Source organism: Bradyrhizobium sp. i1.15.2 (genome assembly GCF_040548425.1).
Lineage (GTDB): Bacteria > Pseudomonadota > Alphaproteobacteria > Rhizobiales > Xanthobacteraceae > Bradyrhizobium > Bradyrhizobium canariense.
In genome coordinates this window covers 166,186-220,932 of the sequence record NZ_JBEPRQ010000008.1, presented here as the reverse complement: position 1 = coordinate 220,932, position 54,747 = coordinate 166,186, and the positions used below count along the sequence as shown (strand labels likewise).

Here is a 54,747-nt window from a genome sequence, read left to right as displayed (position 1 = left end):
GGTCTGGCAATGGAAGCAGCGGCTCGGCGGCTCGATGCGACAGGCCGGAATCTGCGCGGCGGCTTGCATCTACGCGCTCGACCATCACGTCGAGCGGCTTGCCGACGATCACGCCAATGCGCGCGCGCTCGCCCGCGGATTGTCGCAGATCGCAGGCGTCGAGGTGCAGGAGCCCGAGACCAACCTGGTGTTCTTCAAGCCCGATGGTGCCGGCATTCCCGGCGACAAGATGGTCGCGGCGCTGCGCCAGCGCGGCGTCACGCTTGCGATGATGGACGGCCGCATCCGCGCCTGCACCCATCTCGACGTCAATGCGGCCCAGGTCGAGGAAACGATCGGCTACGTCCGAGAGATCGTGCGCGGAGCGTAGGCCCCGTAGCCCGGGTGAGCGCAGCGATACCCGGGACTTCACTCGCAGGGTCCCGGATGTCGCTGCGCGCTCATCCGGGCTACGCAAACCGCAAAAAGACTCTACCGCCCCATCGCCTGGTAGATCAACGTCTTCAGCGCCAGTTGAATCCGGCCACGCTGCGTCGGGGTCTGCACCATGAAGATCCCGAACAGATCGTCCTCGGGATCGATGAAGAAGAACGTGCCGCCGACGCCGTCCCAGCGATATTCGCCGAGCGGCCACGCCGTCCCAGGGGGCACCGAGGTGCGCACGGCGAAGCCGAGACCAAAGCCGGAAGATCCACCTGGATAATAGTTCTGGTCGCGCGCGATCTTCGTCTCCGGCCCGATATGATCCGAGGCCATCAGCGCGATGGTCTCCGGCTTGAGATAGCGTCGGCCCTCATAAATTCCGCCATTCAGCAGCATCTGTGCGAAGCGGGCGTAGTCGCCTACCGTGCCGACCATGCCGCCGCCGCCCGATTCCCAGGTCGCGGGGCGCCTGATGTCGCGGACCTGCGTCGTCGGATTGATATTGCGATCCTCCGGCATCGGCTCGGCGATGCGCGGGAATTTGGCGGGATCGGCGACGAAGAAAGCCGTCTCGGTCATGCCGAGCGGATCGAGCAGCCGCTCCTTCTCGAACTGCAGCAGCGACTTTCCGGCAATGATTTCGACGACGCGGCCGAGCACGTCGGTGGAATAGCCATAATCCCACACCGTGCCGGGCTGCTCGACCAGCGGCAGCGTGGCGACCTTGGCGGCGAATTCGGCGTTGGTCAGATTGCTGTTGAAGAGATTGGCGTCCGCGTAGAGCTCGCGCACCATACCGCCGCCGTAATAGCCGTAAGGCAGCCCTGAGGTGTGGCGCAGCAGATCCGTGATTGTGATGGGTCGCTCCAGCGGCTCCATCGCCAGGGCGACTTTGCCGTCCTCGGCCTTCTTCTCGATACCGACCTTCATGCCGGCGAAGGCCGGAATGTATTTCGAGACGGGATCGTCGAGCGACAGCTTGCCCTCCTCAACCAGCATCATCGCCATGACTGAGGTGACCGGCTTCGACATCGAGTAGAGGCGGAAGATCGTGTCCGCGCTCATCGAGAGTTCGGTCGCGAAGTCGCGGACGCCGAAATTCTGGTAATACACCGGCTTGCCGTGCTGCTGAAGCAGCAGGATGGCGCCGGGGATCTTGCCGGTGGCGACCTCGTTGCGGATGTAGTCGGAAACCTTCGCCAGCCCCGCGGGCGAGAGCGTGCGGACCGCAGGTCTCTCGGAACCCGCCTTCGCAACGATGCCGCCGGCGAGAAGAACGAGCGCCGCGATCAATGCGCGGCGCCCGAACATGTCAATTCTCCATCGCTTCATAGACCAGCTGCTTCAATGTCCGCTGCACGCGCTGGCGCTCGGTCGGGGTCTGCTCCAGCAGCACGAAGAACATGTCCTGCTTGGGATCGATCACGAAATAGCAGCCGGAGGCGCCGTCCCATTTCAATTCGCCGAGATCGCCGGGCGGCGGCGGTTTTGCGTTGCCGGGATCGGTGCGGACCGCAAGTCCGAGACCGAAGCCGAAGCCATCGCCGGGGAAGTAGAAATAATCGCGATCGACGCCCGACTTGGGGCCTATCTGGTCGGTGGCCATCAGCTTGAACGTCTCGGGTTTGAGAATGGTCTTGCCGTCGAGGCTGCCGCCGTTGAGCAACATCTGCGTAAAGCGCTCATAATCAGCCATGGTCGTAACCATACCGCCGCTGGCGAACTGGATCTTCTTGACGACCGTCGGATCATTGATCCGCCCGACCCGGAAATCGCTGTCGTTCGGCACCGGCTGCGCCAGCAGCTTCTGCTTCTCGGGATCGGTGACGAAGAAGCCGGTGTCGACCATGCCGAGGGGGTCGAGCAGCTTCTCCCGCTCGATCTCGATGAGCGGCTTGCCGGCCGCGACTTCCATGACTCGCGCCAGGATGTCGGTGGAATGGCCGTATTGCCACAGCGCGCCCGGCTGGTTGTGCAGCGGAAGTTTTGCGATGCGCTCGGCGAACTCGGCGAGGTCGAAATCGCCGGCATAGATGTTGGCTTCGCGATAGGCCTTGCGGACCAGGCTGTCGCCGTAGAAGCCGTAGGTGACGCCCGAGGTGTGCGTCATCAAATCGTGCACCGTCATCGGCCGGTTCGGCGGCACGAGCTCGAGCGACTTGGTGCCGTCCTCGGCTTTCTTCTCGACGCCGACTTTCACATTGGCAAAGGACGGAATGTATTTCGAGACGGGATCGTCGAGCTTGATCGTACCTTCCTCGATCAACTTCACTGCGACGACGGAAGTGATCGCCTTGCTCATCGAGAACAGGCGGAAGATCGTCTTGTCGGTGATCGGCGCCTTGCTGACCGCGTCTTGCACGCCGAAGACTTCGTGGTAGACCGGCTTGCCATGTTGCTTGATGAGCACATTTGCGCCGGCGATCTTGCCGGTCGCGACCTCGTTCTTGAAGAAGTCGGTGACTTTGGCGAGCTTGTCCTGGTTGAAATGCGCGCCGGCCGGAATCTCGTAGGTGCCCTCCGCCCGCGCGAACGACATCGCACCTAACGGCACAAGCGCGGCGCAGACCAGCGCGCGCAGTCCAGACTGTGAAATCATATCCCCTCCCCGGAACATGGCCCGGCGGAGTGTACCGACCACGTCATCAGGCACAAGGGCCGCCATACCGCGCCAGAACGTCCGCGTGCAGAGCCGCGCTCTTTTCCGAGAAACAACAAAATACGACGTCGACGACCAGCGGCGCGGCCGGCAGGGCTTCAATGGTCGCATGGACCGCAATCTTCGCGGCCTGGTCGGCCGGAAAGCCGTAAACCCCGGTCGAAATCGCGGAGAACGCCACGGAGGTCAGCTGATTGGCCTCACAGAGCTCGAGCGCACGGCGATAACAGGAGCCCAGCGCCTCTGCCTCGCCGCGAGTGCCGCCGTGCCAGACCGGGCCGACCGCATGGATCACATGGCGCGCAGGAAGAAGGTAACCCTTCGTGATCTTGGCATCGCCGGTCGGGCATCCTCCGAGCTTCCGGCACTCGGCTAGAAGCTCGGGCCCGGCCGCCCGATGGATCGCGCCATCGACGCCGCCCCCACCCAGGAGCGACGTGTTGGCCGCGTTGACGATGGCGTCAACGCTCAGCGTGGTGATGTCAGCAACGATGACCTTGAGCTCCGCGCCGCCGATCATCCGGCGCGTCAGTTGGGTCATGTATCAGGCCGCGACAGCGACGCCCTTTTCGGAGAAGAGCTGCTGCAATTCACCAGCCTGGAACATCTCGCGGACAATGTCGCAGCCGCCGACGAACTCGCCCTTCACATAGAGCTGCGGAATGGTCGGCCAGTTCGAATAGTCCTTGATGCCGTTGCGCAGTTCGGCGGATTCGAGAACGTTGAGGCCCTTATAGCCGACGCCGATGTGGTCGAGAATCTGGACGACCTGGCCGGAGAACCCGCATTGCGGAAATTGCGGTGTGCCCTTCATGAACAGAACCACGTCGTTCGACTTCACTTCGTTGGCGATAAATTCCTCGATGCTCATATCCGTGTCCTTCTGGGCGGAGCCCACTCCAATCGCTTCGGGCTGGCTCAGCCGATTTAACCCGATCCCTGCCTATATATGTAGCCCAAACCGTTGTGCATCCAAAGTAAAATGGCGGCGAGCGGCCCCTGGGCGGACCGCTCTCGGCAACAGCGGCCCATTGCATGATGCCACGAATATCATCGCCAGGGAGGACTTTCATACCGTCACGGAGCCCCTATCTAGGACGAACCCGGCGTTTTGGAACCCGGCAACGCCAACAACGTTCTCTTGTCCTGTCTGGAGAAAAACGTGACGAAACAAGCCTCCGCTACGGCCCCCGCCCCGTCACCGTCGGCCGATTTGGGCGGCCTTGCCCAGAGGCTGGAGGACGCATTTCTCACCGTCCGCGACGAGACCGAGCGCAGGGCCGCGCCGCTGTCGCCGGAGGACCAGCAGATCCAGTCCATGCCGGACGCGAGCCCGACGAAATGGCACCGGGCGCACACCACCTGGTTCTGGGAGCAGTTCGTGCTCGGCGAGCACTGTGCGGGCTACCAGCCCTTTCACCCTGACTTCGCTTTCCTGTTCAATTCCTATTACGTCAGCGCCGGTCCGCGCCATTCCCGCAATCACCGCGGCGACATCACCCGCCCGAGCGCCGATCAGGTCGGCGCCTATCGAAAATATGTCGACGCTGCCGTCGTGAAATTCTTCCGCGACGCCGGCGAGGACAAGCTTCGCGAGATCGCGCCGCTGGTCGAGGTCGGCCTCAATCACGAGCAGCAGCATCAGGAATTGATGGTCACTGACATCCTGCACGCTTTCGCGCAGAACCCGATCCCGCCGGCCTATGATCCGGACTGGCGCTTCCCGGCCGCGACGCCGGCCAGTGAGGATTGGCTGACGCTGAACGAAGGCATCCACACCGTCGGTCACGTGGATGACAGTTTTCATTTCGACAACGAGAAGCCGGCGCATCGCGCCCTCGTCGGCCCGGTCAAGCTCGCACGCAATCTCGTCACCAATGGCGAATGGCTCGCCTTCATGCGCGACGGCGGCTACCGGACCGCAACGCTGTGGCTGATGGACGGTTTTGCAGCCGTCAACAACGAGGGCTGGGACGCCCCCGGCCATTGGCGCGAGATCGACGGCCAATGGCATGTGATGACGCTGGCCGGCCTCAAGCCGGTCGATCCTGACGCGCCCGTCTGCCACGTCAGCTATTACGAGGCTGACGCCTTTGCGCGCTGGGCCGGAAAACATCTGCCGACCGAGATGGAGTGGGAGGTCGCGGCCCGCGCGGGCCAGCTCAACGATGCCTTCGGCATCGTCTGGCAGTGGACGCGATCGTCCTACTCGCCGTACCCCGGCTATCGCGCCATCGAAGGCGCGCTCGGCGAATACAACGGCAAGTTCATGGTCAACCAGCTGGTGCTGCGCGGCTCTTCGCTTGCAACCCCGGAGGGGCACAGCCGTATTACCTATCGCAACTTCTTTTATCCGCACCACCGCTGGCAATTCACGGGACTGCGGCTCGCCGACTACGAGTAAAATTCTCATCCGACGACAAATGCGCGCCGGACAGCGCGTTCAGGAGAGTATCATGAATGTGCACGCCAGCGCTTTGGCCGAAGCCCATCTTCCCGACGAACAAACCACCGCCTTTGCGCGCGAGGCCATCGAGGACCTCTCGCAGCAGCCCAAAAAGCTGTCGCCGAAGTATTTCTATGATGCGGCCGGATCGGAATTGTTCGAAGCGATCACACGGCTGCCGGAATATTACCCGACGCGCACGGAGCTGGCGATCCTGAAGGAGCGGGGCAGCGAGATCGCAAAGATCATTCCGGAGCACGCCGCCCTCGTCGAATTCGGCGCAGGCGCGACCACAAAGGTCCGCCTGCTGCTCAACCAGTGCAAGTTCGCGGCCTATGTGCCCGTCGACATCTCTGGCGACTTCCTCACGGCGCAGGCTAACGGCCTGAAGCGGGATTTTCCGTCACTCGGCATCTACCCGGTGGCGGCCGACTTCACCACGCCGTTTGAGCTGCCCAAGGCGGTGGCGACGATGCCCAAGGTCGGGTTCTTCCCGGGCTCGACCATCGGCAATTTCGAGCCGCATGAAGCGCAGGCCTTCCTGAAGAGCGCGCGCGCCATCCTGGGCCGGGGTGCGCAGATGATCATCGGCGCCGACCTCGAGAAGGAGGAGCGTCTGCTCCACGACGCCTATAACGATGCCGCCGGCGTCACCGCGCGCTTCAACCTCAATGTGCTGGTGCGGATCAACCGCGAGCTCGGCGGCAATTTCGACCTCTCCGCCTTCACCCATCGCGCGATCTACAATCGCGAGCGGCACCGCATCGAGATGCACCTGATCAGCAAGAAGAGCCAGACCGTGCGCCTGCTCGGCACCAGCTTTTCGTTCCGCGCGGGCGAGAGCATCCACACCGAGAACAGCTACAAATACAGCCTCGAGCGTTTTGCCGCGCTGGCGCAGGGCGCGGGCTGGCGTGTGCGTGAGAGCTGGACCGATGCCGCGAAGATGTTCTCGGTGCACGCGCTGGAGGCGGCGGAGTAGAAATTCCTCCGTTTCCTGCGGCGCATCCTTCGAGACGCCCGCCTTAGGCGGGCTCCTCAGGATGAGGACGGTATCCGTGGCAGCAGTTTCGACGGGCACCGGCGCTGATTAGCCTCATCCTGAGGAGACCGCGGAGCGGTCGTCTCGAAGGACGAGGCGTTCAAGTCAGGCGCTACCGCGGTCCGTGCTCTGATGCTCCTCGGCTTCTTCCGGCGTCGATCCCAGCGAGACCGACTCCCATACCGCAACAACGATCATGATCACCGTTGCGGCGACCGACAGCCATAGCGGGGACAGCTCGGCGGCAAACCACGACAGCGCCGCGAGCGCGATGATGCCAATCCCATGCGAGAGCTGGAGGAAGCCGCGGATCGCGTGCTTGAACAGGATCGTGCCGACCAGGAACAGCAAGGGACCGCCGATCGTGCTGACGATGATCCTGATATCGGACTGCCCGAACGGATGCTTCAGCACGAGCTCGTCGGAGACCGCGGTCAGGATGATGCCAGCGACGATCGGCATGTGCAGATAGGTGTAGGCGAGCCGCGCCAACCGGCCGGATTCGGCGGATTTCGAGATGCGCTCGGCGCCGGCCTCGGCGCCCTTGTGGAAATAGACCCACCACATCGCAATGCTGCCGACCAGCGCGGAGACGAAGGCCAAAATGTTGTCCGCGGTCCAGTCCAGCTCGGCAAAGGTCGCGCCGTTGACGACGACGGCCTCGCCAAGCGCGATGATGACGAACAGCGAGCAGCGCTCGGCCATGTGGCCGCCTTCGACGGCCCAGGCCTCGACCGACGAGAAGCCAAGCTTCGGCACCCAGAAGCGGACCGCCGGCGAGATGTATTCGATCGTCAGCGCCACGATCCAGAACCATAGTCGCGCCTCGTCATGGGCGAGGCCGCCGAGAATCCAGAAGATCGCGGAGACCGAGAGCCACGTCAGGATGCGGATCGCATTGTGCCGGACCGCAGTTCGATGCCGCGGCGTTGCAAACATCCAGAAGGCTGTGCGCCCGACCTGCATCGTTGCGTAGGCGATCGCGAACCACAGGCCCCGCCCCTCGAACGCGGTCGGGATCGTCGTGGACAGCACGAGACCGCCCAGCATCATCAGGAAGATCAGGATCCGGACCGGCGTCAGTTCGGGATCGAGCCAGTTGGTGACCCAGGCGGTGTAGACCCACACCCACCATACCGCGAGAAACAGCACCGCGACATGCACCGCACCGAGCGGCGTGAAATGGTGCAGCAATGTGTGCGAGACCTGCGTGATCGCGAAGACGAAGACCAGGTCGAAGAACAGCTCGGCATTGGTGACGCGGCTGTGCTGGTTTGGCAGGATGACGCGAAACATCGCGCCGCGCGGATTGTCCGCAGCCATCGTCATCCCCCCGTCACGAGCAGATCAGGCGCCCGGCACACCGGTTTGCAGCGCCAGCGCATGCAGCACGCCGCCCATCTGGCCGCGCAGGGACTGATAGACGATCTGGTGCTGCTGGACGCGGGACTTGCCGCGGAAGGTTTCCGAGATCACGGTCGCGGCATAGTGATCGCCGTCCCCGGCGAGGTCACGGATGGTCACCTCGGCATCGGGGATCGCCGCCTTGATCATCGCCTCGATATCGTGGGCGTCCATTGGCATTCGGGTCGTGCTCCTGTCTCGGCTGCAATCAGCCTTGTCGTAGAATCGCTGCCGGGGTCCGGATATGCAAAGCCGGCGGGCCCAAACTTAGCGTGAACGGCCTTCTACGTCACGCCTTCCGGCACTATATCGGTGATCCGATCTGGATAAAGCCACGACAAAGTGCCGCGCGCGGCAGAGCGATCGAAAAAGGCGTGAAATCATGAAGCTTCCAGGGCCCGACCACCCCATCACCATCACCCCAAATCCCCGGCGCGTCCGCGTCACGGCCGGCGATATCGTGATCGCCGAGACCACCAAGGCGCTGACGCTGAAAGAGGCGAAATATCCGGCGGTGCAATATGTGCCGCGACAGGACGCCAATATGGCGCTGCTGGAGCGCACCGACCGTGTCACCCATTGCCCCTACAAAGGGGATGCGAGCTATTACAGCGTCAAGGCCGACGGCAAGACGCTGGATAACGCGATCTGGACCTATGAGGCGCCCTTTCCCGCGATGACCGAGATTTCGGGCCATCTCGCCTTCTATCCGGACAAGGTGAAGATCGAGGAAGTGGGGTAAGCCCACATAGGGCCTGCTGTCATGGCCGGGCTCGTCCCGGCCATCCACGTTCTTGGCTGCCGCGGATACAAAGGACGTGGATGCCCGGGACCCGGCTCCGCCAAGGCTTCGCCGGGCTACGGGTGTTGGGCCGGCGAAGCTTCAGCGAAGACGGCAAGCGCGGGCACGACGACTGGGAATGCTGACGCGAGCCCCGCTACGCCCTGAATATCGTGAGCCCCAGGATCAGTAGCACCAGGAAAATCGCGACGAACACGTAGAACAGGAAGCGGGCGATGTCGGCGGAGGCGGCCGAGATGCCGGTGAAGCCGAGCACGCCGGCCACGATCGAGACAAGTAGGAAGATCAGCGCCCATTTCAGGATCGTCATCGCCAGCTCCGAAATTGTACCGCTTGCCGCGGTCCCAAGCCCTTTTGGCGAACGCTAACTTCGTCGCAGGGAACTGGTTCCTAGCGGTCTCGAGACCTGCGGGCGTCCCAAACGACCCTTGCTGAATCCGGTTCCCGGCGGCAAAGTCCGGCCGGGACGGAAAGCGCGACCGGGGCGGCCACGATGACGATGTCACATTCAGCGACGATCGGCGCAGAGGCGCACGCGGTGCCGAAGGCCAAGGCGCGCAATCTGTCGCTCGATCGCGCCCGCACCTTCCTCACGCTGGTGGTGCTGCTGCACCACGCCGTCATTCCCTACACCTATTTCGGGCACACCGATCCGGCGTCCTGGATCGGCTTCGACATCGTCGTGCTGGCCACCGACAGCTTCTTCATGGCCATGTTCTTCTTCCTGTCAGGACTGTTCACCTGGCCGGGCATCGCGCGCAAGGCGCCGTCAGTTTTTCTCCGCGACCGCCTGTTGCGGCTCGGGCTGCCGTTCGCGATCGCGGCGTTCACCGTGATTCCCCTCGCCTATTACGCGATCGCGCTGCGGCACGATCCCGGGCTGAGCTTCACGGCGTTCTGGTGGAAGACGATCACGGTTGGCCCGTGGCCGAGCGGCCCGATCTGGTTCGTGTGGGTGCTGCTGGCGTTCGACCTGACCGCGAGCTTGCTCTACCGGGTCTCCGCGCATCTGGTCGACCCGGGCAACCGCGTGTCGCTACGCGGATTCGACCAGCCGGCCGTATTCTGGCTGCTGCTCGTCGTCGTGACGACAATCGCCTACGTGCCGGCGCTGCTCTATTTCGGCGGAAGCAAATGGTTCGAGCTCGGGCCGTTCTCGGTGCAGGCGAGCCGCATCCTGCTCTACTTCGCCTATTTCTTCATCGGCGTCAGCGTTGGAGCGGCGAACTTCGATCGCGGCATCCTCAGCGCCGGCGGCCAGTTGCCGAAACAACGCTGGCTCTGGGTGATCGCCACGCTGATCCCCTACTGCCTGATGTGGGGCATGATCTACATCAAGCGCGAAGTTCTGGGCAATCCAGACCCGCAGCCGCACTGGTATCAGGCGATCTACGGCACGTTCTTCGTGCTGTTCTCAGGCTCGATCCTGCTCGCGATCCTCGCCTTCTTCCTGCACCAGAAGTCGCCGGGCCCGAACCTGCTCGACCGCATGCAGGCGGATGCCTACGGCATCTTCCTGGTGCACTACCCGATCGCGTTGTGGATCCAGTACGCGCTGTACGACTACAGCTGGCCTGCGATCGTGAAAGCCACGATCGGCTTCGTGCTCACGGTGACCTTGAGCTGGGGACTGACTGCGGCCTTACGGAAGATTCCGGGGGCCTCGCACGTGTTGTGAGGCACGATACCGTAGCCCGGATGAGCGAAGCGATATCCGGGAAACCTCACGACAAAGACCCGGATGTCGCTTCGCTCATCCGGGCTACCGGTTCAGCGCCTCAGGCCGCTTTCCCGCCCATATACTCCGGCAGCCAGCGCTCGAACGATGCCCTGAGCGTGTCAATCGCAACAGGCGCCTCGCCGGCGATCGCGACGGCGTCGCCGCCGGTGGTGCCGATCCGCACGCAGGGCACCTCGCAGCCGCGCATCTTGGCGAGCACGCGGCCGGCCTCGGTTTCAGGCACGGTGACGAGATAGCGCGCCTGGTCCTCACCGAACCAATAGGCCTGAGGCACCAGCGCGGTCGGCGCCGCCAGCAGTTTGGCGCCGATGCCGCTCGCCATCGCCATCTCGGCCAGCGCGATCAGAAGACCGCCGTCGGAGAGATCGTGCACGGCGGTCGCGGTGCCCGCATGGATCATGCCGCGCACGCAGTCGCCGTTGCGCTTCTCGGCCGCGAGATCGACCGGCGGCGGCGCCCCCTCCTCGCGACCGCAGATGTCGCGCAGGTAAACGGACTGACCGAGCCAGCCGTGAGTTTCGCCGATCAGGAGGATCGCCTCGCCTTCGGCCTTGAAGGCGAGCGAGGCCGACTTGGTGAAGTCGTCGAGCAGGCCGACGCCGCCGATGGAGGGCGTCGGCAGGATCGCGCGGCCGTTGGTCTCGTTGTAGAGCGAGACATTGCCGGAGACGACCGGGAAGTCGAGCGTGCGGCAGGCTTCCGAGATGCCCTTCAGGCAGCCGACGAACTGGCCCATGATCTCGGGCCGCTCGGGATTGCCGAAATTGAGATTGTCGGTGATCGCAAGCGGCTTGCCGCCGACGGCGGTGATGTTGCGCCAGGCTTCCGCCACGGCCTGCATGCCGCCTTGATAAGGATCGGCCTCGCAATAGCGCGGCGTCACGTCGACGGTCAGCGCCAGGCCCTTCGGGCCGTCCTGCACGCGCACCACGGCGGCATCGCCGCCGGGACGCTGCATGGTGTTGCCGAGAATGACGTGGTCGTACTGCTCCCAGACCCAGCGCTTGCTGCACATGTCGGGCGTGCCGATCAGCTTTTCGAGCGCGGCACCGAGACTCATCGGCGCCGCCACTTCGCGCGCATGCACGACAGGCAAAGCGGCGGAGGGGACATGCGGGCGGTCATAGAGCGGCGCCTCGTCGCCGAGTTCCTTGATCGGCAAATCGGCCATGACGTCGCCGCCATGCTTGACCACAAAGCGCTTGCTCGGCGTGGTGTAGCCGACCACGGCGAAATCGAGGCCCCACTTCTTGAAGATCGCCTCGGCCTCTTTCTCCTTCTCGGGCTTGAGCACCATGAGCATGCGCTCCTGACTCTCCGAGAGCATCATCTCGTAGGCGCTCATGCCGATCTCGCGCGTCGGCACCGCATCGAGATCGAGATCGACGCCGAGATCGCCCTTGGCGCCCATCTCGACCGCCGAACAGGTCAGACCCGCCGCGCCCATGTCCTGGATCGCGATGACGCAGCCCTTCTCCATGATCTCGAGGCAGGCCTCTAACAGCAGCTTTTCGGCAAAGGGATCGCCGACCTGGACGGTCGGGCGCTTCTCTTCGGACTTGTCGTCGAACTCGGCCGAGGCCATCGAGGCGCCGTGGATGCCGTCGCGGCCAGTCTTGGAGCCGAGATAGACGATCGGCATGTTCACGCCGGAGGCGGCGGCATAGAAGATCTTGTCGGTATCGGCGAGGCCGACCGCCATCGCGTTGACGAGAATGTTGCCGTCATAGCGGGTGTGGAAGCGGACCTGACCACCGACCGTCGGCACGCCGAAGGAATTGCCATAGCCGCCGACCCCGGCGACGACGCCGGAGACGAGATGCCGCGTCCTGGCATGCTCCGGTGCGCCAAAGCTCAGCGCATTGAGGCAGGCGATCGGGCGCGCGCCCATCGTAAAGACGTCGCGCAAGATGCCGCCGACGCCGGTGGTCGCGCCCTGGTACGGCTCGATGTAGCTCGGGTGGTTGTGGCTCTCCATCTTGAAGACCACGGCCTGGCCGTCGCCGATGTCGATCACGCCGGCATTCTCGCCCGGGCCCTGGATCACCCAGGGCGCCTTGGTCGGCAGGCCCTTCAGATGGAGGCGCGAGGATTTGTACGAGCAGTGCTCGTTCCACATCGCCGAGAAGATGCCGAGCTCGGTGAAAGTTGGCTCCCGCCCGATCAGCTTCAGAATGCGCTCATACTCGTCCGGCTTGAGCCCGTGGGCGGCAATAAGCTCGGGAGTGATCTTGGGTTCGTTCTTCATGGATTCGAGGCTTTCGACGGCGGTGGGCCGTTCTTAGGAACATCGGACGGCTTGGAAAAGCCCTTTATGGCGCATTTTCCCGCTGTCCACGTTTTGCGGCCGGGGGCTGCGGGAACAGGAATTGCACAGCGTGGACAGATCGGATTTAAGGGCAAACGACTCGCAATTGAAGGCCCATTTCCTTGCACGAATTGACCAAAGCGCCCCCGCCCCGCCGCCCCGACCTCCACGTCGCCACCGATGGGGAATTCCAGGGCTGGCGAACCTGGATTCGCGACAGTTTTGAGAGCCATATCGGCCCGTTCTGGCACAGGATCGAGGACGACGGCAGCGTCCGCTCGGCGTTCCGGGTCGAGAAGAAGCACCTCAACGGCTCCGGAAACGTCCATGGCGGCTGCTTCATGGCATTCTCCGACTATTGCCTGTTCGCGATCGCCACCCACGAGCTGGATGGGCCGGCCGTGACCACCAATTTCGCCTGCGACTTCCTCGACGCGGCACGCGAAGGCGAGCTGATCGAATGCGTCGGCGAGGTCTCCCGCGCCGGCGGCTCGTTGATCTTCCTGCGCGGCAAGCTGACGTCAGGCGGGCGGCCCCTGTTCACCTTCTCCGGCACGATCAAGCGGGTGAAGCGGAAGCCGGCACCACAGCCAAACGCATAGCTCGCCGCCTTCCCTTTTGGCGCCCCGTCGCCCAGACTTGGGTCCAGCGCTGTCGCGCCGGGAGCAACACCAAGGTGCCGCAGAGCACACCGCCGACGGGTCGCGCCTCGGCCTCGCCGCTGCCGTCCATGCCCGCCACCAGCGCGCGCAACTGGCGTGACTATGCGCTGCTGGTCGCGCTGGCCTGCTGCTGGAGCTCAACCTATCCGCTGGCCAAGCTCGCGCTGGATACGATCCCGCCTGTGACCTTCATCTCGGCGCGCTCGCTGATCGCGGCCGCCTTCCTGTTCGCGATCCTGTGGATGCGCGGCGTCAGGATTCCGACCGATGCGAAGGCCTGGAAGCTGTTCGCGACCCAGCAATTGATCAACTCGACCTTTCCGTTCCTGATCATCACCTGGTCTCAGCAATATGTGCCGGCGTCGAACACGGTGGTGCTGGCCTCGACCACGCCGATCTTCGCCTTCCTGATCACCTCCCTGATCACGCGTCACGAGCCAGCAACGCTGTTGAAGCTGTTGGGCGCGCTCCTCGGCCTTGCCGGCACAATCGTCATCGTCGGCCTGGATGCGCTGCGCGGCGTCGGCAGCGAGATCGTGGCGGAGATCGCCATCCTGCTCGCCACCATCTCGTTCGCCTGCGCAACCATCTTCGGGCTGCGGCTGTCCGAATACGATCCGATGGTGGTGGCAGCCGGCTCGCTGCTGTTCGGCGGCCTCGTGCTGCTGCCGCCTTCGCTGATCATCGACCAGCCCTGGACGCTGCACCCGACGCCGACGGCGATCATAGCCACCATCGTCATGGGCATCGTCTCCAGCGCCGTGGGGCTGATGCTGTTCTACATGTGCCTGGGACGGCTCGGCACGCTGACGACCAACGCGCAAGGCTATTTGCGCATCCCGATCGGCGTCGGCCTCTCCGTGCTGCTGCTCGGCGAGATCGTGCCCTCGAACCTGGCGCTGGGCCTGGTGCTGGTCATGGCGGGCGTCGCCGCGATGACGGTGCCGACGGAACGGCTGAAACGACGCTAGCTATTACTTGGCGTCGTCAGCCAGCATCTTCCGATACTTCTCGACGTCGCGCGTCACGAGCTTTTGCAGCACCTCGGGCGTGTGCTCGTCGGGATCGGGTGCCACGGTCGAAAGATCGGCGAACCGTTTCTTCACCGCGTCGGTTTCCACGGCCGTACGCGCGGCGGCATTCAGCCTGGCGATGATCGCCGGCGGGGTGCCCTTGGGCGCGAACAGGCCGTTCCAGCCCTGCGCCTCGAATTCGGGCAGGCCGGCTTCGGCTGACGTCGGCAGGTCGGGCACTGTGGCGAGCCGGACGGTCGAGCCGACCACGAGCCCGCGCGCCAGCTTCTCGTTGATCGACTGCGAGACCGAGGCTGCCGCATCGCAGACGCCGTCGATCTGGCCGCCGATCGCGTCGGTGAGCGCGGGCGCGGCGCCGCGATAGCCGACCAGCGTCGCGTCGATCCCGGCGGCTGTGACGAAGCTCTTGCAGATCAGGTAATTCGAAGAGCCGACGCCGGCATGGCCGAGATTGATCTTGCCCGGATTGGCCTTGGCGTAGGCGATGAACTCCTTCAGGTCCTTTGCCGGAAAATCTTTGCGCACGGCGATGATGCCGAACGTTTTCGCCACCATGGCGATCGGCACGAAGGAGTCCGGCGTGAACGGCAGTTTGGGATAAATCGTATAGGTCGCGGCGTTGGTGCCGGCATTGCCGATCGCAATGGTGTAGCCGTCAGGCTCGGCGCGGGAGGCACGCGCCAGTGCGGTCGATCCGCCGGCGCCGGCGACGTTCTCGATCACGATGGTCTGGCCGAGCGCGATGCCCATCTGCTCGGCAACGGTGCGCGCGATCACGTCGGAGGTGCCGCCAGCCGCGAACGGCACGATCATGGTGACGGGACGCTTGGGGAAATCCTGCGCGAGCGCGGCTGTCGCGAACGCAACCACGGCGACAGCGGCCGGCAGCCGCTTCAGCACGAACGCAATCACGCGGCTTTTTCCAGATGCGCGGTGATGCCAGCGAACAGGCCGCGGCCGTCGGTGCAGCCCATGATGTCTTCGACGTGGTTTTCCGGATGCGGCATCATGCCGAGCACGTTGCCCTTGTCGTTGACGATGCCGGCGATGGATTGCGCGGCGCCATTGATGTTGCTGATATCGTCGATCGCGCCGTCGGCCGAGCAATAGCGGTAGAGCACGCGACCCTCGCCTTCGAGCCGCTTGATGGTCTCGGCATCCGCTGCATAATTGCCCTCGCCATGCGCGATGGGCACGCGGATCACCTGCCCGGCATTGTAGCCGCGCGTGAACGGCGTGTCGGAGCGCTCGACGCGCAGATGCACGTCGTGGCAGATGAATTTCAGCCGCGCATTGCGCATCAGGACGCCAGGCAAGAGGCCGGACTCGCAGAGGATCTGAAAGCCATTGCAGACGCCGAGCACGAGACCGCCCTTGGCCGCATAGTCGCGCACCGCGTCCATCACCGGCGCCCGCGCCGCAATCGCGCCGCAGCGCAGGTAATCACCATAGGAGAACCCGCCGGGAACGACCACGAGGTCGGTACCATCAGGCAGCGACGTCTCGGCATGCCAGACCATTGTGGGCTCGCTGCCCGAGATCAGCCTCAAGGCACGCGCCATGTCGCGCTCGCGGTTGATTCCGGGAAAGACGAGGATGGCGGCTTTCATGGCAGAGGTTCCGAACGAGGATTGAATGGGGCTGGCACGGCTGCCAAATCGGCAGCAGACATAACCATTTGACGGGGATTTTACCAGTGCTAGCCTTGCCCGCGAGCGTTGTGCACAGGCCATAGCCCGCCATTCGGCCGATCGATTCGCCCGGGATCAAAGCCATGAATGTCCCCTCGCTGCCCGCATCCCTCTCCGAGCCGGTGTCCACCGAGGGCGTCATCGCCGCCGGTGCCTATGTCGACGGCCGGCGCGTCGCCAATATCGCCATCAGCGAAGCCTCGAGCTGGCGGGCGAAGCCCGGCCACGTGGTCTGGATCGGGCTGCACGAGCCCGACATGGCGCTGCTCAGCGCGGTGCAGAAGCAGTTCGACCTGCACGAGCTCGCCATCGAGGACGCCAACCATGCCCATCAGCGACCGAAGATCGAGCAATATGGTGAGGCCCTGTTCATCGTGGCGCGCACGGCGCAACTGATCGAGGGCCGGATCGCCTTCGGCGAGACGCACATCTTCGTCGGCGAAGGCTATCTGGTCTCGGTGCGCCACGGTGCGTCGACGTCCTACACGCCGGTGCGCGAACGCTGCGAAAGCTGCCCGCGAGCGCTCGCGCGCGGCGAGGACTACATCCTCTACGCCATTCTCGATTTCATCGTCGACAACTACTCGCCCGTGCTCGAGAGCATTCACGAAGAGGTCGAGAGCATCGAGGATGACGTGCTCTCCAAGTCGATCAGCAAGGCGCAGATCGAACGGCTCTACATGCTGCGCCGCGACCTCTTGCGGCTCCGGACCGCGATCGGCCCTCTGGTCGAGGTCTGCCGCCGGCTCGAGCACGACGAGCTGGCGATGGTGCGCGCGACGATGCAGCCGCTGTTCCGCGACGTCACCGACCACGTCCGCAACATCCAGGAGCGGATCGATTCGATGCGCGAGGTGCTGGCGTTCGCCTTCGAAGCGAGCCTGCTGGTCGGCCAGGCCCAGGAGACGGCGGTCTCCAAGAAGCTCGCCTCCTGGCTCGCGATCATCGCGATCCCGACCGCGCTCGCCGGCATCTACGGCATGAACTTCAAGCACATGCCGGAGCTGGACTGGGAGTACGGCTATTACACGCTGCTCGGCGTGATGCTAGTCTCGTGCGGGGCGCTGTACTGGCGTTTTCGTCGGGTCGGGTGGCTGTGAGCCATCCCGTTCACCCGATCAGCTCGACCCGATAATTCTCGATCACGGTGTTCGCCAGCAGCTTGTCGGCGGCGTCCTTCAACGCCGCCTCCGCTTTCGCCTTGTCCGCGCCGGCGAGCTCGATGTCGAACACCTTGCCCTGGCGGACGCTGGCGACGCCGTCGACGCCGAGCGACTTCAACGCACCCTCGATCGCCTTGCCCTGCGGATCGAGGATGCCCGTTTTCAACGTCACGGTAACACGTGCCTTCACGTCAGATTCCTCTTAGCTCTTCACCAGCACCGGGCCGGAGCCCGCCGGACGCTCGTTCTCCATGAGGATGCCGAGACGCTTGGCGACTTCGGTATAGGCCTCGAGCAGCCCACCGAGATCCCTGCGGAAACGGTCCTTGTCGAGCTTCTCGTTCGACTTGATGTCCCACAGACGGCAGCTATCCGGCGAGATCTCGTCGGCGACGATGATCCGCATCATGTCGTTCTCGAACAGTCGGCCGCACTCCATCTTGAAGTCGACGAGGCGGATGCCGATGCCGAGGAAGAGACCGGTGAGGAAGTCGTTGACACGGATGGCAAGCGCCATGATGTCGTCGATCTCCTGCGGTGTCGCCCAGCCGAAAGCGGTGATGTGCTCTTCCGACACCATGGGGTCGTTGAGCTGGTCGTTCTTGTAGTAGAACTCGATGATCGAACGGGGCAGCTGCGTGCCCTCCTCGATGCCGAGGCGCTGCGACAGCGAACCGGCGGCAACGTTCCGCACCACCACTTCGAGCGGCACGATCTCGACTTCGCGAATCAACTGCTCGCGCATGTTGAGGCGGCGGATGAAATGGGTCGGCACCCCGATGTCGTTGAGGTGCTGAAACAGGTACTCCGAGATCCGGTTGTTGAGGACACCCTTGCCCTCGATCACCTGATGCTTTTTCGCATTGAACGCGGTGGCGTCGTCCTTGAAGTGCTGGATCAGGGTACCGGGCTCCGGGCCTTCGTAAAGAACCTTTGCCTTGCCTTCATAAATGCGACGCCGACGGCTCATGGGGATGTACCGTGTTTTGTTGAAATCCATGTATCTGGTGTGCTCCGGTTGACGAGACTACGACCCACAGCGGAGCTGCCGTGAACGGCCCGGAACCCCTAGAAACAGAACGGGAACCCAGCCTTAGGCAACCTATCCGATTGGCTGTCCCAGCACAATCGATCCGGCCGTCCGGCATCAAACTTATACCGTCTTGCCTGCGGCTTAACGGCTCGTTGTTTTGCCGATTCGTGCCCCCTATCTAGGCATGCACCGGGGCTCTCGCAACGAGGGCCGGCCGGGGTCAGCAGGGAATTGGAAAAGGCATGAGCACGTTGGACAAGCGCGAGGAAGGCTTCGAGAAGAAGTTCGCCCTCGACGAGGAGCAGAAATTCAAGGCGGAAGCCCGCCGCAACCGCCTGCTCGGGCTGTGGGCGGCCGAAAAGCTCGGCATTACCGGCGATGCCGCCACGGCCTATGCCAAGGAGGTGGTCGCGGCCGATTTCGAGGAAGCCGGTGACGCCGACGTCCTGCGCAAGGTCATGGCCGATTTCGCCGCGAAGAACGTCGCCATCACCGAACAGGCGATTCGGGCCAAGATGAACGAGTTGATCGCGGTGGCGGCGGCCGAGGTGAAGGCCGGGAAATAAGGCGAAAGCGGCATTCCGGGGGACGTCTGCGACGCACCCCCGGAATGCCAACCAGCTATCCCTCCTTGAAGCCATATTCCGGCACATTGCCGCTGGCGCCGTAATATTTGTACGGCAGGAATTTGCCGCTCATGGTGATCTTGACGCGGTCGCCCTTCGGATTGGGCAGGCGCTCCATCACCATGTCGAAATCGATCGCCGACATGATGCCGTCGCCGTACTCCTCCTCGATCAGCGCCTTCCAGGCCGGACCGTTGACCATGACCAGTTCGTAGAAGCGATAGATCAAGGGATCGGTCGGCGGCATCGGCATGCCGCGCATCGGCGTCTCGTTCAACATCGTGGTCTCGGTCTTCGTCAGGCCGAACAGTTCAGCGGCGTTCGCGGCCTGCGGCTTGGTCAATTTCATCTGGCCGAGGATCGCGCCCGTAATCAGCACCTCGGAATAACCGCCGATCTGCTCGCAGATGTATTTCCAGGTCCAGCCCTTCTCGCGCTTGATGTCGAGCAGCTTCTCGGTGAGGTCTTCGCGTTTCATGTGAGGGTCTCCTTTTTCAAGCAGTCAGCCCGGGACTCGTCCCGGGTATCCAGGTCTGTCGTTGCTCGTCGCCACCGGACGCGACGGTCAGTCCGGGCTTGCCGATATGCACCACCGGCACATTGCGCGGATCGTGAGCGGGCGTCTCGACGGCAAAGGTCTTGCTGCGCGTCACCAGGAAATCGACGATGTGGTTGCGCAGCGCGTAGTACAGCGGATGGCGGTGCAGATCGGTGCGGCCGCGGTCCCTCGGCAACGGGTTCTCGACCACTTCGGCCAGCACCGCGCCGGGTCCGTTGGTCATCAGGAATATCTTGTCGGCGAGATAGATCGCCTCGTCGACGTCATGGGTAATCATGAACGCGGTCTGCCCGGTCTCCAGACAGATGCGCCGCACCTCGTCCTGCAGCGTGCCGCGCGTCAGCGCGTCGAGTGCCGAGAACGGCTCGTCCATCAGCATCATCTTTGGCGTAATGGAGAGCGCACGCGCGATGCCGACGCGCTGCTTCATGCCGCCGGAAAGCTCGGAAGGTCGCTTGTGTTCCGAACCCGTCAGGCCGACGAGATCGATAAAAGTCTGCGCATGCGCCTTCACCTTGGCGCGATCCCAGCTCCGCCATTTCGAGCTCACGGCGTAGGCAACGTTGCCGAGCACGGTGCGCCAGGGCAGCAGCGCATGGCTCTGGAAGATCACGGCGCGATCGAGGCTGGTGCCTGAAATGGCCTGTCCGTCGACGATGACCGCGCCTTCGCTCGGCGCATCGAGGCCGGCGAGGATGTTGAGCACCGTGGTCTTGCCGCAGCCGGAATGGCCGATCACGCAGCAGAATTCGCCCCGCGCCATCGACAGCCACAGATTCTCGAACACGGTCGTCGTCGCACCACTCGCGCCCGGATAGCGCTTGGCGATGCCTTCGATGGAGACGAATTTCTCGGTCACTGCCCTACTCCGGAAACGTGACCATGCGCGTGAAACGCGCGAGGATCTGGTCGAGCAGCATGCCGACGACCCCGATCAGCAGGATCGCGATGATGACGTTGGTGATCGAGAGGTTGTTCCACTCGTTCCAGACGAAATAGCCAATGCCGGTGCCGCCGACCAGCATTTCGGCCGCAACGATCACCAGCCACGCAATGCCGATCGAGATGCGCATGCCGGTCAGGATCGTCGGTGCCGCTGCCGGCAGGATGACCGTGAAGGCGCGCCTGATCGTTCCGACCTCGAGCGTTCGCGCGACGTTGATCCATTCCTTGCGTACGCTCGCGACCCCGAACACGGTGTTGAGCAGCATCGGCCAGATCGAGCAGATGAAGATGACGAAGATCGCGGAGATCGAGGAATCCTTGATGGTGTAGAGCGCGAGCGGCATCCACGCGAGCGGGGAGATCGGCTTCAGCACCTGGATGAAGGGATCGAGCGCCTGACTGAGCAGCGGCGACATGCCGATCAGGAAGCCGAGCGGGATGGCGACGAGCACGGCAAGCAGATAGCCGGTGCCGACGCGCGCGATCGAGTAGCCGAGCTGGATGCCGAGCCCCTTGTCGTTCGGCCCGTTGTCGTAGAACGGCCTCCTCACATGCTCCCAGAGTTTTGCGCCGACATCGAGCGGCCCGGGCATGGCAGATTTGCCCTGGGTCGCGGTCAGGCCCATCAGCTTGGCGTATTCCGCGCTCATCGTGGCCACCGGCGCCGTCGAGCGCACGGCGAGATGCCAGACGCCCAGGAACGCGACGAGCAGCACGATCGAGACCAGGCCGGCGCGGAGACGGAGGGAGGCGGTGGTCATCTCCCTCTCCCCGTTCTTACGGGGAGAGGGTCGGGGTGAGGGGCATGCTTCCGCATATTCGGTGAGCGACGAACTCGCGGAGAGTCCCCCTCACCCGGATTGCATCTAACGATGCAATCCGACCTCTCCCCGCAAGCGGGGCGAGGTGAAAAGAGAGCGCGGCCGCTCACGACGCCTTCCTGATCTTGAAGCCCGCCAAATAATCCTCGGGCTTGGCCGGATCGAAACTCTTGCCCATCACCGCAAACGATTTGTAGCTGCCGGCTGGCGGCGCCAGGCCCATCTCGGTCATCAGCTTCCTGGTGTCGGTTGCGAGATAGACCTGCTCGGCGATCGCCTTGTAGTCGACGTCGCCCTTGATCTGGCCCCAGCGCTTCATCTGCGTCAGCATCCACACCGCGAAGGACTGCCAGGGGAACGGGTCGAAATCGACGCGCTTTTCATCCGTCTTCACGCCGCCGAGGCCGTCGGCATAGGTGCCGGTCAAGACCTGTTCCAGCACCGTGACCGGCGCGTTGATGTAGTTCGCCGGCGCGATGGCTTCCGCGATCTGCTTGCGGTTCTCCGCCTTCGACGCATAGGCCGTGGCATCGACGATCGCGCGCGTCAGCGCGGCAAAGCTGTTCGGCGCCGTCGTGATGAACTCGCGGCTGGCCGCGAAGCTGCAGCAGGGATGGCCGTCCCAGATTTCCTTGGACAAGAGATGCATGAAGCCGACGCCGTCATAGATCGCGCGCTGGCAGATATTGTCGGGCGCGAGGAAGCCGTCGATGTTGTCGGCGCGCAGGTTTGCCACCATTTCCGGCGGCGGTACCGAACGCAGCTGCACATCGGTGTCGGGGTCGATCCCGTGTTCGGCGAGATAGTAGCGCAGCAGATAATTGTGCATGGAATAGTCGAAGGGGATGGCGAATTTCATGCCCTTCCAATCCTTCGGGTCGCGCTTGTCCTTGTGCTTGCTCGCCAGCACGATGCCCTGCCCGTTGATGTTCTCGATCGCGGGCACGGCAAACGGAATCGCGTTGGCACCTAGGCCAAGCGAGATCGCGAGCGGCATCGGCGCCAGCATGTGCGCGGCGTCGTATTCCTTGTTGATGGTCTTGTCGCGGATCACGGCCCAGCCGGCGGTTTTGACCACGTCGACGTTGAGGCCGTGCTTGGCATAGAAGCCCAGCGGCGCCGCCATGATGATTGGCGTGGCGCAGGTGATCGGGATGAAGCCGACCTTGAGATCCTTCTTTTCCGGCGTGCCGGCCTGCGCAAAAACCTCGGTCGCGGTCTGAAGCGGGAAGAACTGCGACAGCGCGGCCAGCGCGGTGGAGGCCCCGACCGACTTCAGGAATGCTCGCCGCGCCACGTCCTGCGGAAACATCGCGCGCATCACGGCAGAGGCGACCACGCCCTCGTAGCGCTTCTCCTCGCTCTCGACGGGATCACAGCGCAACGCGGTGGCCTGCTCATGCTCCGCCGCGGATTGATGCTGACCACAGGCACAGCCGGCTCGCAGGTTGCGATTGGGATCAAACGGATTGTCGAAAGTGGACATCGGACCTCCTGCGCGTCGTTGCGAGGAGAATTACGCAAGGAGCATGCCACCACCTTCGCGCCCACCAGTGCCTTGATGACGCAGCACTTTCGCCTGCACTTGGTCATTACGAAAATTCGTGATAAACGAGATTTCGTAGTTGAATAACGAGATTTCGTAATGGCAACGACGCCAATGCTCGCCCACGACGACGTGGCCCCGACCATCGATCCGCGCGTCGCGGCTTTCGAATCCTCGGTCGAAGCGACGCTGCTGATCGACCCCTTCGGCGACCTGATCGTCGATGCCAATCCCGCCGCCTGCGCCCTGCTCGGCTACGACCGCGCGCTGCTGCGCCAGACCAGGCCGAGCACGCTGCATGCCGGCGAACTTCCGGCGCTGACCGTGTTCACCCAGGCCGTGCTGCACAAGGGCGCCTACTGGACCACGGCGCTGAACCCGCGCCATGCCACCGGGCAGAATCTCCGGCTCGAATATGCCGGCTGCGTCCTGCCCCATGACGGGCGCACGCTGGTCCAGCTCACCCTGACCGATCTCGAAGCACGCCGCCGCCGCAATGTCGATGCCGCCGCTGAAGACCACATGCGCAGCGGCATCTCGACCTGGCAGCGGGTCGAGCGCGTGTTCCAGGACATCGAGCGCGAGAACCAACTGATCCTGCGCGCCGCCGGCGAAGGCATTTACGGCGTCAACGCGGAAGGAAAGACCACCTTCGTGAACCCCGCCGCCGAGCGGATGCTGGGCTGGACTGCCGAGGAGCTGGTCGGCAAGGAAATCCATCCCATCATGCACCACACCCACCATGACGGGCGGCACTATCACAACCATGATTGCCCGATCTACGCGGCGTTCCGCGACGGCGCCGTGCACCAGGTCGATGGCGAGGTATTCTGGCGCAAGGACGGCTCGCCGGCCTGGGTCGAATACACCTCCACGCCGATCCGCGATCGCGGCGTGGTGGTCGGTGCCGTCGTGGTGTTTCGCGACGTCAGCCAGCGCCGCGAGGCCGACGAGAAGCTGCACGCCGCGCTCGCCGAAGTCGATCGCCTGCGCGAACGTCTCGAGCTCGAAAACGCCTATCTCCAGGAAGAAATCCGCATCGAGACCAATCCGCGCGGCATCATCGGTGGCAGCGAGGCGATCCAGACGACGCTGCGCCAGGTCAAGCTGGTGGCGCCGACCAGCGCGGCGGTAATGATCACCGGGGAATCCGGCACCGGCAAGGAGCTGATCGCGCGCGCCATTCACGAGGATTCCACCCGCAGCGACCGGCCGCTGATCCGCGTCAATTGCGCCGCGATCCCGCGCGAATTGTTCGAGAGCGAGTTCTTCGGCCATGTCCGCGGCGCCTTCACCGGCGCGACGCGCGACCGCATCGGCCGCTTCGAGCTCGCCGATGGCGGCACGCTGTTCCTCGACGAGGTCGGCGAGATTCCACTCGAATTGCAAGGCAAGCTGCTGCGCGTGTTGCAGGAGGGCAATTTCGAGCGGGTCGGCCAGGAGCGCACCCGCGCGGTCGACGTCCGCGTCATCGCCGCGACCAACCGCGACCTCAAGCAGGAGGTGCAGCGCGGCCGTTTTCGCGAGGATCTCTATTTCCGGCTCAACGTGTTTCCGATCGAGACGGTGCCCTTACGCGAACGGCGCGAGGACATTGCGCTGCTCGCTCAGCATTTCCTCACCCGCGAGAGCAAGGCGCTGAAATCGAATCTGCGCTTGTCGGAAGGCGATGCGCGGCGGCTGACGCGCTATGACTGGCCGGGCAATGTCCGCGAACTGCAGAACGTGATCGAGCGCGCTGCGATCCTGTCGCAGAACGGCCGTTTGCGGATCGATCTGCCCGACTCCTCAGGCACGCAGGCCCCGGTTGGCGCCACGCGGCAGAAGGCTGACGCACGGCCCGCTGTGATGACGTCATCCGAAATGCGCGATCACGAGCGCGCCAACATCCTGGCCGCGCTCGAGGGCTGCGCCGGAAAAGTGTTCGGCCCCGGTGGCGCGGCCGAGATGCTGGATATCAAGCCGACCACGCTGGCCTCGCGGATCAAGGCGCTGGGAATCGCGCCCCGTCCGCGTGCCCTCGGTTAGCGGCGATCACGCCGCCTTGGTCGTCACCTCCGATGCGATCGGCAATCCCTGCTCGATCGGCAGCGACGGATCGCGCGACCATTCGTTCCAGGAGCCGAAATACATCCGCACGTCCTTCACGCCGGCGTTTTTCAGCGCCAGGAACGTGTTCGAGGCGCGCGCGCCCTTGAAGCAGTAGAGATAGACCGGCGTGGAGGGCGAGATGCCGACCGTGGCGCATTCCGCCAAAATCTCGTCCTTGGACTTGAAGCGCGGGCCCTCGGCGGTTGGCTTCATCATGCGATACCATTCCAGCCACACCGCGCCGGGGATGCGACCCTTGCGCGGGCAGTAATCCTTCCCATACGGAGACGAGCTGTCGCCGATCCATTCGTCGACGTCGCGCACGTCGAGAATGGCGACGCCCGGCTTGCCGACCGCCGCCAGCATGGTCTTGGCGTCGATCAGGATATCGCCCGCTTCAGGCACGATTCCGAACGACGCCTTCGCCGGCGCCGGCACATCCTTCGTCACCGGAAGACCTGCGGCCGCCCAGGCATCGAAGCCGCCATGCAGCACCTTGATCTTGGGATAGCCGAGCATGGTGAGCAGGTAGTAGCCGCGGCAGGACTGGCCGAAGCCGGAGTTCATCGACTGCTCGTAGATCACGGCGGTCTCCTTGCCGGACAGGCCCGCGCCGCCAAAGGCGTCGGCGAACTTGGTCTTCAGCTCGGCCATGCCCTCCGGCGTCGAGGTCGCAAGAAGCGTGAATATCTCATGCACGTTCACGGCATTGGGAAGGTGCCCGGCGCCATAGGCGTCGGGGTTGCGGGTGTCGATCACGACACAGGGCTCGGTCTTCAAGAGATCGGCAAGTTCGCTGGCAGAGATCAGAACGTCCGTCATTGGCAGCCTCTCCGTTGAGGTTAGATGGTGGGTGGGCTCGTAAAACTCAGGAATCGGCAAGCATCTTGCGCAACTGCTTGGTGGCAGGCGTGACGATCGCGACGAAATAGGCCTCGCGCAGCCGGCGCTGCGCGCGGTGGGACTTGAGGTAGCCGCGCGCGCCACAATGCAGCATCGCCGCATGCGCCGCCGCGACGCTGGCCTCGCCGGCGCGAAGCCTGAGCGCGATCACCTTGCGCCAGTAGGTCTCCTCTTCATTGTAGGGATCGCGCGCCAGCGCCATGGTCTCGGCCTCGAGCTCGGCGGCGAGATCGCGGAAATGCACCGGCTGTTGCGGCAAATAGCGGTTGATGTGACCGAGGGGATTATCGACCTCGTCCATGATGTTGATGCAGTCCTTGATGAGCCCGAGCGCCATGCCGGCCTGCAGCAGGATGAAACCGGCGCGGATCTTCTTGACGAAAGGCGCGGCGGGATCGGCCAGGATCAGCTCGTCAGGCACGAAGGCGTCACGGAACTGCACGCCGTAAGTGCCGGTGCCGTCCATGGCGAGGAACGGCTTGCATGGCGTCAGCGAGATCGCGGGATCCGAGCAGTCCGCCAAAAACATCACTTGGCCGGGCTCGCCACTTGCGATGCCCGGCTCGTCCTCGCGCTCGAAGATGGTACCGAAATAATGGTCGGGGCCGAGATTGGAGACCCAGGGCAGCGCGCCGCGCACGATGTAGCCGCCTTCGACCTTGCGCCCCTTCAGCTTGAGCTTTTCGATGCCGAAAAAGCTTTTCATCGGATTGGAGAGCCCGGTGCCGCCGAGCACGCGGCCGGTCGAGAACCCATCGCCGAAACGCTTTGCCAGCTTCATGTTGGTCGAGTTGGCGGCGTACCAGACCAGCGTGTTCTGGCACCACGCCATGAAGGCGGTGCTGCCGCAGACCTCGCCGATCGCCGACATGGCCTGGATGGCACAGCGCAGATCGGCAGGCCCTTCGTGCGGCACGTGACTGCCCCAGGCGCCGACCTCGCCGAATTGGCGCAGCACATCGGCCGGATAAATGGTGCCGGCATCGATGCCGGCAGCGAGCGGCGCGAGCTGCTCCCGCGCAATCCGGGCCACCTCGCCTGCAATGGACGGTGCGGGCTGATCCAAAACTTCGGTCCGTGATAAAGCCAGTGAACCCATGATCGTCTCCGCACCTTGTCCTGTTGCCGTCAGCTCAGATGCCGACCTCGAGATTGACCGGGCGGGTGAAGGTGTTGGCGACCGGCGACCATTGCTTCACATGGGCCACCAGCGCATTGATCTCGTCCGGCGAGATCCCCTCACATTCCATGTCGACCTTGACGCGGACGTCGGTGAAGCCGACCGGCTTGTCCGACATGTCGCCGGTGCCCCACACCGCGGTAATGTTGAGATCGCCCTCGAGCTCGAGCTCGAGCTTGTTGACGATCCAGCCGCGATGCACGGCGTTGGCGTGCAGGCCGACGGCGAGGCAGGACCCGAGCGCGGCGAGCGAGGCTTCGGATGGATTGGGCGCAGTGTCGTCGCCGAGCAGACCAGGCGGCTCATCGACGATGTAGGGTGGCAAATTGCGAATGTAGTTGGCGTGGCGGAATTTTCCTTCCGCGACCGTCTTGCACTTCAAGGTCTTGATGACCTTCGGATTGGCCTTGCCGTTGGCGATCAGTTGCTCGAGGCCATTCTTGTCGATGGGCGCAAGGCAACCCGTCAGCACTGTCTTCTGAACGACGGCAGTCATCATCTTCTCCCTGGCAGAAGTGGAAATCGGTAGGATACCGAACGGTCTGTTTCCTTGCATGGAGCGTGCCAGACCAGGCCAAAATCAAAAGGCGAAGCATTGGAGCCGCTTAGCGAACGCTGCCTGCGGATTGATCAGCTGCCGTTTGCTCAAAGGCGATGCAGACCGGCTTTCCCGTGCGAATCTTTTCAGCGCGGACAGATGCGGCTTGCTGATGCAGCGCGGCTGCGATTAAGTTGCATCCATGGTCAAGCCCTTACCCAAGAAGACGTCGAAGAAGATGTCTCATTTGCCGCACGGCGGCACCAGCGAAGACGAGTCCGCGCGCGGGCGCCTGCTCAACGCGGCGACGCATCTGTTCTGCAAGAACGGCATCAATGCCACCGGGATCGACGCGATCATCGCGGAAGCCGGCACCGCGAAGACCACGCTCTATAAATTGTTCGGCTCCAAGACCAATCTCGTCAACGCGGTGCTGGAGAGCGAAGGCAAGCAGTGGCGCGAATGGTTCATCGGCGCCATGGAAGAAGGCGGCGGCGACGCGCAAGCCAAACTCACGCGCATCTTCCCGGCCCTGAAGAGCTGGTTCGCGGAAGAACGCTTCTACGGCTGCCCCTTCATCAACGCGGTCGGCGAGCACGACAAGGACGCCAAGCAGTTCCGCAACATCGCGCTGAAGCACAAGAAGATCGTGCTCGGCCATATCGAGAAGCTCGCCGGCGAGCTCGGATCGAACGAGCCCGTCGTGCTCGCGCACCAGCTCGGCCTGTTGATCGACGGCGCGATCGTCGCGGCGATGGTGTCGCGCGATCCGGGTGTGGCGGATACGGCGGCGCTGACGGCAGGTCCCCTGCTCAGCCAGTCCAAGGCAAAGAAGAAGCGCGCGGCGGATCAGCTCGAGGCGGTGTGATCGCTCCCATCCCGTAGCCCGCATGAGCGCAGCGACATGCGGGACGACCGTCCCCGGATGTCGCGTCGCTCATCCGGGCTACAGCACTCGCAGCCGCTCGCGCGGTAACGCAGCAATGAACCGCCTGATCGCCCCCAGCACCGGTCCCTGATCGCCTGCAAAGAACCAGTGATCATGGCCGTCGAGCTCGACGAATTGCGCACCTTTGATCCGGCTCGCGAGATCGCGGCCGGCCGCAATCCGTACGGCCTTGTCGTCCCGACGATGCAGCACCAATGTCGGCATGGCAATCTGCGGCAAAAGCTGCCGCACGTCGGCGTCGCGAAACGCCTCGAGCACGGCCGAGATGCCGCCGGGACTGGAGGCCGCGCGCAATAGCCCCGCCCACCAGGCGCGGGCCTGGGGATCGCCGGCAAGGCTGGGCGCGAAGGTTTCAATCTCTACCGGTCCTCCCCATTGCGCAATGAGGTGCTTGCTCCAGGCGTCGTACTGGCTGGCGCGCAACGCGTGCGGATAGTCCTGCGACCAGCAGCCCTTGGCCAATGCACCGAACAGAATGAGTCCGGCCACGAGACGCGGCTCATCGACCGCAAATTTGATGCAGGCTGGCCCGCACTCGGATGCGCCGAACAGCACGACACGGCGCGAATCCGTCGCCCGCAACACGGTACCGATATCCTCCGCGGTGACATCGATACCGGGGGCCGATCCAACCCGGTCCGACAGCCCGATGCCGCGACGATCGAACACGATCAGGCGCCCAAGCTTCATCAGTGAGGCCAGAAACCTCCGGCTCGCGGGATGCTCCCAGGCGCGTTCCACATGCGACACGAAGCCCGGCATGACCAGGATGTCGACCGGACCGCTGCCATAGGTCTGATACGCCAGATGCACGCCGGCGCCCTTGACATAGCGCGTCGCTGGAATCGCATGTGCCGCCGCAGGACTCATTAGCGCCTCGGTCTCGGCTTCGGGCGCAACACCAAGCTCGTCACGCAGCCGCTGCGTCAGTGCCGCGTGGTGCCGCTCTGCCGCGCTGCGGTCGCCCGCCAGCAGCAGGCTGCGGATCAGATGCCGGCCGTAGACCTCGCTCAAAGGATCGAGCTCGGCCAGACGGGTCGCATGTGCGGTCGCGGCAAAGTAGTCTCCGGCAGCAGTCTTGTCCTGCACCAGACGCTCCAGCGCGTGAACGAGACGTCCGCGCAGCGCCTCGCGGCGAAAGAACGCCCAGTCGTCGAATTCCGGACAGTCCTCCGGCGAGAAGCCTGCGAGGAAATCTCCCCGATAAATCTGGCAGGCCTCGTCAAAGTCACCGCGATCGCAGGCGCTCTCGAACAGATGTGCATCGACCTGCAGCGCGACTGCCGGAGACCATCGCAGACTAGTCCGATCGGTCTCGAACACCTGCTGACCCAGCGTCAGCTCGATGCGGTGAAGCAGCCGCCGCAATCGCGCAAGGCCGGTCTCGCGGTCGGCCTCGGGCCACAGCTGCGTGGCCACCACGTCGCGGGCCGCAGCGCCCTTGGCTTCCGCGAGATAGACCAGCAGCGCGAGGCCCTTGCGCAGGGCCAACTTGATCGGGCGGCCGTCGGCGTGGACCTCCGGGAACCCGAACGTCCCCAGCGAGAAAACCGTCATGAAAGTCCTCCCTCCCCTCGCGGCGCCCCCGGGGGACGCACAGGGGACGGTCCAGCGATAGCAGTCGGGGCAGATCGAGCCTGCTCGCCGGCGAGCAACTCAGGCTCCTGCATGCGGCACGGCTGCATCAGGCACAATAGGAAAAAACATGATCTCGCGCCTCCTGATCCTGCTCTACGCCATCGTGAGCTACGTCATCTTCACGGTCTCATTTCTCTATGCGCTCGGTTTCGTCGGCAATTATGTCGTGCCCAAGTCGATTGATAAGTCGATCAACATGCCGATCGGCGTCGGCAGCCCGACGGACCTGAGCGTGGCCATCGTCGTCAACCTGCTGCTGATGAGCCTGTTTGCAATCCAGCACAGCGTCATGGCGCGCCCGGGTTTCAAGCGATGGCTGGTCAAATTCCTCCCCGCAGCCTGCCAGCGCAGCACCTATGTGCTGCTCTCCAGCCTGATCTTGCTGCTGCTGTTTTGGCAGTGGCGTCCGATCCCGACGCCGGTCTGGCAAACCAGCGGAACAGCGGCCTGGTTGCTGATCGGCGTACATTGGCTCGGCTGGCTGATCGCGTTCGCCTCGACCCACATGATCGATCATTTCGATCTGTTCGGCCTGCGCCAGGCCTTCGTTGCGTTCCGCGGGAGCGCGATACCAGGTCAATCGTTCAGGACGCCGCTGCTCTACAAGATCGTGCGGCATCCCATCATGCTCGGCTTCCTGCTCGCGTTCTGGGCCACGCCCGAGATGACCATTGGCCACCTTCTGTTTGCGCTCGCAAACACCGCCTACATCCTGGCCGCGCTTCAGTTCGAGGAGCGAGACCTGATCGCCGAATTCGGCGCGACCTATCAGGACTATCGCCGACGCGTTCCCATGCTGCTGCCGCGTCCTTTCGGAGCGCCCCGATGAAAGCGATTCTGTGCACATCGTTCACCGGACCCGGCGATTTGCGCCTCGGCGAGATCGACGAGCCGAAGCCGGCCGGCGACGAGATCCTGATCGACGTCCACGCGGCTTCAGTCAGTTTCATGGACCAGTTGGTGGTCTCGGGGCTCTATCAGATGCGGCCGCCGACGCCCTTCGTGCCTGGCACGGAAGCATCCGGTGTCGTCGTCGCGGTCGGCGACGAGGTCACGGGATTCGCGCCTGGCGACCGCGTGGCGTGCAGCGCCTGGACCGGCGGCTACGCCGAGCGGATGATAGCGAAGGACTCAAAGTGCGTGCGTCTGCCTGAAGGCGTCGCGTTCGAAGCCGCGGCGACGGTCCTGCATAATTACGGCACGGCCTATTATGCGCTGGTCGAACGGGCCCGGGCGCAGCGCGGCGAAACGCTGTTCGTCACCGGTGCTGCTGGCGGAGTTGGCCTTGCCGCCGTCGACCTCGGCCGCCATCTGGGACTGCGTGTCGTCGCCGGTGTCGGCTCCGACGACAAGGCAGCCCTGGTCCAGAGTTACGGCGCCAGCGAAGTCGTCAACTATCGCAGCGAAGATCTGCGCGGCCGGATCAAGGCGATCACGGCAGACGGCATCGATATCGGCTTCGACACTGTCGGTGGCGCGATATTCGAGCAGATGGCCCGCTCGATGAAGTGGGGCGGACGGCTGATGCCCATCGGCTTCACCAGCGGCGAGATTCCCCAGTTCCCGATGAACCTTCCGCTGCTGAAGAACTATTCCATCCTCGGAGTCTTCGTCGGCGCCTGGGCGGAGAAATTTCCCGCGGACGCCGCGCGTATGAATGCCACGCTGATGCAATTGCTGGCCGGCGGAAAAATCCGCCCGCATATCGATCGCGTCCTCCCTTTGGAGGAGGCCGGCGAAGCCATGCGTGCCGTGGCCAACCGAACGGTTCAGGGGCGAATTGTCCTCAAGATCAGGTAAAGTGCACGGGGAAGAGAGAACAAAACCGATGACACAGATCATCATCGACAAACGCTTTTGCGGTCCTCCCAACTCCGGCAACGGCGGCTATGTCTGTGGGCGGCTGGCCCGCCACATCCCGGGGGCTGCGGAGGTGACGCTGCGCGCACCGCCGCCGCTGGACACGCCGCTTGATGCGGTCGCGACGAACGACGGCACATGGGAGCTTCGCGACGGCGACAAGGTCGTGGCCACCGGGCGGCCGGCAAATGTCGAGGTCAAGCGGCTGGAGACAGCCAGCTTCGAGGACGCCTGCGCCGCCGAGCTATTGACGCCCGTGAAGCCGCACGAGCATCCCCTGCCGACATGTTTCGTGTGCGGTCCCGCAAGGGCAAAAGGCGACGGCCTGCGCATTTTCGCCGGCTCGCTCCGTGGTCACAATGCCGTTCTCGCGGCGAGCTGGACCCCGGACAAGAATCTCGCCGCCGAGAACGGCCTGATCGCCCCCGAATTTCTCTGGTCGGCGCTCGACTGCCCCACCGGTTTTGCCTGCAATTGCGATCAGCAGACCGGCGGCTTCGACCGGACGCCGCTACTGCTGGGCCGCATGTCAGCCCGAATCGAAGCCCGCCCCCGCCCCGGCGACCGCTGCATCATCACGGCGTGGCCGATCGCCCGCGACGGCCGGAAACGCACCGCCGAGGCTGCGGTGCATGATGAGGACGGGAGGCGGCTGGCGGTCGCGAAGGCGACATGGATTGCGGTCGACCGCGACGTGCAGCTCGGGCGTGGATGACGGTCTCGTAGGGTGGGCAAAGGCGCACAGCGCCGTGCCCACCTTTCTGTCTCAGCGCTATTGATGGACATGGTGGGCACGCTTCGCTTTGCCCACCCTACGAGACCTACGCGCTAGGAGACCTACACGCCCTGCTCGAGCATCCCCTGCAATCGCACCAGCTCCGCCTCGATATCCCGCTCGACATCTGCGGCCCGCATCTCGATCACCCGATAATCCCTCGCCTCGAGCCATGCCCGCCTTGCCGCGCGATCAGCCGCGATCGTCTCGCCCTCACCCGCATTCACCAGCTCGATCGCGATCCGGTGCGGGAACGAGACGAAGTCGGGGAAATGCCGCCCCACAGGGGTCTGGCGCTTGAACCCGCCTGCGAAACGGCGGTCGCGTGTGAGCGCCTGCCACAGCAGGCGCTCGGCGTCGGTCGGGTTGCGGCGGAGCAGGCGGGCGAGGCCGCGCACGGTGGAGCCGCTGTCGGGCACCCCGCCGCCCTGCCCGTGCTCGGCCAAAAGCGCGCGCAGCCGCGTGGCCTGCTCGCCGTCGAGCACGCCGCCCTTGGCCGGGCCCTTGCGTCCCTCGGCAATGGCCATCACCACCCCGTGCAGGGTGTGCATGTCCTGCTTGGTCGGCTCCATCCGAGTGAAGATGTTGCGCAGGTTCACCAGCATGGTGTCGCGCTTCTCGGCCGGGCGCAAAAATTCGACCCGGTCGAGCTCGCGGATCAAATTGTCGAAGAAGGCCTGCATCTGGTGCTGCGAGGCGCGCTCGGAGCGCTCCGGCATCGCGTGCGGCAGCTGGCCGGAGGTCGCCCGCTTGAACCATTCGTAGCCGACCAGGAGCACAGCCTGGGCGAGGTTGAGCGAGGCAAAGCCCGGATTGACCGGGAAGGTAATGATGCGGTTGGCGAGCCCGACCTCCTCATTGGTCAGGCCCCAGCGCTCCCGGCCGAACAGGATACCGGCCTTTCCGCCGGCGGCGACGTGCCCGGAAATCTCACTAGCTGCGGCTTCCGGCCCCACCACCGGCTTGGCCTGGTCGTGGGGGCGCGCGGTGGTGGCGAACAGCAAGTCGAGGTCGGCGACGGCCTCACCGACCGTGTCGAACAATTCGACCTTGTCCAGAATATAGTCGGCCCCGGCCGCGGCGCGCTGGGCGGCGATGTTCGGCCAGCCGTCGCGCGGATTGACGATGCGCAATCGGCTCAGTGCGAAGTTACCCATGGCGCGCGCGGCCATGCCGATGTTTTCGCCCAGCTGCGGCTCGACCAGGATGACGATGGGACCGTCGAGGGAAAGGCCCGCCTTGCTCTTGTCAGTCCCCGACATCTCGCTTCGCTTTCACACTGGTTCTCAAGGCCTTGGACAGGCCCTCTTGATGAAATGATTCAAGGCCGGTCCTGACCTGGTCTCGACCCGGTCTTGACCTGCTCTCGGGCCGGCTGCCCGTTCGCCTGTCGTTTGCCTGTCCTGACAAAATTCTCAAGGGAAATAACGGGTTGGATTCGACTTTTGAATCTCGCCTGAAACTTCAGCCCTGCCCTCGCGACGGGGCTCCTCGAACCCCCATCTGCGGGGGCTGGATGAGCTAAAAGTGCATAATCCCTTGGCTTTCGCCCGCTGCTATCAGGTGCTAAGAGGCGGCGGATATTCCCGTGGCGCGCCAAAGCGCCGTTCCCAAGAGGCTTCCCCGATCATGGCAAAAATCAAGGTGTCCAACCCCGTCGTCGAACTCGATGGCGACGAGATGACCCGGATCATCTGGCAGTACATCAAGGACAAGCTGATTAACCCATTCCTGGATGTCGAGCTGCTCTATTTCGACCTGGGGATGGAGTACCGTGACGAGACCAACGATCAGGTGACGATCGACGCCGCCGAGGCCATCAAGAAGGTCGGCGTCGGCGTCAAGTGCGCCACGATCACCCCGGACGAGGCCCGGGTGAAGGAATTCAACCTCAAGCAGATGTGGAAGTCGCCGAACGGCACCATCCGCAACATCCTCGGCGGCGTGATCTTCCGCGAGCCGATCATCTGCAAGAACGTGCCGCGCCTCGTTCCGGGCTGGAGCAAGCCGATCATCATCGGTCGCCACGCCTATGGCGACCAGTACCGCGCCACCGACATCAAGTTCCCGGGCAAGGGCACGCTGTCGATGAAGTTCGTCGGCGAGGACGGCACCGTGATCGAGCGGGAAGTGTTCAAGGCGCCCGGCGCCGGCGTCGCCATGCAGATGTACAATCTCGACGATTCCATCATCGACTTCGCCCGCGCCTCGCTCAATTACGGCCTGCTGCGCAACTACCCGGTCTATCTCTCGACCAAGAACACCATCCTCAAGGTCTATGACGGCCGCTTCAAGGACATCTTCCAGGACATCTACGACCGCGAGTTCAAGAAGGAATTCGAGGCCAAGGGCCTGACCTACGAGCACCGCCTGATCGACGACATGGTGGCCTCGGCGCTGAAATGGTCCGGCGGCTATGTCTGGGCCTGCAAGAACTACGACGGCGACGTGCAGTCCGACACCGTGGCACAGGGCTACGGCTCGCTCGGGCTGATGACCTCGGTCCTCCTCACCCCCGACGGCAAGACGGTGGAAGCCGAGGCCGCCCACGGCACGGTGACCCGCCACTACCGCGAGCACCAGAAGGGCAAGGAGACCTCGACCAACTCGATCGCGTCGATCTTCGCCTGGACCCGCGGCCTGTCGCACCGCGCCAAGCTCGACAACAATGCCGAGCTCGCCAAGTTCGCGAACACCCTGGAGAAGGTCTGCGTCGACACAGTCGAGGAAGGCTACATGACCAAGGACCTCGCGCTCCTGGTCGGCGCCGACCAGCGCTGGCTCTCGACCACCGGCTTCCTCGACAAGGTCGCCGAGAACCTCGGGAAGGCGCTGGCGGCGTAAGCTGCCTCCACCCCGTCATTGCGAGCGAAGCGAAGCAATCCAGACTGTCTCTGCGGAGAGATACTGGATTGCTTCGTCGCAAGAGCTCCTCGCAATGACGAGACTTTTGCCTGAGGAAGCACCATGACGACACTCAAGAGTCTTGCGTTTGCAGTTCTCGTGCTGACCAGCACGCCCGCATTCGCCGCCGACCCGCTCCCCGACGCTATCGCCGCGCCCGGCGAGACAGTCGTGCTCAGCGTCCACGCCGAGGGCGCGCAGGTCTACGAGTGCAAGGCCGGCACCGACGGCAAGCTCGCCTGGGCCTTCCGCGAGCCGATCGCGACGCTGCTGTCCGAGGGCAAGACGGTTGGCCGGCACTATGCCGGGCCGAACTGGGAGCACGCCGACGGCAGCGCCGTGGTGGGCAAGATGACCGGCAGACTGGCGATCGGCAACGCGTCGGGCAAGACCACGGACATCCCGTGGCTCAAATTGGAGGTGACCTCCCGCCGCGGCAGCGGCGTCCTCGGCGATGTCACGACGGTCCAGCGTATTCATACGCACGGCGGCTGGTTGGACGACGGCCCTTGCGAAAAAGCCGGCAACTTTCAAAGTGTGCCCTACTCGGCCGACTACGTCTTCCTGAAGAAGGGTTGAGCCCTCAGCGGTCGGTGCCTTCGCGCTCCGCCTGCGCCAGCTCCGCCACGGCAAGGTCGCCGCTGCCCTCCAGCCGCGCCTTCGCCGTGTTGTGGACGTGCGCGGCGAGCGTCGGCATGCGTTCGATCAGGGCGTGAAAGTCCTGGGCGTCGAGCACCAGCAGCCGGGTCTTGCGTGTCGCCGTCACCGTGCCGCTGCGTTTTGTCTTGTGCAGCAGCGCGATCTCGCCGAAGAAGGTGCCATCCGCGAGCCGCACCTGCTGGTTCGGCAGCGCGATCTCGACCTCGCCGGCGGTGATGAAGTACATCGACGAAGCCGCATCGCCCCGCCGCACCAATATCTCGCCCTGCTCGATGGTGCGCGCCCGCAGCAGCCGCATGATGTCGGCAATTTCGGATGCGCTGAGATGCGAGAACAGCGGCACCCGCGCCAGCATGCCCCAGGTGACCACGAAGTCGCGCCGCTTCACCTCTTCCGCAAAGGCCGTCGAGATGATCGCGACCGGCAGCGCGATCATGGCAAATCCGCTGATGATGGTGAAGACGGAGATGAACTTGCCGAGCGCCGTTACCGGCACGACGTCGCCATAGCCGACGGTGCCGAGCGTCACGATCGCCCACCACATTGCCTGCGGAATGGTGCCGAGCTTGTCGGGCTGCACGTCGCGCTCGATGGCGTAGAGCAGCGAGGCAAACGTCAGAACCGCGCCGATCAGGATGACGATGCAGCCGATCAGCGCCCGCCGCTCGGCGTGCACGGCCGCGAGCAGCGAACGCATCGCCGGCGAGTACCGCACCAGCTTGAAGAACGGCAGCACGCCGAGGGCTGCCAGCGTCGCATGCCGGCCGGTGGCGAGCACGATCGCAGCCGGCAGGAACGCGAGCAGGTCGATGATGCCGAGTGCGGAGAAGACATAGCTGAGCCGGTCGGACAGCGCGGACGCCGTGCGCTGAGTATGGCCCGCCACCGTCCACAGGCGCGCGGCATATTCCAGCGCGAACACGATCACGGAGAGGATGGAGATGACCGCGAACAGCGCGCCGAACTGCGCGTCCAGCTCCGGCACCGAGGCAAGAATCATCGCAGCGACGTCGAGCACGATGACGCCGATGACCAGCTGGATGAAGCGCGATCCGACCGAGTAGGCCAGCGGATCGTGCTCCAGCAATTCGTAGAGGCGATCCCTCAGATTGGGATCGGTGGAGCCACGTCCTCGCGGAACGGGGCGCACCTGCTTACGCGCCGGCCGATTTTTGTTCAGTCATGGCTTTTTCGATCGCCGTGAGCGCCGCGGCCGCATTCGCACCATCGGGGCCGCCGGCCTGCGCCATGTCGGGCCGCCCGCCGCCGCCCTTGCCGCCGAGCGCCTCGGAGGCGACCTTCACCAGATTGACCGCATTGAAGCGCGAGGTGAGGTCAGCGGTGACGCCGACCACGACGCCGGCCTTGCCGTCCTCGGTGACGCCGACGATGGCGACGACGCCGGAGCCGATCTGCTTCTTGCCGTCGTCGGCAAGGCTCTTGAGATCCTTCATCTCGATGCCCTCGACCGCGCGCGCCATCAGCTTGACGTCGCCGACCTCGCGCACACCGGAGACCGCGCCGTTGTTCGCAGCCGCACCGCCGCCCATCGCGAGTTTCTTGCGGGCGTCGGAGAGTTCGCGCTCGAGCTTCTTGCGCTCCTCCATCAGGGCACTGATGCGCGCCGGGACGTCGTCGATCGAGGTGCGCAGTTCGTTGGCCGCCGTCTTCGCCAGCGCCATGGTCTCGTTGGCGTGCTTGCGCGCGTAGTTGCCGGTCAGCGCCTCGATGCGGCGCACGCCGGAGGCAACCGCGCTCTCGCCGGTCAGCGTGATCAGGCCGATATCGCCGGTGCGCTTGACATGCGTGCCGCCGCACAGTTCGACCGACCAGCCGAGCGCGTTGGTGCCGCGCTCGCGCGCGGTCCGGCCCATCGAGACGACGCGAACCTCGTCGCCATATTTCTCGCCGAACAGCGCGCGTGCGCCGGCCTCGCGGGCCTCGTCCACGCCCATGACGCGGGTCGAGACTTCGTCATTCTCCAGCACCACCTCGTTGGCGATGTCCTCGACGCGCGCGAGCTCTTCCGCCGTGATCGGCTTCGGATGCACGAAGTCGAAACGCAGCCGATCCGGCGCGACCATCGAGCCGCGCTGGGCGATGTGATCGCCGAGCACCTGGCGCAGCGCCTCGTGGATGAGATGCGTGGCCGAGTGATGCGCGCGGATCGAAAAGCGCCTGCCGTGATCCACTTCGAGCTGCAGGGGGGTGCCGAGCTTCAGCTCGCCGCTCTCGACCGTGCCGACGTGAACGAAGAAATCGCCGAGCTTCTTCTGCGTATCGGTGACGCGGAATTTGATGCCGCCCTCGCCCGTCAATACGCCGGTGTCGCCGACCTGGCCGCCCGACTCCGCGTAGAACGGCGTCTGGTTCAGCACGATCGCGCCGGTGTCGCCGGCCTTGAGACTCGTGGCTTCCTTGCCGTCCTTGACCAGCGCGGTCACCACGCCTTCGGCGCTCTCGGTCTCGTAACCCAGGAATTCGGTTGCGCCGAGCTTCTCACGCAGCGGGAACCAGATCGCCTCGGAAGCCGCTTCGCCAGACCCCTTCCAGGATTCGCGCGCCTTGGCCTTCTGACGCTCCATCGCGTCGGTGAAGGAGGCCTGGTCGACGCTGATGCCGCGCGACTTCAGCGCGTCCTGCGTCAAATCGAGCGGGAAGCCATAGGTGTCGTACAGCGTGAAGGCGACGTCGCCGTCGAACATGTCGCCCTTCTTTAAGGAAGCGCTCTTCTCGTCGAGAATGGCGAGGCCGCGCGTCAGCGTCTTGCGGAAGCGGGTCTCTTCCAGCCGCAGCGTTTCCTCGATCAAATTTTCCGCGCGCATCAGATCGGGATAGGCCTGGCCCATCTCGCGCACCAGCGCCCAGACCAGGCGATGCATCAGCGGTTCTTGCGCACCGAGCAGCTGCGCATGGCGCATCGCGCGGCGCATGATCCGGCGCAGCACATAGCCGCGGCCCTCGTTCGAGGGCAGCACGCCGTCGGCGACCAGGAAGGCCGACGAACGCAGATGGTCGGCGATGACGCGGAACGAGGCCACGGTCTTCTTGTCCGGTCCGCTTCCGAGAGCCGACGCGGTCGCGTCGATCAAATGACGGAACAGGTCGGTCTCGAACACGCTGTCGACGCCCTGCATGATGCAGGCCATGCGCTCCAGCCCCATGCCGGTGTCGATCGAGGGACGCGGCAGCGGCACGCGCTCCTCCTTCGTCACCTGCTCGTACTGCATGAACACCAGATTCCAGAATTCGAGGAAGCGATCGCCGTCCTCCTCCGGCGAGCCCGGAGGCCCGCCCCAGATGTGCTCGCCGCGATCGATGAAGATCTCCGAGCACGGGCCGCACGGGCCGGTGTCGCCCATCGCCCAGAAATTGTCCGAGGTCGGGATGCGGATAATGCGATCCTCGGAGAAGCCGGCGATCTTCTTCCACAGTCCGGCCGCCTCGTCGTCGGTGTGATAGACCGTGACGAGCAGCTTGTCCTTCTTGAGCCCGTATTCCTTGGTGATCAGCTTCCAGGCCAGCTCGATCGCGCGCTCCTTGAAATAGTCGCCGAACGAGAAGTTGCCGAGCATCTCGAAGAAGGTGAGATGGCGCGCGGTGTAGCCGACATTGTCGAGGTCGTTGTGCTTGCCGCCGGCGCGCACGCATTTCTGCGAGGTGGTGGCGCGCTGATAGGGCCGCTTCTCGACGCCGGTGAAGACGTTCTTGAACTGCACCATGCCGGCATTGGTGAACATCAACGTCGGATCGTTGCGCGGCACCAATGGCGAGGACGACACGATCTCGTGGCCGTTCTCGGCAAAGAAGTTCAGAAAGGTCGACCTGATCTCGTTGACGCCGCTCATGTTCATCCAATCGGGTGTGCTTGTACCCGCCTTCCAGCCATCCAAACCGCGAGTTTAGGCTGATATCTGCGGGTCAAAGCGCTTTTAGACAAGGCCAGCTTCGCTGTCCAGAAACTGTGCAGACAGATCAAGGCGTTGCCGCAGATGCGCAATCCCGTTGGAAAGCCGCCGATGCCGCGTTGACAGGCTTGGCCGGCCTGTGGTCTTTACCTATCTGTATCGTACGGCCACGTCGGGAGAGACCGGCACCTGGTGCCGGCGCCGAAGGAGCAACCGCCCCGGAAACTCTCAGGCAAAAGGACCGCGTGGCTTTGACAGCATCTGGAAAGAGGCGCCGACCGGCTTAACCCGGATGGCGTCCGCCGACGGGATAATACTCTCAGGCACAGCGACAGATGGGGCTTCGACTGGTGTCCACGGGAAATCGTTCCCGGGGAACCGCCGAGGGCCCCCCGATGCTTGCGCGTGACGACGAAGACTCCCTGAAACGCACCCCTCTTTACGACCTGCATGTCTCGCTCGGCGGCAAGATGGTGCCGTTCGCGGGCTATGACATGCCGGTGCAATATCCGGCCGGAGTCCTGAAAGAGCACCTTCATACCCGCAACGCAGCCGGCCTGTTCGACGTCTCTCACATGGGCCAGATCGCACTCAGGCCGAGATCGGGCAAGGTCGAGGACGCCGCCCGCGCGCTGGAACGGCTGGTGCCGCAGGATATTTTGGCGATCGCGCCGGGCCGGCAGCGCTACGCCCAGTTCACCAATGCCGAGGGCGGGATTCTGGACGATCTGATGGTCGCCAATTTCGGCGATCACCTGTTCCTGGTCGTCAACGCCGCCTGCAAGGCCGAGGACGAGGCGCATCTGCGCGCGAATCTGTCCGACGCCTGCGTCATCGATTCGCTGGCCGACCGCGCGCTGATCGCGCTGCAAGGGCCGAAGGCGGAATCCGTGCTGGCGAAATTATGTGCAGAGGCGCCCGCCATGAAGTTCATGGATTCGGGCCCGCACAAGGTCGCCGGCCTCGACTGCTTCGTCTCGCGCTCCGGCTATACCGGCGAAGACGGATTCGAGATTTCGGTTCCTGCCGGCGGCGCCGAGCGGCTCGCCAGGGCCCTGCTGGACAATCCGGACGTCATGCCGATCGGGCTCGGCGCCCGTGACAGCCTGCGGCTCGAAGGCGGGCTTTGTCTTTACGGCCACGACATCGATACCGCGACCACGCCGGTCGAGGCCGCACTGGAATGGTCGGTGCAGAAGAGTCGCCGCACCGGCGGCGCGCGTGCCGGCGGCTTCCCCGGCGCGGAAAAGATTCTCGCTCATTTCGATCACGGCGCATCCCGCCGCCGTGTCGGCCTGCGCACCGAGGGCCGCGCGCCGGTGCGCGAGGGCGCGCTGCTGTTTGCGGACGCAACCTCCAGCGAGCCGATCGGAAAGGTCACCTCGGGCGGCTTCGGCCCGAGCCTGAATGCGCCGGTCGCGATGGGCTATGTGCCCACGAGCCTGAGCGCGCTCGACACAAAACTCTTCGCCGAGGTGCGCGGCCAACGCCTGGCCGTGCAAATCGCCGCCATGCCCTTCGTGAAAAACACCTACAAACGCTGAGGACTGAGAAAATGACCACGACGCTGTACACCACCGACCACGAATGGCTCGCGATCGACGGCGATGTCGCCACCGTCGGCATCACCGACTACGCGCAATCGCAGCTCGGCGACGTCGTGTTCATCGAATTGCCCAAGCTCGGCCGCACGCTGAAGAAGGCCGAACCCGCCGCCGTCGTGGAGTCCGTCAAGGCCGCATCGGACGTCTACGCGCCTGTTAGCGGTGAGGTGCTCGAGACCAACCCCGAGCTCGCGAGCGAGCCGGCGCTGGTAAACTCGGACGCGCAGGGCAAGGCGTGGTTCTTCAAGATCAAGATGGCCGACAAGAGCGAGCTCGGCGGTCTGATGGACGAAGCGGCGTACAAGGCCCACACGGCGTGAGATGATGCGAACTCTGACCTCATATTCGGTGTCATCGTCCGCGAAGGCGGACGATCCAGTACGCCGCGGCCCATCGGCCCTAGCCGAAGCGGCTGCGTTTACTGGATGCCCCGCCCCCGTGCGCAAGTGCGCACTAGGCGGGGCATGACGGCGACAAGAACATCTGAAGCGAGGACCCATGATGACCGCACACCGCAAATCCAACGGCGACACCAGCAGCTTCGTTCGCCGCCACATCGGCCCCTCCACGCGCGACGTCACCGCGATGCTCGAGGCCGTCGGCGCGAACAGCGTCGATGCGCTGATGGCGCAGACGCTTCCCGCTTCGATCCGGCAGGCCGCCCCACTCGATCTCGGCAAGCCGCTCAGCGAGACCGAGGCGATCGCGCATATGGCCGAACTCGCCGCCCAGAACCAGGTCTTCACTTCGTTGATTGGCCAGGGCTATTCCGGCACGATCTTGCCTGCGGTGATCCAGCGCAACATCTTGGAGAACCCGGCCTGGTACACGGCGTACACGCCCTACCAGCCCGAGATCAGCCAGGGCCGGCTCGAGGCGCTGCTCAACTTCCAGACCATGATCTGCGACCTCACCGGGCTCGACGTCGCGAACGCCTCGCTGCTCGACGAAGCCACCGCGGCCGCCGAAGCGATGGCGCTCGCGGAGCGGCACTCGCGGGTCGAAGCAAAGGCCTTTTTCGTCGACAAGGACGTGCATCCGCAGACACTCGCCGTGATGCGCACCCGCGCGGAGCCGCTGGGCTGGACCCTGGTCGTCGGTGATCCCCTCACCGATCTCGACAAGACGGACGTGCTTGGCGCGCTGCTGCAATACCCGGGCTCGTCAGGCGCTGTGCGCGACCTCAGGCCCGCGATCGCCAGCCTGAAGGCCAAGGGCGCGCTTGCGATCATCGCTGCCGATCTGCTGGCGCTGACAGTGCTCGCCTCGCCCGGCGAGCTCGGCGCCGACATCGCCATCGGCTCGGCGCAACGTTTTGGCGTGCCGATGGGGTATGGCGGGCCGCACGCGGCCTATATGGCGGTGCGCGATGCGCTGAAGCGTTCGCTGCCCGGCCGCATCGTCGGCCTCTCCGTGGACTCGCGCGGGATGCCTGCCTATCGCCTCGCACTGCAGACCCGTGAGCAGCACATCCGCCGCGAGAAGGCGACCTCCAACATCTGCACCGCGCAGGTGCTGCTCGCCGTGATCGCCTCGATGTATGCGGTCTATCACGGCCCCGAAGGCCTGACGCAGATCGCGCGCAATGTGCATCGCCGCACGGCGGTGCTCGCCGCGGGCCTGCGCAAGCTCGGCTTTGCGCTGCAGTCCGACAGCTTCTTCGACACGCTCAGCGTGGTTACAGGCGCGAAGCGTGCCGAGATCGTCGCGCGCGCGGCGGCCGAGAAAATCAATCTCGGTGTCGGCGACGACAGCTTGCGCATCGCGCTGGACGAGACCACCACGCCCGCGACGGTGGAAGCGGTCTGGCGCGCCTTCGGCGGCCAGCTTGCCTACGCCGAGATCGACGCGACCACGCGTGAGGCGCTGCCGGAGGCGCTCAAGCGCGCGACCTCCTTCCTCACCCACCCCGTCTTCCATGCGCATCGCTCGGAGACCGAGATGCTGCGCTACATGCGCAAGCTCAGCGATCGCGACCTCGCGCTCGACCGCGCGATGATCCCGCTCGGCTCGTGCACCATGAAGCTGAACGCGACCACCGAGATGATGCCGCTGACTTGGCCCGAGTTCGGCTCGTTGCATCCCTTCGCCCCGCGCGAGCAGGCCAAGGGCTACCACGCGCTGTTCGCGCGCCTGGAGAAGTGGCTGTGCGACATCACCGGCTATGACGCGATCTCGCTGCAGCCGAATTCGGGCGCGCAAGGCGAATATGCCGGGCTTTTGGCCATCCGCGGCTATCACGCGGCGCGTGGCGAGACGCATCGCAAGATCTGCCTGATCCCCTCCTCCGCCCACGGCACCAACCCGGCCTCGGCCGCGATGGTCGGCATGGACGTGGTGGTGGTCGCATGCGAGAAGAACGGCGACGTCGACGTCAACGATCTCCGCGCCAAGGCCGAGAAGCATTCGAACGACCTCGCCGCCGTCATGATCACCTATCCCTCGACCCATGGCGTGTTCGAGGAACATATCCGCGAGATCTGCGACATCGTGCATGGCCATGGCGGGCAGGTTTATCTCGACGGCGCCAACCTCAACGCGCAGGTCGGCCTGAGCAGGCCCGGCGATTACGGCGCCGATGTCAGCCATCTCAACCTGCACAAGACCTTCTGCATCCCGCATGGCGGCGGCGGCCCGGGCATGGGCCCGATCGGCGTCAAGGCGCACCTCGCCCCGTTCCTGCCGGGGCATCCAGCGGCGAACGGGGATGCGCCGGTCGGCCCAGTCTCGGCAGCGCCGTTCGGCTCAGCCTCGATCCTGACCATCTCCTACATCTACATCCTGATGATGGGCGGCGAAGGCCTCAAGCGCGCCACCGAGATCGCGATCCTCAACGCCAACTACGTCGCAGCAAGGCTCGATGCGCACTTCCCGGTTCTCTACAGGAACGAAAAGGGCCGCGTCGCGCATGAGTGCATCGTCGATCCCCGCGCGCTGAAGACGACCTCAGGCGTCACCGTCGACGACATCGCAAAGCGCCTGATCGACTACGGCTTCCACGCGCCGACCATGAGCTTCCCGGTGCCGGGCACGCTGATGATCGAGCCGACCGAATCGGAATCCAAGGCGGAGCTCGATCGCTTCTGCGATGCCATGATCGCGATCCGCAAGGAAATCGCCGAGGTCGAAGGCGGCCGCTTCAAGATCGAGGCCTCGCCGCTCCGTCACGCCCCGCACACCGTGCACGACATCGCTGACGACGATTGGAAGCGCGCCTACACCCGCGCCGAAGGCTGCTTCCCCGCGGGCACCTCGCGCAACGACAAATACTGGTCCCCGGTCGGGCGCGTCGACAATGTCTATGGCGACCGCAATCTGGTGTGCTCGTGCCCGCCGGTGAGCGATTACGCGGAGGCGGCGGAGTAAGACGCTGCGTAGGATGGGTAGAGCGCAGCGAAACCCATCACTGCATTCCGTTCTAAGGATGGAAAGTGCGATGGGTTTCGCTTCGCTCTACCCATCCTACAGCCTACGGCAGACGATTTTATTTATCTAAGGCCCACGGTCCCCAGACCATTCGGCGCTCGATCGCAATCACGAGGTCGGCAAAGCCCGCCCGTTGAATGGCGCCGGCGATGGACGAGTCAGTCGTGATAACGAGCCGTGTCATGCTCGCAGCCTCAAGGTTTCGTCAAACATGGCCGTAACGCCACAGCCGATCATTGGTCAGATGCGTGCCGCCCCACCAGCGGTCGATCGGATTGTGGCGACTGAAATCCTCCTGGTGGGCCAGGACAGCCTCCCCGAACTCCGTCAGTGACAGTCGGCTGCGTACATATGCGGCGTGGCGATCCCTGTGATTCTCGCGATCGATTGTCCGCAGTTCGTCGTCCAATCCGGCCACTGCGGGCCTGGGGCCGAGCGCGAGCCCGTCGAGCAACCGACCCAACTCAGTCTCTCCAAACACGAACGTGCGCCGATGCGAGCGCAGGTGAAACAACGAACCCGTGTTCGCAAACCCTCTGGCAAGCATCTCCAAGAACCGCATCTCGGTCGCACCGAGTCCGGTCGAAGGCGACGGGAGTTCTGCCAAGAGATCGAGCAAGGCCGGGCGCAGCATCAGCAATGCACTGAGATCCTGGTGAAGGAGATCGACGCACGCCTCAGGGGTCATCGCGCGGTAGGCCGACCACGCCAACCGGGCAGTCTCGAATTCCTGGGCCCTAATAGGCACGACATGAATGTGCGGCTCGGATGCAGCGAGATCCTCACCGTGTGCTGTCGTCAGCTCGGATGAGACGAGTCGAAGTCTAAGCTTTGGCACCAGCGAGGAGCAGGAGCTGAGGTGGTCCAGCAGGCAGACGAGCTGCAATTGATCCCGGGGAGCTGGATCGAACCAAAGTTCAACCACGTCATATTGCTCGCAGAAGTCCGCAAGGGACAAGTCTTTGCGGTCCTTGATGCTCTTGGGCCACCGGATGGCCCAATCAGACCAATGATCACCGGGCCCGAGATTCGCCGAACGCGCCGCGAAATAGGCTACGAGCTTCTCGGGCGAGGGCAGAGGTCCCCACTCAAAGTGAAACGAGGATGAGATGACAAGCTCCGCCAACCCCGATCGTGCGAGCTCGCTTCCGGACGAACTGGTCAAGATCAGACGCTTCATCGCGCCCCCCGAGCACGACCAAACCCAAACGAAACAGGCGCCGAAGACGTCGGCAACTCAACGTCCTCAGCGCCCGCTCCTCGCGAAAAACTTTACTGTTGAAGCTTACTCGTCGCCCGGCTCCTCGCCGTCGGCGTCACGCTCGGGGCTGCCGGCGAGAATCTGTTCGGCGATCAGGCCGGAGTTCTGGCGGATCGAGGTCTCGATCTTGGCGGTGATGTCGGGGTTGGCCTTCAGAAACGCCTTCGAATTCTCGCGACCCTGGCCAAGACGCTGGCTGTCATAGGAGAACCATGCGCCGGATTTCTCGACGATGCCGGCCTTGACGCCGAGATCGAGGATCTCGCCCATCTTGGAAACGCCCTCGCCGTACATGATGTCGAACTCGACCTGCTTGAACGGCGGCGCCAGCTTGTTCTTGACGACCTTGACGCGGGTGGTGTTGCCGACCACTTCGTCGCGCTCCTTGATCGCGCCGATGCGGCGGATGTCGAGGCGAACCGAGGCATAGAATTTCAGGGCGTTGCCGCCGGTGGTGGTTTCCGGCGAGCCGTACATCACACCGATCTTCATGCGGATCTGGTTGATGAAGATCACCATGGTATTGGACTTGTTGATGGACGCCGTCAGCTTGCGCAGCGCCTGGCTCATCAGACGAGCCTGCAGACCCGGCAGAGCATCGCCCATCTCGCCCTCGAGCTCGGCCTTCGGCACCAGGGCCGCGACCGAATCGATCACCAGCACGTCGACCGCGCCGGAGCGCACCAGCGTGTCGCAGATTTCCAGCGCCTGCTCGCCGGTGTCCGGCTGCGAGATCAGGAGCTCGTCGATATTGACACCCAGCTTGCGCGCATAGACCGGGTCGAGCGCGTGCTCGGCGTCGATGAAGGCGCAGATGCCGCCCTTCTTCTGCCCTTCCGCCACCGTGTGCAGCGCCAGCGTGGTCTTGCCCGAGGATTCCGGCCCGTAGATCTCCACGACGCGCCCCTTCGGCAGGCCCCCGATCCCGAGCGCGATATCGAGCCCCAACGAGCCCGAAGAGACCGCCTCGACATCCATCGAGCGGTCGTTCTTGCCGAGCTTCATCACCGAGCCCTTGCCGAACTGCCGCTCGATCTGGGAGAGCGCGGCGGCCAGAGCTTTACTCTTGTCCATGGAAGATCCTTCGACGATACGCAGGGCAGTGGTGGACATTGGGTCGTGCTCCTTATGGCGAGGATTCGCTAGAGGGACAAACGGCTGGCGGGGCGGCGCGGCGATAAAATCAATGTACTCTATTTGTTCTAGGTTCGCAATATGTTCTTTTGCGGATTTTGGTGCTGGCCTGACGCGCATCAAAGACGGATGCCCTGCGCGCCGTCAGAATTCCGTAATCCTGCGGCACCGAACCTTTTCGCGGTCTGCGGCCTTCTCTGGGATGGGACTCTTGCATGGGAGTCTTGCATCGGACTCTTGGACGGGACCGCAACTCTGGGGACCTCAGTCATGACGAATAACACGCATCACGATACGAACCGGCGCAATCCGCTGCTGGAGGCGGCGCGGGAGGAGATGATCAAGTTCGAGCGCAAGGAGAATGAGTTCCGCAAGAAGGATCGCGAAGAGCGTGCCGCCGAGCTCCATTTGCCGCTGGACGCGATCAAGGTTCATTAGGCCGCGAGGACGAGCGCTTAGGAGCTGACCGAGACCCGCTTGCCGACTCGGCAGGCGTCGGTGTTTGCCAGCGGCAACGCGCTGGCGACGATCCCGGAGCAGCGCCCTTTGATCTCAGGGAATCGGCACGGGAATCGGGATTCGGACGGCCATGGAGGCGAGTCCGTGCCCATATGGTATCTAAATACTACCAGTAAGCCATTGATGGCACGACGGAATTTGTGGGCGGGCTACTGTGCATGGGGTTGTTTTCGCGTTTTTGAAAGGCGCGCATGGGCCTTTCCACCCCGGAGCCGTCTCCCGGCACCCAACCCCGCCTACAGCAGAACCAGCAATCCGATGCCGATCACCAGCACTACGAAGCCAGCCGCCGTCGCGGCGGCGAATGACCGCTCTACGTTGTCCATGATGCCACCCCGTTGCCGGTGCGCCACGTTTCCCCCATGGCAGCACCGTCGCTGCGAAATCTCGCCTGCGGTTGTGTCCTGAGTTGTGCGAACGGATGTCGAAATTGGGACCGGTGCGGGGCCAGTCTGCGGCCCCCGAGCTCCGGCTTTCGCTGTCATCGCCGGGCCTTGTCAGGCTGTCGTAAGCTGAGCCGGCTAGAGTCGCCTGGCTATGGTGTTGCAGCCCAGCACCTCAGCCTCCAATAACCTTCTCCCCGCTTGGCTCTTCCAAGCGGGGTTTTTTCATGCTGATTTTCATGCCGGCCGGCCGGTTTGCGAGCCGCCCTCCTCCTGCGTCAGGCGCAGCGAGAAGGCGCGGATCGCCGGCGCTGCGAGCAGCACGATCGGCAGCATCGCCGCCCATGCGATCAGCCACGACACCAGCCAGTGCGCCAGGAAGTCCAGCGCGTTCCCTGCGGGAAGGCTGGCGATGCCCGCGGCGATCAGCGAGGTCAGTCCGGACTGGATGATTCCGAACACGAAATGAGAATAGCGGCGGGGAATGCCCGGCATGACGCGCCCATGTTGCTGACCGTCATCGGGCCAAGCAAGGCACATGCCGCCGCGTTCGGGAAGGCGCCCTGACCCATCCCAGGAACTCTGTTCTTGGCCGGAGAACCACGGAGAGGCCTCGCGCCGCCGCTGGGCGGCAGCGCGTGCGTTTGCGGGATAGCCATGCGCTATCCGGGGCTTACCGACAGATTTGGCTTTCCCTGGAATATTATGCCGCCCGGCATGTTCTCAGGGTTGGGAGTGAATCGTGGGAGAAGGCCATGAATCACAGGGGCATCGAGTTCACCGTCGCCAAGACGGCACTTCCCGGCATCTGGCAGTGGCAGTTCCGGATCGGCGAGCAGATCAAGACCGGCAGGACCGAGACCAAGATCGATCTGTTGGCGATCCGGCGGGTGCAGCTGCGCATCGATCGGGAGCTGAAGGCGATCGGGCGCAACGCGACCTGAGCGGCCGGACCGAGATCGTCGGCAGCATGGCTTGCAGGGGCGCAGCCGCGTCCATGGGGCTATTCCGTAGCCGCCCGGAATTGATCTGCCGATGGTTTGGGATTGGACTGCCCGCGAATTTGGCCGTGGGGACGGAGCCATCAGGCGCGATCGGTACGAACCATGCCGCTCTACTTCTTTCGCATCCGGAACGGCCGCTATTCCGGCTGCGCCGACCAGGCGTCGGAATTTGCCGATCGCGATTTGGCCTGGAAGGAGATGACCAGCGTCTGCGCCGACATGGCCGCCGGCATCGCCCGCAAGCTCCAGGAAAACTCCGAATGGAACATGGAGCTGCTGGACGAGGCCAAGGAGCCCGTGTTCCGGATCCGCATCACATCCGAGACCTTCGAATAGGGGCCGGCCCTAATCCGCGCTGGGCAGCCGTCGCATGGTGAATTCGATGTCGCCGCCGGGCAGCTCGCGCCAAGTCTCGACCGCGCTCATATAGCCGGCCTTGGGATAGCGGGCGAAGAAGGCCTGCGCCCTCTCCCGCGCCGCCGCGCGCGGCAGCGTGAAGGTCTCGCGCAGATAGCCGTCGCCGGCCGTCGCGCCGGGCTTGCCGCCCATCGTGCGCCGGCGCGCCATCCGCTCGGCGAGATCCCGCGGACGATCGGCCATGTTCCGCCTCCTTTAGGCAATACGCTCTCGCGCAATGTAGGAAGCAGGCCGACCGAAGAGGAGTCCCGGCCGGAGGCATCAACCGCCTCCGATCGGGCAGATGGTCAATTGGCAGACGTGCCGGACTTCTTCTTCGGCGCACCGGTCGCGGCCGACGCCTTTGGCGCCGCCGCCTGCTTCGGCGGATCGGAGCGCATGCCGCCCCAGGGATCGTTGGAAGCCTTGGAATCCGGAATCTTCTTCAGCGTTTCCTTGTAGGCCTTGTCGCGCTCGGCTTCCGCGGCCTTCTCCTCGGGGGTCTTGCCAGGCCCCTCCTGCAGCAAATTGAGATTGGGCATTTGCGCATAGACCGGTCCCGCCAGCACGGTCGGTCCCGCCAGAACAGCCAGCACCGCGGCCATACGGAAAAGCTTCATCATTGGCTCCTTGATCATCCATGCGGCGCGGGTCGCCCGCGCCTTGTCGCCCCTGTCACAACCGCAGGGGCCGCTCGGCCCGCTAGAGCCGGTCCGATTTGCACGATTTCGGCGCGTGGAGCCAGTCGTCCCAGATCGGGCCGCACTTGGTGCACCCGTTCAGCAACAGGCCGAGCCCGGCCAGACAAAACACGAGGACATACCGACGCAACATCACCCACCCCATACCCACTCCGTGGCATCATACCGGGCGAAGTCAGGCATTTTCAAGCCGACCGGGACCCGCGGCAGGCCGGGTGACTTTGCCGCGCCGGTCTGCTCGGATTGCCGAACATCCGACAATACGGAGGGAACGACAGCAATGCCATCGCAGCCAGAAGCCGAGTTCGGCATCACTGAGGCCCGACGCATCCTCGGCGAGGTCTTTGCGCCCTGGGTCCAGGATCTCAACCTGTCGGTCGAGCGCATCGAGCACCTGCCGCCGCCGGACGTGCCGGACTGGCAGCCGGCAGCGCTCCTGCGCATGCCGTTCTCGGAGCGCCTGTGCCGCAACGGCGGCGTGGTCTGCGGCCAAGCGCTGATGGCGCTCGCCGACACCGCGATGGTGATCGCGAACCTCGCCGCCAACCGCGGCTATCGACCGATGACGACGGTCGACCAGACCACGCATTTCATGCGCGCGGTCTCCTCGTCGGACGTGCTGGCCGACGCCCGCGTGGTGCGGCTCGGACGCAGCATGAGCTTTGGCCGGGTCACGCTGCTCTCGGCCACCGACAACAAGCCGGTGGCGATGGTGTCGAGCGCGTTCGCGATGCTGCCGGGGTGAGTATCAGCCGAAAAGAGGAAAGCCGCGTGAGCGCAAAGCGCACCGCGGCTCTCGATGGCGTCATGTCGAGACAGGAAGCGCGATCGCGCTTCGCGCCGTCACGCGGGAGACGTTACTTGCCGAGCACTTCGTCAGCCGCCGTGACGATGCTGACGTTCGGATTTTTTCCGCAATAGCTGCCGAACTGCTTGGCGTTCTCGACGAACACGTCGGTGTCGATGATCGCGTTCTCTTCGTCGCCCTTGTACCAGCCGTCCATCCAGGTCAGCACCATCTTGATGGTGTCGTCGCCGCTCTCCAAGAACTGCTTGCAGCTCATGGTCGCGAGATCGAGCTTGGTGGCGTGGGCGGGCATGGACGACAGCGAGAGCGCTGCGGCGAACAGAAGCGAAAACGTGGTCTTCATCAATATCTCCATCGGCGCGTAGCGCCACAAAGGAACGGCTTGGGGGAAAATCGGCGGAGTGACTTCCGGTTCGACGTCGTAAACGAAATCTGAAGCGCTGTGCAAGTAGCGCCAGGATTGAATTTAGTTCAACGTAATTGGCGCAGCGAGAGGCGCATCGGCCTCGCTTTCGTGCAGTAGTGCATATGATGTGAATGATCGTTCGCATCGCGCGCGATGCTGCGTCATGTTCGCGCGATACGACCTCGGCGCCGCCAGCGCAGGCCTGCAACCACGAGCGCGATAATCGCGAGCGCGATCGCCGATGATGCCGCAAAAAATCGCCCACCGGGACGATCGATGGTACGCGACCATAACGACGGCCCCTCGCCGGGCAGTGCCAGGCGAAACGCAACGACGCTGTCGCCGATCGAGGTGCCTGCCTCGGAGTGGCCGCCGGCGCCGATCGCGACATACTGCTCTCCCTTCCAGAAATAGGTCATCGGATTGGCGACGCCTGGCACGGGCAGCCGACCCTGCCACAGCTCACTGCCGCTGCGCGCGTCGAAGGCGCGCAAATAGGCGTCCATCGCTCCGGTGAAGACGAGCCCGCCTGCCGTGACAGCGAGCCCGTTGACGAGCGGCGCACCCCACGGCAGCGGCACGCCGAGCGGGGCGAGATCCTCGGTGGTGCCGACCGTCGAACGCCAGAGGATCTTGCCCGCCTTCAGATCGACCGCGACCATCTCGCCCCAGGGCGGCTTGTTGCAAAGAAACCCGAGCGGCGACATTGCCACCGCACGCGACATCGCAAACGGCGCACCATTCTGCTGGCCGAAATCATGACCGGGCGGAGGATCGAATCCGGCCGCCTCCGCCCGCGGAATCAGCTTGATGAGATGAACGGCCCGGCTGGTGTTGGCATAGAGGACCTGGTTGACGGGATCGAAGGCTGCGCTGCCCCAGTTGACGCCGCCGCCGGTGAAGGGAAACTCCAGCGTGCCTTGCGTTGAGGGTGGCGTGTACAGGCCCTCGTTGCGTGCCTCCGCAAACTGCGTCTCGCAAGCTGAGCGGCGCAGGCCAGGAACGAGCGAGAGCGCATCCTCAGTCGAGATTTTTTGCGACATCAGCGGTGGCACATGCGTCGGGAATGGCTGCGTGGGCGACAGCCGTTCACCTTCCGCGGCCCCCTGCGGAACGCTGCGCTCCTCGACCGGCCACACCGGCTTGCCGGTATCGCGATCGAGCACAAAGACAAAGCCCTGCTTGGTCGGCTGGATCACGACATCGCGCTGACCTTCGCCGGTGTCGATGCGCGTGAGCGTCGGTTGCGCCGGAAGATCGTAATCCCAGACGTCGTGATGCACGGTCTGGAATGCCCATACGAGTTCGCCGGTCTCAATGCGCAGCGCGACCACCGAATTGGCATGCTCGTTGTTGCCCGGCCGCTTGCCGCCCCAAAAATCCGGCGACGGCGAGGACGTCGGCAGGAATACCAGTCCGCGCGCCGCGTCGACCGACATCGGCGCCCAGACATTGGCGTGACCGGCTTCGATGCCGTCGCGCTTGAGCGGCTCGAACGTCCAGCGCGGCTGACCGCTACGCGCATCGAACGCGCGCACCACACCGCTCGGCGCGTCGACGCGGCGGTTGTCGCCGATCGCGGAGCCGACCACGACGACGCCGCGGCCGACCGCCGGCGGCGAGGTGATCTGGAATTCGCCGGGCCATTCCAGCTTCATGCCGATATCGGGCCTGACCTCACCGCCCTCCCCGAATCCGCCACAGGGGATACCCGTCTTCGCATCGAGCGCGATCAGGCGAACATCGTTCGTGCCCATGAAGATACGCGATCGACATGCGGCATCCGCAGGCGCCTCATCGTCGATCCAGTAGGTGACGCCGCGGCAGACGTAGCGGTTGGCGGGACGCTGGTTGATTGCGATCTTCGGATCGTAGCGCCATTTCTGCGCGCCCGTGCCGGGATCGAGCGCAATCACCTCGTTGAAAGGCGAGCAGAAGACCAGGCTGTCCTCGACGAACAGCGGCGTCGCCTGGAATTTGGTTCGCCGCATCACTCCGGGCGGCCGCGCCGCGAGATCGCCCGTCTGGAATTCGAAGGCCCGAACCAGGTTGCCGACATTGTCGGGCGTGATCTCTCGCAATGGCGAGAAGCGCGAGCCACCGGGATCGCCACCCCAGCTCTCCCAGGCGAGGCCTGGCCGCGCCGAAAACAAGAGGAGCGTGATGAGAGCTGCCAAATACCGGGGGCGGGTCGCCAGCGCCCGCCTCACCTATTTCGGCTTCTTGGCGGGTTCAGGCGGACGCGCCCCGCTCCAAGGGTCGTACTTCTCCTTGGATTCGGGAATGCGCTCGAGCGCGGCCTTGTAGGCCTTCTCGTCGACCTTGGGCTTGTTGTCCGCCTTCTGGCCGCCCTCGTTAGGCTGACGCCTGCCGCCGCCCATCTGCGCCTGCGCGGAGGCAACCGCCAGCGCCAGCACGGCGGCCGCTATGACCAAAATCCTCATGGGCGCAATCCCCCTCGTCTGGGGTACAAACTAGCCGGCAATTATGGAATAGCCAATGCCGCGGGGTCCAGGGCTTCAGGAAATTCTGGCTCCAGGAAATCTTGCTCCAGGAATCTTGCTCCAGGAATCTTGCTCCAGGAAATCTTGGCTTCAAGAAATCCTGGCTTCAGCAAATCTTGATTGGCCGGGTCTTCGTCGGATCGCATTCGTGCCTATATTTTGGCCCGCAGGGGACCTTCACGGATGTTACGGATTATTGCTCACGCCGCGCTGCTGGCCAGCGCGCTCGCGCTCGGGGCCTGCGGCTTTGCCGACAGCCGCGCACCGGTGCCCGAGTTCATGCGCATGAA

General features: G+C 64.3%; 56 protein-coding genes and 1 riboswitch (2 of these 57 cut by a window edge). Of the genes, 24 read left to right on the top strand and 32 right to left on the bottom strand.

The window, feature by feature from the left end; translation table 11 throughout:
• Window positions 1-370: the 3' end of a threonine aldolase family protein gene (locus ABIB80_RS17620; protein ID WP_354128081.1), read on the top strand. Its footprint begins 698 nt before the window's first position; only the last 370 of its 1,068 coding nucleotides appear in the window; the start codon falls outside the window, past its left edge; it ends in the stop codon at window positions 368-370.
• Window positions 371-471: 101 nt separating this feature from the next.
• Here ABIB80_RS17620 and ABIB80_RS17615 read toward each other — a convergent pair whose 3' ends face one another.
• From ABIB80_RS17615 to grxD, 4 genes are read right to left on the bottom strand one after another with little or no spacing between them, the layout of a single operon-like run.
• Entirely contained in the window at window positions 472-1,734 is a 1,263-nt protein-coding gene (locus ABIB80_RS17615) for a serine hydrolase domain-containing protein (protein WP_354128080.1), read from the bottom strand.
• Window position 1,735: 1 nt separating this feature from the next.
• Window positions 1,736-3,022 (bottom strand): serine hydrolase domain-containing protein, encoded by a 1,287-nt coding sequence (locus ABIB80_RS17610; protein ID WP_354128079.1) that lies wholly within the window; start codon window positions 3,020-3,022, stop codon window positions 1,736-1,738.
• 46 nt (window positions 3,023-3,068) lie between these two features.
• Window positions 3,069-3,623, bottom strand: a complete 555-nt coding sequence (locus ABIB80_RS17605) for an O-acetyl-ADP-ribose deacetylase (protein WP_354128078.1) — start codon at window positions 3,621-3,623, stop codon at window positions 3,069-3,071.
• A gap of 3 nt (window positions 3,624-3,626) precedes the next feature.
• Window positions 3,627-3,953 carry a Grx4 family monothiol glutaredoxin gene (grxD, locus tag ABIB80_RS17600; RefSeq protein ID WP_007602294.1) on the bottom strand — a complete coding sequence of 109 codons (327 nt, stop codon included), beginning with the start codon at window positions 3,951-3,953 and terminating at the stop codon, window positions 3,627-3,629.
• Between the two features lie 240 nt (window positions 3,954-4,193).
• Here grxD and egtB point away from each other — a divergent pair, with 240 nt between their 5' ends.
• Together egtB and egtD are read left to right on the top strand one after the other, a co-directional pair.
• On the top strand, window positions 4,194-5,486 hold the full coding sequence (egtB, locus tag ABIB80_RS17595; RefSeq protein WP_354128077.1) for an ergothioneine biosynthesis protein EgtB: 1,293 nt from the start codon (window positions 4,194-4,196) through the stop codon (window positions 5,484-5,486).
• Window positions 5,487-5,538: 52 nt separating this feature from the next.
• Window positions 5,539-6,510: an L-histidine N(alpha)-methyltransferase gene (gene egtD, locus ABIB80_RS17590; RefSeq protein ID WP_007602290.1), complete on the top strand. Its 972-nt coding sequence runs from the start codon at window positions 5,539-5,541 to the stop codon at window positions 6,508-6,510.
• A 165-nt stretch (window positions 6,511-6,675) separates the two neighbouring features.
• Here the strand turns inward: egtD and ABIB80_RS17585 are convergent, their stop codons facing one another.
• Both ABIB80_RS17585 and ABIB80_RS17580 read right to left on the bottom strand, forming a co-directional pair.
• On the bottom strand, window positions 6,676-7,893 hold the full coding sequence (locus ABIB80_RS17585; RefSeq protein WP_354128076.1) for a low temperature requirement protein A: 1,218 nt from the start codon (window positions 7,891-7,893) through the stop codon (window positions 6,676-6,678).
• A gap of 24 nt (window positions 7,894-7,917) precedes the next feature.
• Entirely contained in the window at window positions 7,918-8,154 is a 237-nt protein-coding gene (locus ABIB80_RS17580; protein WP_007602284.1) for a BolA/IbaG family iron-sulfur metabolism protein, read from the bottom strand.
• A 202-nt stretch (window positions 8,155-8,356) separates the two neighbouring features.
• Between ABIB80_RS17580 and ABIB80_RS17575 the strand changes: the two genes are divergently transcribed.
• Window positions 8,357-8,716 (top strand): DUF427 domain-containing protein, encoded by a 360-nt coding sequence (locus ABIB80_RS17575; RefSeq protein ID WP_027567668.1) that lies wholly within the window; start codon window positions 8,357-8,359, stop codon window positions 8,714-8,716.
• 196 nt (window positions 8,717-8,912) lie between these two features.
• Here ABIB80_RS17575 and ABIB80_RS17570 read toward each other — a convergent pair whose 3' ends face one another.
• Window positions 8,913-9,086: a DUF1328 domain-containing protein gene (locus ABIB80_RS17570; RefSeq protein ID WP_007602280.1), complete on the bottom strand. Its 174-nt coding sequence runs from the start codon at window positions 9,084-9,086 to the stop codon at window positions 8,913-8,915.
• Window positions 9,087-9,275: 189 nt separating this feature from the next.
• Between ABIB80_RS17570 and ABIB80_RS17565 the strand changes: the two genes are divergently transcribed.
• The gene (locus ABIB80_RS17565; RefSeq protein ID WP_354128116.1) at window positions 9,276-10,454 is read left to right on the top strand and encodes an acyltransferase family protein; all 1,179 of its coding nucleotides are present in this window, start codon (window positions 9,276-9,278) and stop codon (window positions 10,452-10,454) included.
• A gap of 100 nt (window positions 10,455-10,554) precedes the next feature.
• Here ABIB80_RS17565 and purL read toward each other — a convergent pair whose 3' ends face one another.
• Window positions 10,555-12,765, bottom strand: coding sequence for a phosphoribosylformylglycinamidine synthase subunit PurL (gene purL / locus ABIB80_RS17560; RefSeq protein ID WP_354128075.1), 2,211 nt, complete (start codon window positions 12,763-12,765; stop codon window positions 10,555-10,557).
• A gap of 182 nt (window positions 12,766-12,947) precedes the next feature.
• Here purL and ABIB80_RS17555 point away from each other — a divergent pair, with 182 nt between their 5' ends.
• Both ABIB80_RS17555 and ABIB80_RS17550 read left to right on the top strand, forming a co-directional pair.
• Window positions 12,948-13,427: a PaaI family thioesterase gene (locus ABIB80_RS17555; RefSeq protein ID WP_007602274.1), complete on the top strand. Its 480-nt coding sequence runs from the start codon at window positions 12,948-12,950 to the stop codon at window positions 13,425-13,427.
• Window positions 13,428-13,501: 74 nt separating this feature from the next.
• Complete coding sequence (locus ABIB80_RS17550; RefSeq protein WP_354128074.1) at window positions 13,502-14,458, top strand: DMT family transporter; 957 nt, start codon at window positions 13,502-13,504, stop codon at window positions 14,456-14,458.
• A 3-nt stretch (window positions 14,459-14,461) separates the two neighbouring features.
• Here the strand turns inward: ABIB80_RS17550 and ABIB80_RS17545 are convergent, their stop codons facing one another.
• Both ABIB80_RS17545 and purQ read right to left on the bottom strand, forming a co-directional pair.
• A complete protein-coding gene (locus ABIB80_RS17545) occupies window positions 14,462-15,433 on the bottom strand; it encodes a tripartite tricarboxylate transporter substrate binding protein BugD (protein ID WP_007602270.1) in 972 nt (323 codons plus the stop codon).
• Window positions 15,430-16,131: a phosphoribosylformylglycinamidine synthase subunit PurQ gene (gene purQ, locus ABIB80_RS17540; protein ID WP_007602268.1), complete on the bottom strand. Its 702-nt coding sequence runs from the start codon at window positions 16,129-16,131 to the stop codon at window positions 15,430-15,432. The genes ABIB80_RS17545 and purQ overlap by 4 nt, the downstream gene beginning before the upstream one ends.
• 164 nt (window positions 16,132-16,295) lie before the next feature.
• Between purQ and ABIB80_RS17535 the strand changes: the two genes are divergently transcribed.
• Window positions 16,296-17,312: a magnesium and cobalt transport protein CorA gene (locus ABIB80_RS17535; RefSeq protein WP_219684990.1), complete on the top strand. Its 1,017-nt coding sequence runs from the start codon at window positions 16,296-16,298 to the stop codon at window positions 17,310-17,312.
• A gap of 10 nt (window positions 17,313-17,322) precedes the next feature.
• On the opposite strand, the gene purS is transcribed toward ABIB80_RS17535, so the two are convergent.
• Both purS and purC read right to left on the bottom strand, forming a co-directional pair.
• Window positions 17,323-17,565 carry a phosphoribosylformylglycinamidine synthase subunit PurS gene (gene purS / locus ABIB80_RS17530; protein WP_007602264.1) on the bottom strand — a complete coding sequence of 81 codons (243 nt, stop codon included), beginning with the start codon at window positions 17,563-17,565 and terminating at the stop codon, window positions 17,323-17,325.
• Between the two features lie 12 nt (window positions 17,566-17,577).
• The gene (gene purC / locus ABIB80_RS17525; protein ID WP_171944915.1) at window positions 17,578-18,345 is read right to left on the bottom strand and encodes a phosphoribosylaminoimidazolesuccinocarboxamide synthase; all 768 of its coding nucleotides are present in this window, start codon (window positions 18,343-18,345) and stop codon (window positions 17,578-17,580) included.
• A gap of 305 nt (window positions 18,346-18,650) precedes the next feature.
• Here purC and ABIB80_RS17520 point away from each other — a divergent pair, with 305 nt between their 5' ends.
• Window positions 18,651-18,974, top strand: coding sequence for a DUF1476 domain-containing protein (locus tag ABIB80_RS17520; RefSeq protein WP_007602260.1), 324 nt, complete (start codon window positions 18,651-18,653; stop codon window positions 18,972-18,974).
• 55 nt (window positions 18,975-19,029) lie between these two features.
• Here ABIB80_RS17520 and cynS read toward each other — a convergent pair whose 3' ends face one another.
• From cynS to ABIB80_RS17500, 4 genes are all read right to left on the bottom strand, one after another.
• Window positions 19,030-19,512: a cyanase gene (gene cynS, locus ABIB80_RS17515; protein WP_007602258.1), complete on the bottom strand. Its 483-nt coding sequence runs from the start codon at window positions 19,510-19,512 to the stop codon at window positions 19,030-19,032.
• A gap of 16 nt (window positions 19,513-19,528) precedes the next feature.
• Window positions 19,529-20,452 carry an ABC transporter ATP-binding protein gene (locus ABIB80_RS17510; RefSeq protein WP_007602255.1) on the bottom strand — a complete coding sequence of 308 codons (924 nt, stop codon included), beginning with the start codon at window positions 20,450-20,452 and terminating at the stop codon, window positions 19,529-19,531.
• Window positions 20,453-20,456: 4 nt separating this feature from the next.
• Window positions 20,457-21,299, bottom strand: a complete 843-nt coding sequence (ntrB, locus tag ABIB80_RS17505; RefSeq protein ID WP_354128073.1) for a nitrate ABC transporter permease — start codon at window positions 21,297-21,299, stop codon at window positions 20,457-20,459.
• Window positions 21,300-21,465: 166 nt separating this feature from the next.
• Window positions 21,466-22,845, bottom strand: a complete 1,380-nt coding sequence (locus ABIB80_RS17500) for a CmpA/NrtA family ABC transporter substrate-binding protein (protein WP_007602251.1) — start codon at window positions 22,843-22,845, stop codon at window positions 21,466-21,468.
• A gap of 159 nt (window positions 22,846-23,004) precedes the next feature.
• Here ABIB80_RS17500 and ABIB80_RS17495 point away from each other — a divergent pair, with 159 nt between their 5' ends.
• On the top strand, window positions 23,005-24,933 hold the full coding sequence (locus tag ABIB80_RS17495; protein ID WP_354128072.1) for a sigma 54-interacting transcriptional regulator: 1,929 nt from the start codon (window positions 23,005-23,007) through the stop codon (window positions 24,931-24,933).
• Window positions 24,934-24,939: 6 nt separating this feature from the next.
• Here the strand turns inward: ABIB80_RS17495 and ABIB80_RS17490 are convergent, their stop codons facing one another.
• The 3 genes from ABIB80_RS17490 to ABIB80_RS17480 are packed head-to-tail and all read right to left on the bottom strand — an operon-like array spanning window position 24,940 to window position 27,575.
• Complete coding sequence (locus ABIB80_RS17490) at window positions 24,940-25,818, bottom strand: sulfurtransferase (protein ID WP_354128071.1); 879 nt, start codon at window positions 25,816-25,818, stop codon at window positions 24,940-24,942.
• A gap of 46 nt (window positions 25,819-25,864) precedes the next feature.
• Window positions 25,865-26,998 (bottom strand): acyl-CoA dehydrogenase family protein, encoded by a 1,134-nt coding sequence (locus ABIB80_RS17485; RefSeq protein ID WP_354128070.1) that lies wholly within the window; start codon window positions 26,996-26,998, stop codon window positions 25,865-25,867.
• A 34-nt stretch (window positions 26,999-27,032) separates the two neighbouring features.
• Window positions 27,033-27,575 carry an OsmC family protein gene (locus ABIB80_RS17480; RefSeq protein WP_007602244.1) on the bottom strand — a complete coding sequence of 181 codons (543 nt, stop codon included), beginning with the start codon at window positions 27,573-27,575 and terminating at the stop codon, window positions 27,033-27,035.
• Between the two features lie 244 nt (window positions 27,576-27,819).
• Here ABIB80_RS17480 and ABIB80_RS17475 point away from each other — a divergent pair, with 244 nt between their 5' ends.
• Window positions 27,820-28,485 carry a TetR/AcrR family transcriptional regulator gene (locus tag ABIB80_RS17475; RefSeq protein WP_354128069.1) on the top strand — a complete coding sequence of 222 codons (666 nt, stop codon included), beginning with the start codon at window positions 27,820-27,822 and terminating at the stop codon, window positions 28,483-28,485.
• Window positions 28,486-28,563: 78 nt separating this feature from the next.
• On the opposite strand, the gene ABIB80_RS17470 is transcribed toward ABIB80_RS17475, so the two are convergent.
• Entirely contained in the window at window positions 28,564-30,123 is a 1,560-nt protein-coding gene (locus ABIB80_RS17470; protein ID WP_354128068.1) for a bifunctional AfsR/SARP family transcriptional regulator/alpha/beta hydrolase, read from the bottom strand.
• 148 nt (window positions 30,124-30,271) lie between these two features.
• Between ABIB80_RS17470 and mddA the strand changes: the two genes are divergently transcribed.
• From mddA to ABIB80_RS17455, 3 genes are read left to right on the top strand one after another with little or no spacing between them, the layout of a single operon-like run.
• Entirely contained in the window at window positions 30,272-31,033 is a 762-nt protein-coding gene (gene mddA, locus ABIB80_RS17465) for a methanethiol S-methyltransferase (RefSeq protein ID WP_354128067.1), read from the top strand.
• Entirely contained in the window at window positions 31,030-32,004 is a 975-nt protein-coding gene (locus ABIB80_RS17460; protein ID WP_354128066.1) for an NADPH:quinone oxidoreductase family protein, read from the top strand. The genes mddA and ABIB80_RS17460 overlap by 4 nt, the downstream gene beginning before the upstream one ends.
• A gap of 28 nt (window positions 32,005-32,032) precedes the next feature.
• Window positions 32,033-32,779 (top strand): hotdog family protein, encoded by a 747-nt coding sequence (locus ABIB80_RS17455; protein WP_354128065.1) that lies wholly within the window; start codon window positions 32,033-32,035, stop codon window positions 32,777-32,779.
• 122 nt (window positions 32,780-32,901) lie between these two features.
• On the opposite strand, the gene ABIB80_RS17450 is transcribed toward ABIB80_RS17455, so the two are convergent.
• A complete protein-coding gene (locus ABIB80_RS17450) occupies window positions 32,902-34,101 on the bottom strand; it encodes a TrmJ/YjtD family RNA methyltransferase (protein ID WP_354128064.1) in 1,200 nt (399 codons plus the stop codon).
• Between the two features lie 367 nt (window positions 34,102-34,468).
• On the opposite strand from ABIB80_RS17450, the gene ABIB80_RS17445 reads away from it, so the two are divergent.
• Window positions 34,469-35,683 (top strand): NADP-dependent isocitrate dehydrogenase, encoded by a 1,215-nt coding sequence (locus tag ABIB80_RS17445; RefSeq protein WP_007602224.1) that lies wholly within the window; start codon window positions 34,469-34,471, stop codon window positions 35,681-35,683.
• A 123-nt stretch (window positions 35,684-35,806) separates the two neighbouring features.
• A complete protein-coding gene (locus tag ABIB80_RS17440; protein ID WP_007602222.1) occupies window positions 35,807-36,322 on the top strand; it encodes a DUF3455 domain-containing protein in 516 nt (171 codons plus the stop codon).
• 4 nt (window positions 36,323-36,326) lie between these two features.
• Here ABIB80_RS17440 and ABIB80_RS17435 read toward each other — a convergent pair whose 3' ends face one another.
• Both ABIB80_RS17435 and alaS read right to left on the bottom strand, forming a co-directional pair.
• On the bottom strand, window positions 36,327-37,553 hold the full coding sequence (locus ABIB80_RS17435) for a cyclic nucleotide-gated ion channel (protein WP_354128063.1): 1,227 nt from the start codon (window positions 37,551-37,553) through the stop codon (window positions 36,327-36,329).
• A gap of 4 nt (window positions 37,554-37,557) precedes the next feature.
• Window positions 37,558-40,251 (bottom strand): alanine--tRNA ligase, encoded by a 2,694-nt coding sequence (gene alaS, locus ABIB80_RS17430; protein ID WP_354128062.1) that lies wholly within the window; start codon window positions 40,249-40,251, stop codon window positions 37,558-37,560.
• Between the two features lie 223 nt (window positions 40,252-40,474).
• Window positions 40,475-40,564, top strand: a riboswitch (glycine riboswitch).
• Window positions 40,565-40,706: 142 nt separating this feature from the next.
• On the opposite strand from alaS, the gene gcvT reads away from it, so the two are divergent.
• The 3 genes from gcvT (at window position 40,707) to gcvP (ending at window position 45,281) form a co-directional block, all read left to right on the top strand.
• Window positions 40,707-41,855, top strand: a complete 1,149-nt coding sequence (gcvT, locus tag ABIB80_RS17425) for a glycine cleavage system aminomethyltransferase GcvT (RefSeq protein WP_354128061.1) — start codon at window positions 40,707-40,709, stop codon at window positions 41,853-41,855.
• An 11-nt stretch (window positions 41,856-41,866) separates the two neighbouring features.
• A complete protein-coding gene (gene gcvH / locus ABIB80_RS17420; protein WP_007602218.1) occupies window positions 41,867-42,235 on the top strand; it encodes a glycine cleavage system protein GcvH in 369 nt (122 codons plus the stop codon).
• 181 nt (window positions 42,236-42,416) lie between these two features.
• Entirely contained in the window at window positions 42,417-45,281 is a 2,865-nt protein-coding gene (gcvP, locus tag ABIB80_RS17415; RefSeq protein WP_007602217.1) for an aminomethyl-transferring glycine dehydrogenase, read from the top strand.
• A gap of 265 nt (window positions 45,282-45,546) precedes the next feature.
• Here the strand turns inward: gcvP and ABIB80_RS17410 are convergent, their stop codons facing one another.
• Entirely contained in the window at window positions 45,547-46,521 is a 975-nt protein-coding gene (locus tag ABIB80_RS17410) for a hypothetical protein (protein ID WP_354128060.1), read from the bottom strand.
• A 105-nt stretch (window positions 46,522-46,626) separates the two neighbouring features.
• Complete coding sequence (gene recA / locus ABIB80_RS17405; RefSeq protein ID WP_007602214.1) at window positions 46,627-47,715, bottom strand: recombinase RecA; 1,089 nt, start codon at window positions 47,713-47,715, stop codon at window positions 46,627-46,629.
• 291 nt (window positions 47,716-48,006) lie between these two features.
• Between recA and ABIB80_RS17400 the strand changes: the two genes are divergently transcribed.
• Entirely contained in the window at window positions 48,007-48,174 is a 168-nt protein-coding gene (locus ABIB80_RS17400) for a hypothetical protein (RefSeq protein WP_354128059.1), read from the top strand.
• A gap of 701 nt (window positions 48,175-48,875) precedes the next feature.
• Here ABIB80_RS17400 and ABIB80_RS17395 read toward each other — a convergent pair.
• Window positions 48,876-49,133 carry a DUF2798 domain-containing protein gene (locus ABIB80_RS17395; protein ID WP_007602209.1) on the bottom strand — a complete coding sequence of 86 codons (258 nt, stop codon included), beginning with the start codon at window positions 49,131-49,133 and terminating at the stop codon, window positions 48,876-48,878.
• 260 nt (window positions 49,134-49,393) lie between these two features.
• On the opposite strand from ABIB80_RS17395, the gene ABIB80_RS17390 reads away from it, so the two are divergent.
• Together ABIB80_RS17390 and ABIB80_RS17385 are read left to right on the top strand one after the other, a co-directional pair.
• Entirely contained in the window at window positions 49,394-49,582 is a 189-nt protein-coding gene (locus ABIB80_RS17390) for a hypothetical protein (protein WP_007602208.1), read from the top strand.
• Between the two features lie 162 nt (window positions 49,583-49,744).
• Entirely contained in the window at window positions 49,745-49,978 is a 234-nt protein-coding gene (locus ABIB80_RS17385) for a DUF6894 family protein (RefSeq protein WP_018456379.1), read from the top strand.
• Window positions 49,979-49,987: 9 nt separating this feature from the next.
• Here the strand turns inward: ABIB80_RS17385 and ABIB80_RS17380 are convergent, their stop codons facing one another.
• Window positions 49,988-50,242 (bottom strand): hypothetical protein, encoded by a 255-nt coding sequence (locus ABIB80_RS17380; protein WP_219685014.1) that lies wholly within the window; start codon window positions 50,240-50,242, stop codon window positions 49,988-49,990.
• Between the two features lie 104 nt (window positions 50,243-50,346).
• Window positions 50,347-50,658 (bottom strand): hypothetical protein, encoded by a 312-nt coding sequence (locus ABIB80_RS17375; protein ID WP_007602205.1) that lies wholly within the window; start codon window positions 50,656-50,658, stop codon window positions 50,347-50,349.
• 361 nt (window positions 50,659-51,019) lie between these two features.
• Between ABIB80_RS17375 and ABIB80_RS17370 the strand changes: the two genes are divergently transcribed.
• Complete coding sequence (locus ABIB80_RS17370) at window positions 51,020-51,484, top strand: PaaI family thioesterase (RefSeq protein WP_007602203.1); 465 nt, start codon at window positions 51,020-51,022, stop codon at window positions 51,482-51,484.
• A gap of 112 nt (window positions 51,485-51,596) precedes the next feature.
• On the opposite strand, the gene ABIB80_RS17365 is transcribed toward ABIB80_RS17370, so the two are convergent.
• The 4 genes from ABIB80_RS17365 to ABIB80_RS17350 form a co-directional block, all read right to left on the bottom strand.
• Window positions 51,597-51,890, bottom strand: coding sequence for an HdeA/HdeB family chaperone (locus tag ABIB80_RS17365; protein WP_007602202.1), 294 nt, complete (start codon window positions 51,888-51,890; stop codon window positions 51,597-51,599).
• Between the two features lie 224 nt (window positions 51,891-52,114).
• Entirely contained in the window at window positions 52,115-54,130 is a 2,016-nt protein-coding gene (locus ABIB80_RS17360; protein ID WP_354128058.1) for a pyrroloquinoline quinone-dependent dehydrogenase, read from the bottom strand.
• Window positions 54,131-54,163: 33 nt separating this feature from the next.
• Entirely contained in the window at window positions 54,164-54,397 is a 234-nt protein-coding gene (locus ABIB80_RS17355) for a hypothetical protein (RefSeq protein ID WP_007602200.1), read from the bottom strand.
• Window positions 54,398-54,438: 41 nt separating this feature from the next.
• Window positions 54,439-54,603, bottom strand: coding sequence for a hypothetical protein (locus ABIB80_RS17350; RefSeq protein WP_354128057.1), 165 nt, complete (start codon window positions 54,601-54,603; stop codon window positions 54,439-54,441).
• 37 nt (window positions 54,604-54,640) lie between these two features.
• On the opposite strand from ABIB80_RS17350, the gene ABIB80_RS17345 reads away from it, so the two are divergent.
• A protein-coding gene (locus tag ABIB80_RS17345; protein WP_007602199.1) for a hypothetical protein crosses the window boundary here: on the top strand, window positions 54,641-54,747 show its start. Its footprint extends 298 nt past the window's final position; the window shows 107 of its 405 coding nt (coding positions 1-107); the start codon lies at window positions 54,641-54,643; its stop codon lies beyond the right edge, outside the window.

Excerpts from the sequence above, each read along its gene's own strand:
- ABIB80_RS17615 (WP_354128080.1), bottom strand. The coding sequence starts at position 1,734 with ATGTTCGGGCGCCGCGCATTGATCGCGGCGCTCGTTCTTCTCGCCGGC.
- ABIB80_RS17610 (WP_354128079.1), bottom strand. The coding sequence starts at position 3,022 with ATGATTTCACAGTCTGGACTGCGCGCGCTGGTCTGCGCCGCGCTTGTG.
- ABIB80_RS17605 (WP_354128078.1), bottom strand. The coding sequence starts at position 3,623 with ATGACCCAACTGACGCGCCGGATGATCGGCGGCGCGGAGCTCAAGGTC.
- grxD (WP_007602294.1), bottom strand. The coding sequence starts at position 3,953 with ATGAGCATCGAGGAATTTATCGCCAACGAAGTGAAGTCGAACGACGTG.
- egtD (WP_007602290.1), top strand. The coding sequence starts at position 5,539 with ATGAATGTGCACGCCAGCGCTTTGGCCGAAGCCCATCTTCCCGACGAA.
- ABIB80_RS17585 (WP_354128076.1), bottom strand. The coding sequence starts at position 7,893 with ATGGCTGCGGACAATCCGCGCGGCGCGATGTTTCGCGTCATCCTGCCA.
- ABIB80_RS17580 (WP_007602284.1), bottom strand. The coding sequence starts at position 8,154 with ATGCCAATGGACGCCCACGATATCGAGGCGATGATCAAGGCGGCGATC.
- ABIB80_RS17575 (WP_027567668.1), top strand. The coding sequence starts at position 8,357 with ATGAAGCTTCCAGGGCCCGACCACCCCATCACCATCACCCCAAATCCC.
- ABIB80_RS17570 (WP_007602280.1), bottom strand. The coding sequence starts at position 9,086 with ATGACGATCCTGAAATGGGCGCTGATCTTCCTACTTGTCTCGATCGTG.
- ABIB80_RS17565 (WP_354128116.1), top strand. The coding sequence starts at position 9,276 with ATGTCACATTCAGCGACGATCGGCGCAGAGGCGCACGCGGTGCCGAAG.
- purL (WP_354128075.1), bottom strand. The coding sequence starts at position 12,765 with ATGAAGAACGAACCCAAGATCACTCCCGAGCTTATTGCCGCCCACGGG.
- purQ (WP_007602268.1), bottom strand. The coding sequence starts at position 16,131 with ATGAAAGCCGCCATCCTCGTCTTTCCCGGAATCAACCGCGAGCGCGAC.
- ABIB80_RS17535 (WP_219684990.1), top strand. The coding sequence starts at position 16,296 with ATGAATGTCCCCTCGCTGCCCGCATCCCTCTCCGAGCCGGTGTCCACC.
- purC (WP_171944915.1), bottom strand. The coding sequence starts at position 18,345 with ATGAGCCGTCGGCGTCGCATTTATGAAGGCAAGGCAAAGGTTCTTTAC.
- ABIB80_RS17520 (WP_007602260.1), top strand. The coding sequence starts at position 18,651 with ATGAGCACGTTGGACAAGCGCGAGGAAGGCTTCGAGAAGAAGTTCGCC.
- cynS (WP_007602258.1), bottom strand. The coding sequence starts at position 19,512 with ATGAAACGCGAAGACCTCACCGAGAAGCTGCTCGACATCAAGCGCGAG.
- ntrB (WP_354128073.1), bottom strand. The coding sequence starts at position 21,299 with ATGACCACCGCCTCCCTCCGTCTCCGCGCCGGCCTGGTCTCGATCGTG.
- ABIB80_RS17500 (WP_007602251.1), bottom strand. The coding sequence starts at position 22,845 with ATGTCCACTTTCGACAATCCGTTTGATCCCAATCGCAACCTGCGAGCC.
- ABIB80_RS17495 (WP_354128072.1), top strand. The coding sequence starts at position 23,005 with ATGGCAACGACGCCAATGCTCGCCCACGACGACGTGGCCCCGACCATC.
- ABIB80_RS17490 (WP_354128071.1), bottom strand. The coding sequence starts at position 25,818 with ATGACGGACGTTCTGATCTCTGCCAGCGAACTTGCCGATCTCTTGAAG.
- ABIB80_RS17485 (WP_354128070.1), bottom strand. The coding sequence starts at position 26,998 with ATGGGTTCACTGGCTTTATCACGGACCGAAGTTTTGGATCAGCCCGCA.
- ABIB80_RS17480 (WP_007602244.1), bottom strand. The coding sequence starts at position 27,575 with ATGACTGCCGTCGTTCAGAAGACAGTGCTGACGGGTTGCCTTGCGCCC.
- ABIB80_RS17475 (WP_354128069.1), top strand. The coding sequence starts at position 27,820 with ATGGTCAAGCCCTTACCCAAGAAGACGTCGAAGAAGATGTCTCATTTG.
- ABIB80_RS17470 (WP_354128068.1), bottom strand. The coding sequence starts at position 30,123 with ATGACGGTTTTCTCGCTGGGGACGTTCGGGTTCCCGGAGGTCCACGCC.
- mddA (WP_354128067.1), top strand. The coding sequence starts at position 30,272 with ATGATCTCGCGCCTCCTGATCCTGCTCTACGCCATCGTGAGCTACGTC.
- ABIB80_RS17460 (WP_354128066.1), top strand. The coding sequence starts at position 31,030 with ATGAAAGCGATTCTGTGCACATCGTTCACCGGACCCGGCGATTTGCGC.
- ABIB80_RS17455 (WP_354128065.1), top strand. The coding sequence starts at position 32,033 with ATGACACAGATCATCATCGACAAACGCTTTTGCGGTCCTCCCAACTCC.
- ABIB80_RS17450 (WP_354128064.1), bottom strand. The coding sequence starts at position 34,101 with ATGTCGGGGACTGACAAGAGCAAGGCGGGCCTTTCCCTCGACGGTCCC.
- ABIB80_RS17445 (WP_007602224.1), top strand. The coding sequence starts at position 34,469 with ATGGCAAAAATCAAGGTGTCCAACCCCGTCGTCGAACTCGATGGCGAC.
- ABIB80_RS17440 (WP_007602222.1), top strand. The coding sequence starts at position 35,807 with ATGACGACACTCAAGAGTCTTGCGTTTGCAGTTCTCGTGCTGACCAGC.
- alaS (WP_354128062.1), bottom strand. The coding sequence starts at position 40,251 with ATGAGCGGCGTCAACGAGATCAGGTCGACCTTTCTGAACTTCTTTGCC.
- gcvT (WP_354128061.1), top strand. The coding sequence starts at position 40,707 with ATGCTTGCGCGTGACGACGAAGACTCCCTGAAACGCACCCCTCTTTAC.
- gcvH (WP_007602218.1), top strand. The coding sequence starts at position 41,867 with ATGACCACGACGCTGTACACCACCGACCACGAATGGCTCGCGATCGAC.
- gcvP (WP_007602217.1), top strand. The coding sequence starts at position 42,417 with ATGACCGCACACCGCAAATCCAACGGCGACACCAGCAGCTTCGTTCGC.
- ABIB80_RS17410 (WP_354128060.1), bottom strand. The coding sequence starts at position 46,521 with ATGAAGCGTCTGATCTTGACCAGTTCGTCCGGAAGCGAGCTCGCACGA.
- recA (WP_007602214.1), bottom strand. The coding sequence starts at position 47,715 with ATGTCCACCACTGCCCTGCGTATCGTCGAAGGATCTTCCATGGACAAG.
- ABIB80_RS17400 (WP_354128059.1), top strand. The coding sequence starts at position 48,007 with ATGACGAATAACACGCATCACGATACGAACCGGCGCAATCCGCTGCTG.
- ABIB80_RS17395 (WP_007602209.1), bottom strand. The coding sequence starts at position 49,133 with ATGCCGGGCATTCCCCGCCGCTATTCTCATTTCGTGTTCGGAATCATC.
- ABIB80_RS17390 (WP_007602208.1), top strand. The coding sequence starts at position 49,394 with ATGAATCACAGGGGCATCGAGTTCACCGTCGCCAAGACGGCACTTCCC.
- ABIB80_RS17385 (WP_018456379.1), top strand. The coding sequence starts at position 49,745 with ATGCCGCTCTACTTCTTTCGCATCCGGAACGGCCGCTATTCCGGCTGC.
- ABIB80_RS17380 (WP_219685014.1), bottom strand. The coding sequence starts at position 50,242 with ATGGCCGATCGTCCGCGGGATCTCGCCGAGCGGATGGCGCGCCGGCGC.
- ABIB80_RS17375 (WP_007602205.1), bottom strand. The coding sequence starts at position 50,658 with ATGAAGCTTTTCCGTATGGCCGCGGTGCTGGCTGTTCTGGCGGGACCG.
- ABIB80_RS17370 (WP_007602203.1), top strand. The coding sequence starts at position 51,020 with ATGCCATCGCAGCCAGAAGCCGAGTTCGGCATCACTGAGGCCCGACGC.
- ABIB80_RS17365 (WP_007602202.1), bottom strand. The coding sequence starts at position 51,890 with ATGAAGACCACGTTTTCGCTTCTGTTCGCCGCAGCGCTCTCGCTGTCG.
- ABIB80_RS17355 (WP_007602200.1), bottom strand. The coding sequence starts at position 54,397 with ATGAGGATTTTGGTCATAGCGGCCGCCGTGCTGGCGCTGGCGGTTGCC.
- ABIB80_RS17350 (WP_354128057.1), bottom strand. The coding sequence starts at position 54,603 with ATGCGATCCGACGAAGACCCGGCCAATCAAGATTTGCTGAAGCCAGGA.